We start from the raw sequence: 57,671 nt of genomic DNA on the forward strand, positions 1-57,671 counted from the left end.
CGGCCGGTGGGTCCTGGCCGTGACCGCGGACAGCCAGCCCTGGCTGTGGGACCTCGCGGGCGAGGATCCGGGCCACCCGGCGCCGGCCCGGCTGCGCGGGCACTCCAAGGTGATCACGTGCTGCGCCGCCGATCCCGCCGGCGACCGGTTCGCCGTCGGCTCCGAGGACGGGCGCGTCTCGATCTGGCGGATGGCCCGGCCCGGGCCGGAACCGGCGGCCTTCGTCGGCCCCGGATACGGCTCCCCCGTGGACTGCTGCTCGTTCCAGGCCGGCGACCCGGACGAGCGGTGGCTGGTGATCGGCTTCCGCAACGGCACCGTCGCGGTGCACAGCGGTGAGGCGCTCGTCGCCGCCCGCACCCTGCACGCCGGGCGCGTCCTCGCCTGCGCGGCCGCCGCCGGCGACGACGCCGCCCGCGGCGGGCTGGTGGTCTCGGCCGGCTACGACGACCAGATCCAGCTGTGGTGGCCGAAGGTCAACGACCTGATCAGCATGCCCGGCAACGGCGCCGGCGTGCGCTGCTGCGCGGTCGTCCCGGTCACCGGCACCCGGGCGGGCGGGCGGTCCCAGGTCGTCACGGGCAACGCCGACGGCACGGTACGGCTCTTCTCGACCAGCCCGGCGGCGGCGTCCTGGGAACCACCGGCCCTCTCGGCGCCGGCCTCGTACTGCTGCGTCTCCGGCGACGGCGGCCGCGTCATCAGCGGCGGCTTCGAGGCGCCACGCCAGTGGTCCACCGGCCCGGACGCCGGACCCGGGCCGAGCCTCCCCGCTTCTCCGGCCACCTGCGCGGCCATGAGCGAGGCCGGTCATCTCGTCACCGGCCACCCGGACGGCCGGATCCTGGTGACCTCGCCGCGCGACGGGCGCCGCCGGCTCGGCACCGAGGGCAAGCCGGTCACCTGCTGCACGGTGAGCCCGGACGGCACACGGGTGGCCGCGGGCTACGAGGACGGCAGCGTCCGCCGCTGGGACACCCGCCTGGGAACGGTCAGCAGCTCACGGTTCGCCGCGCACGGCGCGGTGCGCTGGTGCGGTTACCTCCCCGGCACCGAGTCGCTGACGCTCGCGCAGGCCGACGGCACCGTCACCCACTGGCCGCACACCGGCGACGCCGACCGCGTCGCGCCGGCGGCCTCCGGCGACCGCGGCGCCACGCTGTGCGCCGCCCAGACAGCGGACGGCAACCTGATCTTCCTCGGCACCGAGTCCGGCCGGCTGGGGATCATCCGGCTGTCACCCCGGTACGCCGACCTCACCCGCGCCGTCCGGGCCCACGACGGCGCGATCCGCGGCTGTGCCGTGGATCCCCGCGGCGCCCTGCTCGCCACCGCCGACTCGGACGGCCTCCTGCGGGTGTGGCGCCTCACCGGTGACCCCTTCGATCCCCGGCCCGTCGCCGCCGTCCGGCTGGCCACGCCGGCCAACGACTGCGCGTGGCTGCCCGACGGCGAGCACATCGCCGTCGCGGGTGACGGGGGCACGTTCCTGTTCCGCGTCCGGTCCGCTGCTGAAGGTGAGTTCTGACATGTCCGTCACGCGACTACCGAGCCCGCGGCGCGCCTGGGCGGCCGACCACCCCGTCCTCGACGTGCTCCGCCGGCGCCGGGCCGAGGACAGCCGGCCCGGATCGCGCTCGGACGGGTACCGGGTGGCGCTGGCCGTCGAGGGCGGCGGCCTGCGCGGCATCGTCTCCGCCGCGATGCTCACCGCCCTGGAGGACCTCGGGTACACGCAGACCTTCGACGTCGTCTACAGCTGCTCCTCGGGCGCCGTCAACTCCGCCTACTTCCTGGTCGGCGACACCTGGTACCCGCTGTCGATCTACTTCGACGATCTGGCCAGCAAGCGGTTCCTGGACTTCCGCCGCGGCCTGCGGGGCCGGCCGCTGATCGACCTCGACTTCGCCCTGGACGAGATCGTCCACTTCACCAAACCCATGGATTACGCGTCCGTACGATCGTCGCCGATCCCGCTGTGCATCATGGTCACGAACGTCGACGACCTGGACACCGTCCTGGCCCGGGACTTCACCTCCGACGACGACCTGCGGGCCGCGCTGCGGGCCAGCATGTGGCTGCCCATAGCGGTACCCGGAACCACGAGCTTCCGCGGCTTCCGGGCGGTCGACGGCGGCGTCCTGACCGCCCACCCGTTCCTGGTCGCGCAGCGGACCGAGGACGCTCCGCCCACCCACGTGCTGTCGCTGAGCACCCGCCCGATGGGCTCGATGCGCCCCGGGGTCTCCTGGCTCAACCGCTACGTCGGGACCCGGCTCAACCGCATCCGTCCCGGACTCGGCACGGGCCACCTGCGCTCGGTCCAGGAGTACAAACAGGCGCGCGTCGCCCTCGAACGGCAGCGCGCCGAACCGGTGCCCGGCCCGTACATCCTCGATCTGGCCCCGCTGCCGGCGCAGCGCGAGGTGGTACGGCACGAGATGAACCCCTGGCGGTTGTTCCAGGGCGCCCGCGACGGTTACGAGGTCGCCTACTTCGCGCTGGAGGGGCGGTACCGGCGGGCCATGCCCCGCCTGGTCATCCCCGACCACGGCCGGCACGACTTCCGTTTCCCGGTCGACCTCGACGACGGCGAGCAACGGTGATCAGCGAAAACGAATGGATCAAGTCGGTCGTCAAGGCGATGCAGGCGCCCGACCGTGACCTGGAGAACCTGCAGACGACCTGGGAGGTGCTCACCCGCCAGCCCGGGGAGCCGATCGAGGCGCTGCGCACCGCCCTGGTCAACCTGCCCTTCGAGGCGAACTCCTTCCACGTCCTGTACGAGGTGCCACGAGCGGCCTTCGAACGCGACCTGACCGCCTGGTGCGAACGGGTGCTCGACATCCCGCGCCTGGGCGAACGCGACGTCTCGGCGTGGACCGAGTTCGGGTACCTGGCCGTGCTGCTCCTGACCGTGTCGACGCTGGAACACGCCGACCGGGGCCGGTTCGACGACATCGCCGACCGGCCGGTCGATCAGGTCCCGCCGCCGGAGAGCACCGAACCGGAACCGCCCGGCCCGCCGGCCCCTGAAGCGGCCCGGCCCGACCTGTCCGAGGCCGACCGGCTTGCGGTCGCCCGGCGCCTGATCCTCAACACGGCCGTGACGACGGTGCTGAAGGAGCTGTACCGGCAGGACTTCACCGAACAGGACGCGAACGAGCTCGAATCCGTCAAGTCGTCCATCGCGGTCCAGCGCAAGGAGCTCCGGTTCGGCTATGTCGAGGACCCCGAAACCGCGCGGAAAGCGCTGGCCGAGGCGGAATCCGACCGGAACAAGGGCGAACGCGCGTCGGCGGCCGCCGACTTCTGGCCGACGCTCGACCTGGGCCAGTACGAATTCCACGAGTTCGGCACGACGTCGTTCATCCTCCGCGGCCCCGCCCCGGCCTCCCTGGCCGACGATCCCCGGTTACGCGACCATGCCGAGCAGCCACCGGGCCAGCTCGCCGTCAAGCTGGTCCTCATGCCGTACACCGAGGTCCCGGTGATCGCCTCCGCGACGCGCGAATACGCCCTCAAGTACCAGAACACCTGGCACAGCAAGGTGGCGGCCCGGGTGTGGTTCAGCGCCTCCCGGTGGATCGCGATGGACTTCGTCGACGGCGTCACCCTGGAGAAGTTCGTCCAGGGCCGGGACACCGTCACCGCGCCGGACGGGCCCGCCGGCCGGCGGCGCTCGAGGCAGGACCGCGGCCGTTACGCCCGGGGCGAGACGCTGGAGGCCGTCGGCCCGCTGCTGTTCGACGCGATAGCGGACATCGGCGAGCACGGTCTGGTGCACGGTGACCTCAACCCGTCGAACATCATCGTCACCGGGAGCGGCGACCGGAAACGGCTCACCCTGGTCGACTTCGGCCGCAACTACCTCTACGGGCAGTCCGGCCTGGGCCGCCAGGCCAGCGACGCGCGCTACATCGCGCCCGAGGTCCGGCGCGAGGACAAACCGTCGTGGCGGGCCGACCTGTACTCCGTCGGCCAGCTCATCATCGGCCTGAGCGGCGTCGGCCGCGAAGGGGACTCGGTCGTACCGGACGCGTTCTACCGGCGCACCCACTACCTCGGCCGGTTCCTCGAAGACCTGATCGACGAGGACCCGGGCAGCCGTCTGCTGCTCTTCGGCAAAGCCGACATGGGTCCCGAGGCCCGGCTCTCCCCCGAGGACTGGGCGGACCTGAAGGACACGTATCTGGCCGAGGCCGCGCTGTCGCACAAGGTCGACCGGCGCGACGGACTGTTCGGGCCGCCGAGCCGGGGCCGCCGGTTCGTGCTCAACTTCGCGCCCAACTCGGGCTCGCCCGGCCGCCTCACCCGGTTGTGGCGCGAGACGGTCTTCGCCGTCGACCGGTACGAGTTCCCGGGCCACCGCGCGGCCACCGGCCTGTCCGGCCAGGACGTCTACGACCGCCGGTCCCTGGCGACCTCCCTGATGTGGTGGTCGCGGGCGTGCGCCGCCGGGTGGTACCTGACCGTCCTGGTGACCGCGTACCTGCTGCTGCGCGACCTGAACGTGCTCCCGGGCGGGGTGCTCGAGGACCAGCTGGCCAAGCTCCGCGCCGACGGGTACCGGGAGCCGCCGGCCTCCCTGGAGGACACGCTGCCCTGCCGGATCGCGATGTTCTCGATGGCCTGGGCCTCGGTCAAGTACTACCAGAACATCTACGCGGGGCTGAGCGCCCGCACGGTCCGCGGATTCCCGGGGCTGAGCGGCACCGCGCGGTGGTCCATCGAGGTCCTCGACCGGGCGAACTCCGTCCTCATGCCGCTCGTGGCGGTAGCGGTCAACCTGATCGCCCCGATGTGGTGGGCCGCCGCGACGACCCTGCTGCTCGTGAACAGCCTGCTGGTCAACCTCGGCGGCCGGGTCCTCTCCGACCGCGCGGTCGAGCTCTCCCGCGAGACGGCCCGGGCCGACGGCGTACCGGCCAATGCGACGATCCCGCCGCGCATCGTCGGCCTCGAGAAATACCGGGTCTGGACGCCGTCGATGCTCGCCTACTGCCTGATCTGTCTCGGCTTCACCATCATGATCTACTTCGGCGTCCTGCAGGACGTCATCGCGTACGCCACGGTCGTCGCCGTGGTCAACGTCGGCCTGCTCACCTTCACCAAATGCGGAACCGACGCCGACACCGTCCGCATCGGACTGACCCGCGCCTACCTGGCCGCCGAACGCCTCGCCCGGAAGGTCGACGCGCGCCGCATCTCGTACGCCGTCGACGGCCCGTGAACGGAGAAAGGGCCCGCCCCGAAGGACGAGCCCTTTCCCGTACGGCTCAGTAGCGGAACCGGGAGACCACGGCCTGCAGCTGACCGGCGGTGACGGCCAGGTCGTCCGCCGCGTGGCGGGTGTCGCCGACGGTGGCCGTGGTCCGCTGGGTGGCGTCGGAGACCGTGCCGATGGTGGCCGCGATGTCGCCGGCGCCGGCGGCCGCCTCCGACAGCGTACGGTTCATCTCCTGGGTGGTGGCGGTCTGCTCCTCCACGGCCGAGGCGATCGTCATCTGAATGCCGTTGATCCGCTCGATGATGGCCGAGATCTCGCCGATCGCGGTGACCGCGCCGTCGGTGTCGGCCTGGATCGCCGACACCCGGCGGGAGATGTCCTCGGTGGCCTTCGCGGTCTCCTGAGCCAGGTCCTTGACCTCGCCCGCGACCACGGCGAAGCCCTTGCCCGACTCACCGGCCCGGGCCGCCTCGATGGTGGCGTTCAGCGCCAGCAGGTTCGTCTGCTCCGCGATCGAGGTGATCACCTTGACCACCGAGGCGATCTCGGAGGACGACTCGCCGAGCCGGGCCACGATCGCGTTGGTCGCCGAGGCCACCTCGACCGCCTGCACGGCCACCTCGGACGCCTCGGTCGTCGAGACGCTGATGTCGCGGATCGCCGAGCCCATCTCCTCCGAGCCGGCCGAGACCACCTGAAGGTTGTGGGAGACCACGTCGGCCGCGGCGGCGACCGTGCCGGCCTGCGAGGACGCCTCGTTGGCGGCCGACTCGACCTGACCCGAGACACTGGTCAGCTGACCGGCGGCGGCGTTGAGGGTGGTGGCGTTGCCGGCCAGCTGCACGACGTCCTCGCGCAGGCGGGCCACGGCCTGGTCCATCGCGACGGCCATCCGGCCGACCTCGTCCTGGGTGGTGACTCCCGACGTACGGGTCAGATCGCCCTCGGCCAGGCCCTCGGCGACCCGGGACACCTCGCGGACCGTGCCGCGCACCCGGCCGGCCACCCGGAACCCGAGCAGCGTGCTCACCACGACGCCGACGACCAGCAGGATCCCGACCGTCCAGGTGGCCTTGCCGGCCGCCGATTCCGCGTCCGCGATGGCCTGCTCGGACAGCTGCTCAGCCCGGGTGGACAGCACCGTCTGGTCCTCGCCGAGCGCCGAGTAGATCTTGTTGTAGTCGGCGAGAGCCTGCTGGAAATCGGCCGCGCTGGAGCCGGTGTAGTCCCTGTTGTTGAACTCTACGTAGTCCTTCCAGTCGCTCTGCGCCTTGTCGACCGCGGCCGTGCCGGTCGCGTCGCCGGCGAAGGCCGCGTCCAGGTCCTTCAGGGACTGGTCGACCGCGTCGGCGTTGGCCTCGCGGCCCTTCGTGAGCGCGTCCTTGAGGCTCGGGTACAGCTTCAGGGCGGACGTGTTGCCGCTGTACGCCTCGATGCTCTTGCTGAACGTGCCGACCGCGCTCTCCAGCGTCACAGTGCGCCGCTGGGAGTCGGCGGCGTCCGCGTTCTGCGTACGCAAAGTGGCCAGCGCGACGCCGCCGACGACGATGCCGCTGACCGTGCCCACCAGCACCGCCGCGCCGATCTTCGTCCGCAGCGACCGGTTGTCGAACGCTGATGTCAGTCCCATCCCCGATGCCTCTCCTGTCCGTATTCAGCCACCGCGCAAATCGGCATCCAGGGCGGTGTGGATAAGAAGTCACGGGCAGGTTCCGCCGAGAATGTTTCACGATCACGGTAATGCCCCTTCCGGGGGAACGAGCGCGATTTCGCCGCATGTGCCCCGCCGTACGGCGTCTACTGCGTCCTAGGAGGCTAGGTCTATTGGGGAGCCGGCGAACGAATGTGGCGGAATCGGGGCGGAGAGGCGTAAGTGGTCGCTACCTTCCCCTCATGGCCACGGCTACCGAGAAACCCGCCGCCCGGACCCGGCCGGCGCCCACCCGCCAGCCGGCCTTCGACCAGTTCCTCCAGCTCCTGGAGGAGGGCGACGCCGACGACATGGCCGACGCCCTCCTGCACCTCGACGAGCAGCGCCGGCGCGCCCTGGTCCCCCGCATCCGCGCCACCGACCCGGCCGCCGCCCCGGGTTCCGCCGGAGCGGCCCGTCGCCGCCGCCCCGTGCCGGGCGCCCTCGCCGAACCCGGGAGCCACCCGCTGCCGGGTGCGGGTCTCGACCCCAGCACGGGCCTCGGATCCGGCGGTGGCGTGGGATCCCGCACGAGCGCGGGCCTATCCGGCGGCGGCATGGGATCCCGCACGAGCGCGAGCCTCGGAACCGGCAGTGGCATGGGATCCCGCACGAGCGCGGGCCTCGGAACCGGCAGTGGCATGGGATCCCGCACGGGCACGAGCACGAGCACGGGCCTCGGAACCGGTGCCGGCGGAGAGTCCGGCACGGGGCCCGCCTCCGGCGCTCTTCCAGCGGATCACGGAGACGGTGCGCCGGCCGGACGGCTGCGCCGGGGTGCGAAGCCGGACCCGGACGATCGCGTGCGGCGTGAGGGCGCGCTCCTCGTGGCCGGGGCGGGATGCCTGCCGACCGGCGACGACGTCGTCGCGTGGCTGCGGTCGCCGCGCTTCAAGGGTGAGCTCCCCGCCCGTACCATCGCCGCCGTCATCCGCGTGTTGCAGGCGCCCGGCCGTCCCGGCCTCGCCACCGTCGCCACCGACCTCGCCGCCCAGCTCAAGCACCGCGACCACGACCGCGGCGAATGGGCCCTGACCGCCGCCGCGCTGCGCGCCGCCGGGCTTCCCCTGCCCGCCACCGAACCGATGCTGCGCGGCTGGGTACGCCAGTTCTCCGCCGCCGGCTCGGCCGGCGCCCTGGCCGCGCGCCTGGCCGAGGACCCGTGGCTCGAGACGCAGCTGCCCGCCCTGTTCGCCACCCCGAAGGTCGCGGCCGACCTCGACGACCTCTGGCCCGCCGCCCTGGCCCTGCTCGCCGCCGGCAAGCGCCTCGACCGCCGCCAGCTCATCGCCCTGCTGGTCGGCCGGCTCCGCTCCGGCGACCGCGGCGCCGCGCTGCGTCCCGTACTGGAAACCTTCCGTCACCTGGACCCCACCCTGGACGAGCGGGCCGCCCACCGCGCCGACTTCCTGGCCATGCTGGCCGAGCCCAACGGCCCGGTGGCCGAGCTGGCCCAGCGCGTCCTGCGCGCCCTGGACGACGCCGGCCACCTCGACGCCGACACGGTCGCCGCCGCCACCCGGGCCGCCTTCGCCCGCACCGAGAAGAAGCTGATCCGCGCCCAGTTCGCCTGGCTCGACCGCGCCATCGCCCGCCACCCGGACGCCGCGCCGTCCCTGCTGGAGGCCGCGACCTCGGTCCTGAACAGCGACGACCCGGAAGTGGCGGAACGTGCCCTGCGCGTCGTCGGCCACCACTCGGCCGGCCCGGAAGCCCTCCGCCCCGCCGCCGGCTCCCTCGCCGGCGATCTCCGCCGCCAGGCCGATGAGATCATCGGCCAGCCGTCGATTCCGCCAGGTCCGCGGTTCCCTCCCTCTCCTTCGGTGTACGTCCCCGAGCCCATGCCACCCGCCATCGGCTCCCTCCCGGAGCTGACCGCGACACTCGCCCAGACCCCGCTGTCACCCCTCGACCTGGAACGGGTCCTGGCCGCGGTGGCCAAGTTCGCCGTCACCGCCCGGCCCGATCTCGCGTGGGCCCTGGCCCCCCTGGCCGCGGACCGAACCTCTCCCCTGGCCGAACTGATCGAGACCCTGGTCCCACCCGAACTGGCCGAAGCCGCGGCCACCCGGCCGACCGCCGGCACCCCCACTCGCCGGTACGCCCCGCTGGGCGCCCGCCCGGCCGGGAGCCGCCGCTCCGCCGCACCGACCGGCCCTGGTCCCGCACCGTCCACCGGCGACCCGGCCGGGCGGGCCGCCACCCTGCCCGCCCGCTCCCCAGCAATCGCCACGTCCGGCCCCGCTTCCGCCCAGCCCGCCACGACGACCGGCCCAACACCGGGACCAGCCGCCACCGCGGTCGGCCGGAGCGCGGGACCGGCCGCCGACGCTTCCGGTCCGGCCGGCCCACGGTCCGCCTCCGCGGCACGCCGGCCGCTTCCCCCGCCGCAGGAGATGCTGCGCCTACGGATCCACGAGCTCGCCGGCCAGCTCGGCCGGGGCGAAGGCCCACCGGCCCTGCTGGCCACGCCGGCCACCAGGGACGGTCACGTCGACCCGGCACGCCTGCTGCTGCGCCTGGCCTCGGCCGAGCGCGCCGGCTGGCAGCCCGGCCCGTACGACCTGGCCCAGGCCCTGCTGCGCCTCCCCCGCGAGACGCCGCCGTCGGTGCTGACCGCCGCCGCCCGCCTCAACTCCACCGCGGGCCGCCGCTTCGCCGCCTGGCTGCGCGCCGGCGGCCTCCCCGACCCGGCGATCACCATGGTCGGCCCGCCCACCGGCCCCGCCGAGCGCACCGTCACGTTCGCCCCGCTGGACGCCTCGGGCCTGGCCCTTCCGCCCGGTCTGCTCGCCGTACCCGCCGGCCGGGCCCACGCCACCCCCGGCGATCAGTCCTTCTGGCCTCTGGTCCTGCCCAGCCACCGGGAGATCATCGCCGCCCACGTCCTGCACTCCCGCCGGAGCGGCTCGGCGGGCGCCCTCCACGAGGCCGGGGTCGCGCTCGCCCAGCACAGCGGTGGCGGTTCCTCGTCACCGGCCGCGGCCGAGAAGCCACAGGAGGCGGCCGAGAAGCCTGAGGGGGCGGCCGGAAGCGCGGATGTCCACTCCGGAGTCCTGTCCGCCCTGGCCCGCTCGTCCGGCCCCTTCGGGCCCGCGATGGCCCTGGCCCTGGCTCAGGCCCTGACCACCGGAAGCGAATCCGATCGCCGGGACGCCGTGACCGCCGTCGCCCACCTGGCCCGCTGCGGCGGCCTCGACGCGGGACTGCTGGGCCGCGAGCTCGCCCTGCTCCTGGCCGCCCACCACGACGACCTCCACGCCGCCGCCGACGCCCTGGCCGATCTGGCCCGGGGCGGCGCCCAGCACGCCGTGTGGGCGGTCCTGCACGCCGTCCTCCCGGCGCTGTTGCGCCTGGAACGGCCACCCGCCGGCCTACCCGACCTGCTGGCCCTGGCCTCGGCCGTCGCCGCCGCCATCGGCGCCCGCGCCCACCTGCCCGAGGTCTCCGCCGCGGCCGCCCTTCCCGAGCGCACCCGCCTCAAGAACGAGGCCGCCCGCCTGGCCCGCACACTCGCCTGACCGCAGCGAAACCGAACCCGCCAGCGAGAACGGACGAGGCCGGGCCATGGGCACGCGGAGAAGGAGCACATCGACCCGAAGGGCCGGTACGGCACCGACTGGGGCGGCGGCAGTGGGACGCGGGCCGGCCAGGAAGGCAAGGCACGATCAGGTCAGGGTGGTCGTGGCCTCGGCCAGGGTTGGGCGCCCGAGCAGCCGGGCCTGATCGAGGACCTGGAGAAGGTCCACTACTTCGACCGATAAAGTGCCGTCATGGCACGCAGCGCCCGGCCGGCGGATCTCGGCATGCTCGCGACCCGGCTGCTGTTCGGGCTGCAGGCCGAGCTGTTCCGGCGCAGCGCCGAGGCGGGCTTCGACGATCTGCGGCCCCGGCACGGGGCCGTGCTGGCCTACCTCGACGAGGACGGCCTGCGGCAGAACGACTTCGTCCGGCTGGCCGGGCGCAACAAGCAGACGATCGCCACGATCGTCGACGAGCTGGAAGCGCTCGGCTACCTCACCCGGGTGGCCGACCCGAGCGACCGCCGGGCCAAGCTGGTCGTGCCGACCGAGCGTGGGCGCGAGCTGATGGCGCTCTCCGACCGCGTCGTGGCCGACCTCGAGGCCGAGTACGCCGCGAAGGTCGGCCACGACGCGTACGGCCGATTCTTGGAAACGCTCAGGGCGATCACCGCTTAGGCCAGGGCGCCTTCCTCGGCGCTGATCAGGGAGTCGATCGCGGCGAAGAAGGCGGCGATGCCGGGGCGGTTGGCCCCTTTGGCCCGGGACGCCGCGAAGTCGGGAGCGCTGCGCCAGGTCACGATGTCGAGCCATTCGCCGCCGGGGAGCCGGACCAGGCGCGCGTCGATGAAACCCTCCCGGTCGGCCTGGAAGTCGGCCAGCATGGCCGGCCGGGCGCTCAGCAACTCGGAGACCCGGGAGGGATCGACGCGGAAGCGCGTCAGTTCGATCGTCGTCATGCCGCGAATATAGTCCAGATTCTTGACTAAGTGGCGCGCCACTCCCCCAGCGGGCCGCGCAGCGACGAGGCGTGCACGGTCAGGAGCGGCCGGTTGAGCATGCCGAGCGCCTCCATCCGCCGCGCCATCGGGTGCTCCCCCAGGCGTACGGAAAAAGAACCGCGACCCAGACGCACGCCGGACAACCGCATCGGCACTCGGCCGCGCAGCAGCCGGCCCGCCTGGGCCCCGTGATCCAGATAGGACCAGGCGGGCAGCGACGAGCGGACGCCGAACGGCAGGCGCACCCGGCCGTGGGTGAAGGACGCCGCCAGAACTGACGTCTCACCGTCGCTCACCGTCACGTCGGTGCCGGTGTCGCCGAAACGCAGCGTGGATGTCATGAGCCATTTCGGCAGGGCCCAGAAGTCCTGCCCGGCCTCCCGCGTGAAGGCGCCGGTCACCGGCAGATCCAGCAGAAACAGCCCGGGACGGCGGCCGGGACCCAGGGCCAGAAGACCCACACCCACTTCGTCGTACGTCTTCAGCGCCCACTCACCGTAATGAATGCACATGAGCAGCCCGAAAGCCTTACCGAAGGCCGTGAACGGCGTCAGCGGAAGCCCGGCCAGCAGCTCGCGCGCGGCCGCGGCCGGTGAGGTGAAGACCGACGCCGTGATCTGAGCGTCGGTGATGGTCACGGGAAGCGTCACGGTCTCACCCTGCAGGGACCACACGCCGGAGCCGATCCGTTCCGCCATGCGGCCGACCCTACCGCCGAAGGGTGGCCGAGCCGAGGGTCGAGGTGATACAGCATCGATATCGATGCGAGGGGATGCCGATGACGATCGTCGGAGTACTCAGCGAGACCCCGGGGCGCGAGCGCCGGGTGGCCCTGACCCCGGATGCCGCCGGCCGGCTGCGATCCCGGTCGATCCGGGTCCTGGTCGAGGCGGGCGCCGGCCGGCGGGCCTGGTTCGGCGACGCCGACTTCGAGGGGGCCGGGGCCGAGATCAAGACCCGGGCCCAGGTGTACAAGGAAAGCGACATCCTGCTGTGCGTCCACCCACCGGACGACGTGGCGGCCCTGCCCGCCGGGCGGGTGCTGATCGGGCTGCTCGACCCGCTGAGCCATCCGGGGCGGACGGAGCGGCTGGCCGCGGCCGGGATCACCGCGCTCAGCCTGGACCTGCTGCCGCGCACGCTGAGCCGGGCGCAGGCGATGGACGCGCTGACGTCGCAGGCCAACGTGGCCGGGTACAAGGCGGCGCTGCTGGCGGCCGAGGCGTACGGCGGCTTCTTCCCGATGCTGGTCACGGCGGCCGGGACGTCGCGGCCGGCCCAGGTGCTGGTCCTGGGCGCGGGCGTGGCCGGGCTGCAGGCGATAGCCACCGCGCGGCGGCTGGGCGCGCTGGTCACCGGCTATGACGTCCGCGCGGCGGCGCGGGCTGACATCGCCTCGCTCGGCGCGAGCGTCCTCTCCGATGATGCGGACAAGTCACGGAACGACGGGTACGCCGAGCGGCTGAGCGCTGACGAATCGGGCGCTCAGCAGCGCGCGCTGCAGGATGCCATCCCCCGCTTCGACGTGGTGATCACGACGGCGAAGGTGCCGGGGGCTCAGGCCCCACTGCTGGTCACCGAGACGGCCCTCGACAAGATGCGGGCCGGCTCGGTGGTGATCGACATGGCGGTCGGCAACGTCGCGGGCTCGGTCGCCGACACCCGGCTGGTCACCGGCGGGGGCGTCACCGTGATCGGCGCCCCCGATCTGGCCGCCACCGTGCCCGTGGCGGCTTCCACGGCGTACGCCCGGAACGCCGTCGCCCTGCTCACCCACCTCATGCCCGACGGGGTCCTCACGCTCGAACCGGCCGACGAGGTGCGGGCCGGCGTGCTGGTCTGCCGCGACGGGCAGGTCGTCCATCCCCGGCTGCCGAAGGAGATCCGCTCATGAGCGCGCTGCTGCTCGCCGACCTGACCGTGTTCACCCTGGCCCTGCTCGTCGGCTTCGAAGTGATCAGCAAGGTGCCGGCGACCCTGCACACCCCCCTGATGTCCGGCGCCAACGCCATCCACGGCGTGGTGATCGTCGGCGTGATGCTGCTGGCCGCCACCGTCGACACGGCGGCCGGATACGTGCTGCTCGCGGTGGCCGCGTTCTTCGCCGCGATGAACGTGGCCGGCGGCTACCTGGTCACCGACCGGATGCTGGCGATGTTCCGGAGCCGGTCGTGAGCGCCTTCGACACCGTCACGCACCTGGTCTACCTGGCCTGCGCGACGGCGTTCGTGGTGGGCCTGCACCTGATGAACACCCCGGCCACGGCCCGGCGCGGCAACCAGATCTCGGCCGCCGGCATGGCGGTCGCGATCCTCGCCACGGTGGTGGTGCTGGTGCGCGGCGGCGGGGTCGAGGCGTACGCGGCCTGGGCTCTGGGAATCGGCGCGGCCGGCGGCGCGGTGGCCGGTCTCGTCGCCGCGCGGGTGGTCCGGATGACGGCCATGCCGCAGCTGGTGAGCCTGTTCAACGCGGTCGGCGGGGGCGCGGCGGCGCTGATCGCGCTCGGCCATCACCCGGCGACCACGGCGGCCGAGGTGACCGGCGTGCTCGACGTGCTGATCGGGGCGGTCACCTTCAGCGGGTCGCTGATCGCGGCCGGCAAACTGGCCGGGCGCGTGCCGGGGCGGCCGCTCGTGGTGCCGTACGGCCGCCTCCTGTCGTTGATCCTGGCCGTGGTGACCGTGGTCCTCGGCGTCGTCTTCACCGGCTTCGAACCCTCGGCCTGGGTCCTGATCGGGATCGCGGTGGCCGCCCTGGTCGCCGGGGTGCTGCTCACGCTGCCGATCGGCGGCGCCGACATGCCGGTGGTGATCTCGCTGCTCAACGCGTGCACGGGCACGGCGGTGGCGATGGCCGGCTTCGTCCTGGAGAGCACGCCGCTGATCATCGCGGGGGCGCTGGTCGGCGCGGCCGGCGCCATCCTGACCAAGCTGATGGCCGACGCCATGAACCGGCCGATCGGCGCGATCATCGCGGGTGGGTACGGCACCGGCGACGCGGTCGCGGTCACCACGGGAACGGCCCAGGCGGTCCGCGAGGTCACCGTCGACGACGCGGCGATCCAACTGGCGTACGCGGGAAAGGTCGTCATCGTCCCCGGCTACGGGCTGGCCGCGGCGCAGGCCCAGCACGAGGCGGTGGCGCTGGCCCAGGCCCTGACCGAGCGGGGTGTGGAGGTCAGCTACGCCATCCACCCGGTGGCCGGGCGGATGCCGGGGCACATGAACGTGCTCCTGGCCGAGGCGAAGGCCCCGTACGAGCAATTGCGGGATCTCGAAGAGAGCAACCCCGGCTTCGCCCGTACGGATGTGGCACTCGTGATCGGGGCCAACGATGTCACCAACCCGGCCGCGCGGCGGCCCGGCAACCCGGTCTCCGGCATGCCGATCCTCGACGTGGACCGGGCACGCTCGGTGATCGTGATCAAGCGGTCGCTCGGGCACGGCTACGCGGGCATCGACAACGAGCTCTACACCGACCCACGGACGGCGATGCTGTTCGCCGACGCCAAAGCGGGCCTGGCCGCGCTGCTGGCCGGTCTGCACGCCTACGCTTGACACTTCACCCTCCAATTGCGACGCTCGGTGGCGGTTCGGTTACCATCAGCGGCGATCGATGGGGTGCGTGCCGTGCAGAGTCCGCAGATCGCCCGGCTGCTCGCCGACCCCACCCCGCACGCGGTCGACGCGTTCTGGCGGCGGGCCACCGAGCGCGGCACGCCGCTGATCGAGCCGTACGACGACCGGCACCGCCTCGTGACCTTCCTGTGGCGCGGGACGGCCCGCTCGACGCGGGCCTGGTGGGGCGTCGACATCGACCTCGAACGGATCCCCGGCACCGACCTGTGGTGGGCCACCCGGGTGCTGCCGGCCGGCCTGCGCACGATGTACTGCCTGGTGCACGACGGCACCGAGCAGCTGCCGAGCGAGCCCGGCGGGCGTGGACCGGCCCACCTCGACGCGTTCAACCGGCGGCGGCTGCTGTTCCCCGCCGACCCGGACGACGCCGGCGACCGCGACGCGTGGGCCTCGGTGCTGGAGATGCCCGGAGCTCCGGCCGAGCCCTGGATCGTCCCGCGCCCGGGCGTGGCCGCCGGAACCGTCACCCCGCACACCGTGCCGGGCGGCCCCCTCGGCGGGTCACGCCGCCTGTTCGTCTACCGGCCGGCCGGGGTCCCGACCAGCGGCTTGCCGGTGCTCGTGCTGTTCGACGGCTTCCTCGCCCGCACCGTCCAGCGCGTTCCGGCGACCCTCGACAATCTCATCGCGTACGGCCGGATCCCGCCCACCGTGGCCATCTTCGTCAGCAGCCCCGGCGCGCACCGCGACGCCGAGCTCAGCCCGACCTCGGCCATGCCCGGCTTCGTCACCGGCCAGGTGCTGCCGTGGGCCCGGGCCCAGCTGGGCGCCGGCACCGACCCGGGCGGGAACATCATCGGCGGGGTCTCCCGCGGTGGGCTGGCCGCCGCGCACATCGCGCTGACCGCCCCCGAGTGTTTCGGCGCGGTCGTCGCCCAGTCCGGCAGCTTCTGGTGGCCCAGCCCCGACCAGGGCGAACCGGGCTGGCTGATCCGCGAGGTGGCCCGGCGCCCCCGCGCCGGCGTGCGTTTCGCCCTCGACGTCGGCTCCGGCGAGACCCGGCCCGGCCCCGGCGGCGCCCCGGCCCAGCTCACCGTCAACCGGGCCATGCGCGACGCGCTGCGCGCCCGCGGCTACGACGTCGCCTACGCCGAGTTCACCGGCGGCCACGACTACCTGAGCTGGCGGCGCACCTTCGCCGACGCGCTGATCGCCGTCTCCCGCGTCCGAACGGCCTGAATTCCGCGAATCGCCCCGCCCGGCGGCCGACGGTGGAAACCTAACCGCGTGGTGCTGGTTGAGGTCGGCCGCGACGCGTGATCGTGCTCTGGGTCGTCGCGCTGCTGCTGGCCGCCGCCTCCGCCTACGTCGTGGGCGCCCGCGGGCAGAAACAGCGTGACCAGCAATCGGTCCGCAAGGCCCTGGGCGACCTGCTCGACTCGGCCTCCGCCCCGCTGGCCGTGCAGCCGTCCTCACCCCTGCTGCCCACCGGCGACTTCGCCGCGCAGCGGCCGTTCGGCGTCCGCACCTTCGACGACCAGCTCGGCGCGCTGGCCGCGCTCATCGGCGAGGGGCGGGCCGAACTCGAAGGCATGCGCACCGAACGCGAGACCCGGCTGAAGGAGACCGAGCAGGAACAGCGCCGCGTCAACCAGCGCCTGCGCCGGCGGGCCAAGGAGGCCATCGACGACACCGGCGAGGTCATCAACGAGCGCCTGCGCGACGTGGTCTCCCAGGTCGGCGCGGCCCGGGAGGCCGCGACGGCCACCCACCACCGGGTCGCCGAGACGGCCGCGGCGGCGGGGTCGATGGTGCGCCGGGCGCGCAGCGCCGACGAGGCCGCGGCCGCCCTGAACGCGAGCCTGCGGCAGGTGGCCGGCATCGCCGGGGTGATCTCCGAGATCGCGTCGCAGACCCGCATGCTGGCCCTGAACGCGACCATCGAGGCGGCCCGGGCCGGCGCGGCCGGCGAGGGCTTCGCGGTGGTCGCGGACGAGGTGAAGAGCCTGGCCGACACCACGGCCAGCTCGACGGAGCAGATCACGGCGACGATCGGCACCCTGGAGGCGGACATCGCCCAGATGAGCGGCACGCTGAGCGCGATCGTCCAGGAGGTCGCCGACATCGAGTCGGCCATGGGCACGCTGAGCGGCATCGCCGACGACCAGCACCAGATCGTCGAACGCCTGAACAGCACGGTCGACGCGACGATGGCCAGCATCCAGGACCTGTCGGAGGTGGCCGAACGCCTGGAACGCCGCCGCCACGACCGGATAGCCACCACCGGCCCGGTCACGGTCCGCGTGCCGGGCCGCCCCGACCAGCCCGGCACCCTGATCGACGTGTCGACGGACGGAATCGGCTGCCTGCTGCCGGCCACCACCCCGGTCGCGGTCGGCGACCGGGTCACGGCCACCCTCCAGCTCGCCGGCGGCTCGTGCACGGTGAACGCCCAGGTGGTACGCCGCTCACCGCGCCCCGACGGCGCGGAGCTGGGCATGCAGCTCATCGACGTGGAGCCGGACGCCCAGGCCCGCATCGCGGCCCAGGTCAACAGCGCGTTCGATTGACCAGCGTCCTCCCGCTGGCGGCCTTCTCCGATCAGCAGCCCAGGCAGACGAAGCTGGTGCCGGGGCCGGCGGCCAGCGCGCGGTGGAAACGGACCATGACGTCCCGCGCGACGTCGTCGGCCACGCGGGCGACGCTGGCCACGACGGTGGTGGTGCCGGCCGCGAGCAGGGCCGAGGCCAGGCCGAACGTCTCGTCGCCGGGCCGCACCTCGCTGAGCCCGAGCTCGCAGCTCGTCGACGCCGGTGTCGAGCAGGGCGATCACCGGCCGGCGCAGTCCGGGCGGCGGCGGTTGCCAGGGCGGCCTCTCCGGTTCGTCGTGCGGGGCCGGTCCGGGCCGTGCGGCTGATCAGCACCGGGTCGGGCCGCACGTCGGCCACGCCGGCCTCCGCCAGCACCCGCAGCGCCGACGCGGCGCCGGCGTCGGCGACCGTGAGAACGTGCCGGTCGCCGAACGGTCCTACTCGTCGGCGAAGACCGACGTCACCATGGTCAGCAACGTCAGCGACAGCAGCCGGTGGACCTGCGCGCGGGTGAGCAGGCCGCGCTCCAGCCATTCCCGCGCGGTCGAGGTCGCGAGCCCCACATAGGAGCGGGCCATGGCGTGCATCGCGGGGGTGACCGCGGTGAAGCCGACGGCGGTCAGCACGGCGTCGGCGGCGGCGTCGATGGCCGAGGAGATGGCCCGGTCGACCTCGGCGTCGCCGGCCATGCCGCCGGCCGTGATCGCCGCCAGCCACGACTGGCTGTGCCGCGACACCACGTCGAGGAACCAGCCGACGATGGCGTCGATCCGGGTGGGCAGGTCGCCGCCGGGCAGCGAGGCGAGCGCCACCGGGGGTACCGTCAGCATCACGTGGATGACCTCGAGGTAGAGGTCCTTCTTGGTACCGAAGTAGTGGTTGATCAGCCCGCGGGCGACGCCGGCCTCGCGCGCCACGTCGGTCGTCGAGACCTCGGCGTACCCGCGCTCGCCGAACAACCGCACGGCGACCGACAGGATCTGTTCCCGCCGGGCGTCCGGCGAGAACCGGCGGCGCTGTCCCACGTCGATGCTCACCCGTTGACCTTAAGCCACGAGCTTATTGACAGGCCGCCAACAAGCCGGAAGAGTTGGCCCATGCCGACCCCAGGACTGGACGGATACACCCCGGCGTGGCTCAAACCGGAGCACGAGGACCTCGCCGAGCTGGCCCGCGCCTTCTTCACCAAGGAGGTCGTGCCCCACGCTGCACGTCTCGAAGCGCAGGGCCATCCCGACCGTGAGCACTATCGCCAGGCGGGTGAGCTCGGCCTTCTCGGCCTGTCGGTCCCGGAGGAGTTCGGCGGTGGCGGCGGCGACTTCACCCACGAGGCCGTGCTGCTCACCGAGCAGACCTTCAGCGGCGAGGGCAGCCTGGGCCTGGCGGTGCACAGCGGCATCGTCACCGGCTACATCACCGCGTACGGCACCGAGGAGCAGAAACGGCGCTGGCTGCCCGGCCTGTGCGACGGCTCGCTGGTCGGCGCGATCGGCATGACCGAGCCCGACGGCGGCTCCGACCTGCAGGCCATCCGCACCAGGGCGGTCCAGGACGGCGACGAGTACGTCGTCACGGGCGCCAAGACGTTCATCACCAACGGCGGCGTGGCCGACCTGCTGATCCTCGCCGTCAAGACCGACACCACCCAGGGGGCCGGCGGCATCAGCCTGATCGTCTGCGAGCTCGAGGACGGCGCGCCCGGTTTCCGCCGGGGCCGCCTGCTCGACAAGATCGGCCTGCACGCGAACGACACCGCCGAGCTGTTCTTCGACGAGTACCGGGTGCCCACGGCCAACCTGCTCGGCAGCGAGGGCGGCGGCTTCTTCCAGATGATGGCCCAGCTCCCGCAGGAACGGCTGGTCATCGGGGTCGGCGCCGTGGCCGTCATGCAGCGGGCCGTGGAGCTGGCCACCGCGTACGCCAAGGAGCGCAAGGCCTTCGGCAAGCCGCTGATCGGGCATCAGAACACGCGCATGGTGCTGGCCGAGTGCGCCACGCGGACCCGGGTGGCCCGGATCTTCCTGGACGACTGCGTCGAGCGGCACGTCCGGGGCGAGCTCGACGTGGCGACCGCCGCCATGGCGAAATACTGGCTCACCGAGGGCCAGTGCGAGGTCGTCGACCGCTGCCTGCAGATCTTCGGCGGGTACGGCTACACGACCGAATACCCCATCGCGCGCATGTACGCCGACGCGCGCGTGCAGAAGATCTACGGTGGCACCAACGAGATCATGAAGGAGCTGATCGCCCGTGTCCTCTGAGGCTTATGTGTACGACGCGGTGCGCACGCCGCGCGGACGAGGCAAAAGCAACGGCGCGCTGCACGGGGTGAAGCCGATCTCGCTGGTCACCGGCCTGATCGACGCCCTGCGCGAGCGCAACCCCGGCCTCGACCCGGCCCGCATCGACGACATCGTGATGGGCATCGTGACCCCGGTCGGCGAGCAGGGTGGCGACCTGCCCCGCGCCGCGGCGCTGCTGGCCGGACTGCCCGACACGGCCGCCGGCGTGCAGCTCAACCGCTTCTGCGCCTCCGGCCTGGAGGCGGTCAACCAGGCCGCCGCCCGTGTGCGCAGCGGCTGGGACCAGCTGATCCTGGCCGGCGGCGTCGAGTCGATGTCGCGCAACCCGATGGGCTCCGACGGCGGCGCCTGGTTCCTCGACCCCGAGACGGCGCTGGCGACCGACTTCGTGCCGCAGGGAGTGAGCGCCGACCTGATCGCCACGATCGAGGGCTTCGGCCGCGACGACGTCGACGGTTACGCGCTGCGTTCGCAGGACCGCGCGGCCAAGGCGATGGCGGGCGGGCACTTCGCGCGGTCGATCGTGCCGGTCCGCGACGAGAACGGCCTCGACGTGCTCACCGCCGACGAGCATCCGCGCCCCGAGACGACCCGGGAGGCCCTGGGCCGGCTCAAGCCGTCGTTCGCCGCGATCGGCGCCGCGGCCGGGTTCGACGCGGTCGCTTTGCGCAAATACCACTGGGTCGAGCGGATCAACCACGTCCACCACGCGGGCAACTCCTCCGGCATCGTGGACGGGGCCGCGCTGGTGGTGATCGGATCCGAAGAAATCGGGCGTTCACTCGGCCTCACCCCGCGCGCCCGCATCTCCGCGGCCGCCGTGACGGGCTCGGACCCGACGATCATGCTCACCGGGCCCATCCCCGCGACCCGGAAGGCCCTGCGCACCGCCGGTCTGGGCACATCGGATGTGGATCTCTTCGAGATCAACGAGGCGTTCGCGTCGGTGGTGCTGAAATACCAGCGCGATCTGGAGCTCGACCCCGACACGGTCAACGTCAACGGCGGCGCCATCGCCCTCGGCCATCCGCTCGGCGCGACCGGCGCGATGCTGCTCGGCACCGCGCTCGACGAGCTCGAACGGCGCGACCAGCGCCGGGCCGTGGTCACGCTCTGCATCGGCGGCGGCATGGGCGTCGCGACCGTCATCGAGAGGCTGTGATGATCGAATATCAGCGGGACGACTCCGGCGTGGTCACCCTGACCCTCAACGACCCGGACCAGTCCGCGAACACCATGAACCAGCGGTACGTCGACGCGATGAGCGCCACCCTGGACCGGCTCGAGGCCGAGCGCGACCAGGTCACCGGCGTCATCGTCACCAGCGCGAAGAGCACGTTCTTCGCCGGCGGCGACCTGCCCTCGATGATCCAGGCCCGCCGGGAGGACGCACCCGCCCTCTTCGAGCTCCTCGGCACGATCAAGCGCGACCTGCGCCGGCTGGAGACGTACGGCCGGCCGGTCGTGGCCGCGGTCAACGGCGCCGCGCTCGGCGGCGGCCTGGAGATCGCGCTGGCCTGTCACCACCGCGTCGCGCTGGACGCCCAAGGCACCCGGCTCGGCTTCCCCGAGGTCACGCTCGGCCTGCTGCCGGGCGCGGGTGGCGTCACCCGGACGGTCCGCATGCTCGGCCTGGCCCCCGCGCTGATGAACTGGCTGCTCACCGGCCGTCGCTACAAGCCGGCCGACGCCCGCGACAACGGCCTGGTCGACGACATCGCGGCCACGCCGGAGGACATGCTCGAGAAGGCCCGCGCCTGGATCGCGGCCAACCCCGGCGCGCGGCAGCCGTGGGACCGCGAGGGCTACCGGATCCCCGGCGGCTCGCCGTCGACTCCCAAGCTCGCCGCGCAGCTCCCGGCCTTCTCGGCCACCCTGCGCAAGCAGCTCAAGGGCGCGTCGCTGCCGGCGCCGGAGAAGATCCTGGAGACTGCTGTCGAGGGCGCCCAGGTCGACTTCGAGACCGCGCAGGTCATCGAGACCCGGCATCTGATCACGCTGCTCACCGGGCAGATCGCCAAGAACATGATCGGCGCGCTCTTCTTCGACATGCGGGCGATCAACGGCGGCCTGGCCCGGCCCGGCGTCGAGGTTCCCCCGGCGGCCAAGGTGGCAGTGCTCGGCGCCGGCATGATGGGCGCGGGCATCGCGTACGCGTGCGCCCGGGCCGGTCTCGAGGTGGTCGTCAAGGACGTCAGCGAACAAGCCGCGGCCCGCGCCAAGCAGGACGGCGACCCCTCCGTGCTGGCCCGCATCACCACCACGGCCCGGGTCGACGACCTCGCCGGCTGCGACGTGGTGATCGAGGCGGTCTTCGAGGACCCCGAGCTCAAGCACGCGGTCTTCGCCGAGGTCGAACCGGTGCTGGCCCCGGGCGCGCTGCTCGCCTCGAACACGTCGACGCTGCCGATCACCGGGCTGGCCGAGGGCGTGTCCCGGCCGGCCGACTTCATCGGCATGCACTTCTTCTCCCCCGTCGGCAAGATGCCGCTGCTGGAGATCGTGGTCGGCGAGAAGACCGGCGACGAGGCGGTGGCCCGCGCCTTCGACCTGGGCCGGCGCATCGCCAAGACGCCGATCGTGGTCAACGACGGGCGGGGCTTCTTCACCAGCCGGGTCATCGGCAAGTTCATCGACGAGGCGATCGGCATGCTGGCCGAGGGCGTCCCGGCGGCCTCGATCGAGCACGCGGCGCTGCGGGCCGGCTACCCGACCGGGCCGCTCGCGCTGGCCGACGAGGTCAGCCTGTCGCTGGTCCAGCGGATCCGGCGCCAGTTCGAGGCGGCCGCCGACGACGCGTTCGAGCGGCTGCCGTCGCACGAGCTGGTCGACACGATGGTGGACGAGCACGGCCGGCCCGGGCGCGCGGCCGGGCAGGGCTTCTACGAGTACGAGAACGGCAAGCGCGCCGGCCTGTGGCCCGGGCTCGCGAGCCTGGCCACCGCCGAGGGCCGGGCCGTGCCGGTGGCGGACCTGCAAGACCGGTTCCTGTTCGCGGAGACGCTGGACGCGCAGAAGTGCCTGGCCGAGGGCGTGCTGCGCACCGAGGAGGACGGCAACGTCGGCTCGATCCTCGGCATCGGCTACCCGGCCTGGACCGGCGGCGTCCTGCGCTTCGCCCACCAGCACGAGGACTTCCGCGCCCGCGCCACCGAACTGGCCAAGCGCTACGGCGACAGGTTCACCCCGGGCGCGGCGTGAGCGGGCCGCTGGAGGGTGTGCGGGTGGTCGAGCTGGCGGGGCTGGCGCCGGGGCCGTTCGGGTGCATGATGCTGGCCGACCTCGGGGCGGATGTCGTGCGCGTCGACCGGCCCGGCGGGCAGTTTCCGCCGCCGGGGCCGCTCGGGCGTGGGCGGCGGACGGTTGAGCTCGACCTCAAGTCGCCGGACGGGGTGGCCGCGCTGACGCGCCTGGTCGAGCCGGCCGACGTGTTCGTCGAGGGGTTCCGGCCGGGCGTGGCCGAGCGGCTCGGCTTCGGGCCGGACGCCCTGGAGCGGGTCAACCCCCGGCTGGTGTACGCGCGGATGACCGGCTGGGGGCAGGACGGGCCGCTGGCCGCGCGGGCGGGGCACGACATCGACTACATCGCGGTCGCCGGTGCGCTCGAACCGCTCGGGCGGGCCGGTGAGCGGCCGCACGCGCCGGTCAACCTGCTCGGGGATTTCGCCGGCGGTGGCATGCTGCTGGCCGTCGGGGTGCTCTCCGCCCTGCTCGAGCGGTCGCGGTCGGGGCGGGGCCAGGTCGTCGACGCCGCCATGGTGGACGGGTCGGCGCTGCTCATGACGTTCGTGCACGGCCTGGCCGCGATCGGGCAGTGGGGAACGGCGCGCGGCGAGAACCTGCTCGACGGCGGCGCGCCCTTCTACGACACGTACGAGACGGCCGACGGCGGGTTCATGGCCGTCGGCGCCCTTGAACCGGCCTTCTACCAGGCGCTGCTCGACGGGCTCGGGCTGTCCTCGTCCGGTCTGCCCGATCAGTACGACAAGTCGGGCTGGCCGGTGCTCCGGGAGCGGTTCGCGTCGGTGTTCGCCTCGCGGACCCGGGACGAGTGGGCGGCCGCCTTCGCCGACTCGGACGCCTGCGTGGCGCCGGTGCTGTCGCCGTTCGAGGCGCCGGATCATCCGCACCATGTGGCGCGGGGCGCCTTCGTCGAGGTCGACGGGATCCGCCAGCCGGCGCCGGCGCCGCGCTTCTCGCGTACGGCCGCGAAGGATCCGGCGCCCGAGACGGCCGTGACCGTCGCCGATGTTCTTCGGGGCTGGACGGGAACGCTATGACCTTTCGGTGATCGCTCAGGGGTGCGGCGCGGCGGCCGATTCAGCGGCCAATGAACGCGACCACGGACCACTCCGCCTGGCAGCGGCGGCGCACCGTCGAGGCCAGTGCCTTCCTGGCCCGGGTGGCCGGCGTGGTGGCGACGGCGGCGTTCCTGTCCGGCCGGTCGGGGCTACCGCCGGAGGCGCACGCGCACCCGGCGATGCGACTCTCCTGTGTCACCGGCATCGTGCTGATGCTGCTCGCGAACGTGCTCGCCGCTGTCAACTCCCACCGGCCGGGCGATCGGTGGTACGGCGCGCTCGGCAGCGTGCAGACCGTGTGCGACGTGATCGCGATCGGCGGGATCGCCGTCGGCGTACAGGCGTACAGCATGCAGACCACCTGGCCCCTGCTGGCGTTGCCGGTGCTGGTGGCGGCGCTGCGCCGGCGCCTGCCCGGCGCGCTGGCCGCCTGGCTGGCCACCAGCCTGATCCTGATCTTCGCGGCCGCCCGGTACGGCGAGCAATCGTTCCACGAGGGCGACGTGACCATGGCGATCCTGCTCAACCTGCTCATCGCCGCGCTCGGCGGGACGCTGGCCACCGCGTACGGGCGGCAGGTCAGGCAACTGCAGGCGATCCGCCGGCAACTCGACCACCAGGCCACCCACGACTCGCTCACCGGGCTGCCCAACCGGCAGCGGCTGACCACGTACGCGGCCGGACTGGACGGGCGGGCGATGGCCGTGCTGCTGCTCGACCTCAACGGGTTCAAGGCGGTGAACGACACGCTCGGGCACGCGGCCGGCGACGACTGCTCCGCGTGGTGGGCGCGCGGCTGAGGTCCCACCTGCGCGCGGGCGATCTCGCCGGGCGGCTCGGCGGCGACGAGTTCATGGTCGTGCTGCCCGACGCCACCCTGGCCGAGGCGGACGGCCTGGCCGGGCGGCTCCGGGCCGCGATCCGGGAGCCGATCACCGTGCACGGTCAGGTCGTGAGCGTGGGCGTCAGCATCGGAGCGGCCACCCGTACGGCCGCGGATCTGTCCGACTTTTCCGAATTGTCTATTCGGGCGGACGCTGCGATGTATCGGGAGAAAGCATCCCGATAGATCTCATGTCCGTTTCGGGGCAGCCGATCTTCCGGGCAACATCGGGAGCTCGGAGGGCACATGCGCAAACTTCAGGACATCGGCGTCGCCAAGAGGCTGGGACTGATCGTCGGAACCGGCGCGGTGCTGATGAGCGCCCTGGCCGGGCTCACCCTGGCCGGCGAGAACAGCCTGTCCGGCCAGAGCGACCGCGTCACCGGCCTCGAGGCGGGGCTGGGCGCCCTGAACCACCTGGACACGCGCCAGAGCGAGCTCAAGGCGGACGCGTACCGGGCCGCCCTCGGCATCGACACCTCCGCCGACACGAAGGACGACATCCAGTCGTCGCTGGACGCCCAGGCGGCGGTACTCGCCTCCGGCCTGCCGGCCGACCTGCTGGCCACCTTCAAATCGTCACAGTCCGATTTCTCGGACTTCTCCGACTTCATCGAGTCCTTCGTCGCCGACGCGGTCGCGAACCCGGCCGCGGTGAAATCGCGCATCGGGGAGATCGCCGAGCGTAACGGCACCACCGACGACGCCCTCGGCGCGCTGGTGGACAAGGTCACGGCGGCGGCCGGCCAGGAGCGCTCCGACATGGCCGACACCAAAGAATCGACCCAGCTGCTCGCCCTCCTCGTCGCCGCGGGCGGCCTGATCCTGCTCATCGGCCTCGCGATCCCGCTGGTCCGCTCGATCCTCAAGCCGGTCCGCCAGCTCGGCGAGGTGGCCGACGCCCTCGCCCACGGCGACCTGACCAAGCGCAGCGGCATCACCAGCCGCGACGAGCTGGGCGTGATGGCGGCCAACCTCGACGGCGCCCTCGAGAAGTTCCGGGTCTCGCTGGAGACCGTGGCCACGGACGCCGACAAGCTGGCCGGCGCGTCGGCCGAGCTCTCCGCGATCTCCGGCACCATCGCCGACGCGGCCGGCGACACCAGCGCGCAGTCCTCGTCGGCCGCCGCCGAGGCCGAGGAGATCTCCCGCAACGTGCAGACCGTCTCGGCCGGCTCGGACGAGATGGGCCTGGCCATCCGCGAGATCTCCCGCAACACCAGCGAGTCGGCGCAGATCGCCGCCGTCGCCGTGAGCGAGGCCGCCCGCGCCACCGAGACCGTGCGCCAGCTCGGCGACTCGTCGGCCGAGATCGGCAACGTCATCAAGCTGATCACCTCGATCGCCGAGCAGACCAACCTGCTCGCGCTGAACGCCACCATCGAGGCCGCCCGCGCCGGCGAGGCCGGCAAGGGCTTCGCCGTGGTCGCCTCCGAGGTCAAGGACCTGGCCCAGGAGACCGCCAAGGCCACCGAGGACATCGGCGCCCGGGTCGCCGCCATCCAGCAGGACACCAGCGGCGCGGTCGAGGTCATCTCCCGGATCTCCGAGGTCATCGCGCAGATCAACGACTTCCAGACCACCATCGCCTCGGCCGTCGAGGAGCAGACCGCCACCACCGGCGAGATGAGCCGCAGCATCGCCGAGGTCGCCAACGGCTCCTCGCGGATCGCCGCCAACATCTCGGACGTCTCGGCCGCCAGCGCCGCGTCGGTGCAGGGTGTCGAGCAGACCCGGCACGCCTCGGGCGAGGTCGCGCGGACCGCCGACGAGCTCCGCCAGCTGGTGAGCACCTTCAAATTCTGATCGTCGGCCGGGCGCTTGATCGTTCCCGCCCGTTCATCAACCCCTCTCATGATCACCCGGCGCGCACCGGCACGGTGCGCCCAGAGAGGGAAAACGGTGCGTACATTCAAGCGCTCGGTCGCTGTCACGCTGGCGGCCACCACGATTGCCGCGATCGCGGCCTGCTCGCCGCCGGAGAAGGAGAGCGAGGCCAAGTCGAGCAGCGCGGCGTCCGCGGCCAGCGCCGCCGACCTCGGCGGAATGGACGCCCTGGTCGACGCGGCCAAGAAGGAGGGCGCGCTCAACGTCATCGCGCTGCCGCCGGACTGGGCCAACTACGGCGAGATCATCAAGGCGTTCGGCGACAAGTACGGCATCAAGGTCAACTCGGCCCAGCCCGACGCGGCCAGCCAGGACGAGATCAACGCGGCCAAGCAGCTCAAGGGCCAGGACAAGGCGCCCGACGTGTTCGACCTCGGCGGCTCGGTCGCCTCGGCCAACACCGCGCTGTTCGCCCCGTACAAGGTCAGCACCTGGGCCGACGTGCCGGACAGCCTCAAGGACGCGAACGGCGCCTGGACCAACGACTACGGCGGCTACATGTCGATCGGCTACGACAGCGCCAAGGTCCCCGCCCCGACCAGCGTGGCCGACCTGCTCAAGCCGGAGTACAAGGGCAAGGTCGCGCTCAACGGCGACCCGACCCAGGCCGGTTCCGCCTTCGGCGGCGTGCAGATGGCCGCCCTGGCCGACGGCGGCTCGGCCGACGACATCGCCCCCGGCGTCGACTTCTTCGGAAAGCTGAAGAAGGCCGGCAACTTCCTGCCGGTCGACCCGACCCCGGCCACCATCGAGGCGGGCCAGACCCCTGTCGTGTTCGACTGGGACTACCTGAACGCCGCCCAGGCCGCCAAGACCAAGACCTGGAAGACCTTCGTGCCGAACGGCGCCGTCCTCGGCTCCTACTACGTGCAGGCCATCAACAAGGACGCCCCGCACCCGGCCGCCGCGCGCCTGTGGCAGGAGTTCCTCTACAGCGACCAGGGCCAGAACCTGTGGCTCAAGGGCGGCGCCCGCCCGGTGCGCGCCGAGGCCATGCAGAAGGCCGGCACGATCGACAAGACCCTGTACGACGCGCTCCCCACGATCGAGGGCACCCCGGTGATCCCGACCGAGGCGCAGAACACCAAGGCCAAGGAAGCCCTCACCGCGAGCTGGGCCAAGGCCATTGGCTGAGGTCGTCGCGGCCGCTCCGCAGCGCGTGGCCACCCGGCCGCGCCTGCGGGGCACCGCCCTGCTGGGCACGCTCCCGTTCTTCGCCTACGTGGCCGTCTTCCTGATCATCCCCACCCTGGTCGTGGTGATCGGCGCGTTCGCGAGCAACGACGGCGGGGCCACTCTCGAGAACATCAAGGCGCTGGGCAACGAGTACATCCTGGACGCCTTCGGCCGCAGCATCGCGCTGTCGGCGATCAGCGCCGTCGTGGGCGCCGTGCTCGGCGCCGTCCTGGCGTACGCCCTGGTCACCGCCCGTCCCGACGGCATCCTGCGCCGCGTGGTGACCGCCGCCGCCGGCGTGCTCGCCCAGTTCGGCGGCGTCACCCTGGCCTTCGCCTTCCTGGCCACCATCGGCCTGTCCGGCTTCATCACCGTGTTCCTCCAGGACCACGGGATCGACATCTACTCCGGCGGCGTGTGGCTGTTCGAACTGCCGGGACTGACGCTGGTCTACACGTACTTCCAGATCCCGCTCATGGTGATCGTCTTCCTGCCCGCGCTCGACGGCATCCGCCCGCAGTGGCGTGAGGCGACCGAGAGCCTGGGCGGCACCACCTGGCAGTACTGGATCAAGGTGGCGGGCCCGCTGCTGGGCCCGGCGTTCCTCGGTTCCACGCTGCTGCTGTTCGCCAACGCGTTTTCCGCGTACGCCACCGCGGCCGCCCTGGTCAGCCAGGGCAACCCGATCGTCCCGCTCCAGATCCGCAGCGCCCTGACCAGCGAGGTCATCCTCGGGCAGGCCAACGTCGGCAAGGCCATGGCGCTCGGCATGGTGATCGTGGTGTCGGTCGTGATGGGCCTGTACGCCCTGCTGCAGAAGAGGACGGCGAAATGGCTGGGGTGATCGCGCGGCGCGCCCGCAAGCAGCGCGTGTTCCGCTGGGCCGTGCTGGCCGTACTGGGAGTCTTCTTCCTGCTCCCGCTGGTCGCGATGGTGGAGTTCTCCACCCGGGACGCGAACACGTGGTCGCTGCTGGTCGACTGGCCCCGGCTGAGCGAGACCTATCCGGACCTGTCCGACGGCATCGTCGCGTCGCTGCTGCAGGCGGCGCTGACCGCGGTGCTGATGCTGGTTCTGCTGGTACCGACCGCGGTGTGGGTACGGCTCCGGCTGCCCCGTCTGCGCCGGCTGGTCGAGTTCCTGTGCCTGCTGCCGCTGACGATTCCGGCCATCGTGCTGGTCGTCGGGCTGGCGCCGGTCTACGCCTGGGTGAACTACTTCCTGGGCGGCTCCTCGGTGACGCTCGTGTTCGCGTACACCATTCTCGTCCTGCCCTATGCCTATCGCGCGATCGACGCGGGCCTGTCCGCCATCGACGTGAAGACCCTGGCCGAGGCGGCCCGGAGCATGGGCTCGGGCTGGGCCACCGTGATGGGCAAGGTCGTGCTGCCGAACATCCGCTCGGCGGTGCTGTCGGCCGCGTTCCTGACGGTGGCGCTGGTGCTCGGCGAGTACACCATCGCGTCGCTGCTCAACCGGACCAACCTCCAGGTCGCCATCGCGTTCCTCGGCAAGAGCAGCGCGACCATGTCGGTCGCGGTGTCGCTGACCGCCCTGCTGCTGGCCTTCGTCCTGCTCCTGCTGCTGTCCCTCTTCGGCGAGCGCCGAAAGTCGCGTAAGGAATCCACGTCATGACCGGCGTCGCCGTACATCTGAAGGGTCTGCGCCGGACGTTCGGGTCCGTGCACGCCCTGGACAACCTGGACCTGTCGATCGCGCCGGGTGAGTTCATCGCGCTGCTCGGCCCGTCCGGCTGCGGCAAGACCACCGCCCTGCGGGTGCTGGCCGGCCTCGAGGACGCCGACAGCGGCGAAGTCCTCGTGGGCGGCAAGGACGTCACCGCGCTGCCGGCCAACAAGCGCGACATGGGCATGGTGTTCCAGGCGTACAGCCTCTTCCCGCACCTGTCGGCCCTGGACAACGTGAAGTTCGGCCTGAAATTGCGCGGCCGCAAGGCCCCCGCCAACCGGGCCGGCGACATGCTGGACCTGGTCGGGCTGACCGGTTTCGAGAACCGTTTCCCGCACCAGATGTCCGGCGGCCAGCAGCAACGGGTCGCACTGGCCCGCGCCCTGGCCATCGAACCGAGCGTGCTGCTGCTGGACGAGCCGCTGTCCGCCCTGGACGCGAAGGTCCGCGTACAGCTGCGCGACGAGATCCGCCGCATCCAGACCGAGATCGGCACGACCACCCTGTTCGTCACCCACGACCAGGAGGAGGCGCTGGCGGTGGCGGACCGGGTCGGCGTCATGCGCGCCGGCCGGCTCGAGCAGCTGGCCACACCGGCCGAGATCTACCAGGCGCCCGCCTCGGCCTTCGTGGCCGAGTTCGTCGGCCTGTCCAACCGCCTTCCCGGTACGGTCGCCGGCGAGCACATCGAGGTCCTGGGCCACCGGCTGCCGCTGATCGCCCCGTCGGCCTCCGCGGAGGCCACCGCCCTGGTGCGCCCCGAATCGGTCACCGTCGAACCCCACGACGAGGGCGAGGGCCGGGTGGTGACCACGAGCTTCCTGGGCCCGATCAGCAAGGTCACGGTCGCCGTGGGCGAGGTCCTGGTGGTGGCCCAGATCGCCAGCGACCGCCTGGCCACCCTGCCGGCGGGCGCGCCGGTCCGGGTCACGCTGGCCCCCAGCCCCGTCGCCTTGGCCTGACATTTTTTCGCGTTTCGCTGCGGCTCGCCGGGATCTCTTCGTACGGTCGGAAACCGTGCTGAAGAGATCCCTGGCCGCCCTCGTCGCCTTCACGTGCGCCGCCGTCCTCACCGTTTACGTGCGGCCGGCCGCCGCGTCCCCGCTCTGGCACGTGGTCCGCCCCGGCGACACCCTGGCGAGCATCGCCCGGATGTACGGCCACTCGAAGGCCACCCTGGCCCGGTGGAACCAGCTGCCGCCGGACACCACGGTCCAGGTGGACGGGGTGATGCGCCTCAACCCGCCGAAGGTCCTGCTCCCACCGTGGCGCAGCCACATCGAGCCGGTGTCGCCGGGCATGGTGAACTGGAACCCGCTGCGCCGCTGCCCGGTCCTGCCGACCAGCCTGCGCAAGGTCTGGGTCTCCTACATCGATTTCGCCGGCGCCCACCACGACGGCAGCATCGTGGTCCGCGTGGACGCGGCCCGCCGCGTCCAGAACATCTTCCACACCCTGTACAACTGGCGTTTCCGGATCACCGGCATGGCCCCGATGCGCGTCAACAACCCCACCCAGAAGAACATGGCGACGGTGACGGCCGCCTACAGCTGCCGCAACGTGGGCGGCACCAGGGTCCTCTCCGAACACGCGTCAGGCGTGGCGATCGACATCAACCCGTACCAGAACCCGATGATCAGGGGCACTAGCGTCTCCCCCGCCAACAGCGCCTTCTACCTGAACCGCGACCAGTACCAGGTCGGCATGCTCCACCCGGAGGGCGCGGCCCGAGCGTTCCTGTGGAACGGCTACCACTGGGGCGGATATTGGCGCAGCCTCAAGGACTACATGCACTTCAGCCTGACAAACCGTTGAGGCCCGTTCACGAACCCTCCGCCCGGGCGGGCCCACCGGGGCAGGGCGCTCGAGCCGCATCACCCGCTCGTACGCGTCGTGCGGCGTCCCGTAGCGATTCCTGTAGTGCTCCTCGTCCCGGGAAGCCAGCTTCTCGAGGTGAAAGGCGTAACCCGGCGGCCGGTCCGACCTGGTAGCGCTGCGCCACAAACCATCACACCAAGCGACCGGCAGGGGAACGGCGGGACTGCTAGGCGCGCAGCCAGGACATGCCGGCCAACCGGTACAGCTGGCGGATCTCGGTCAGATGCAGCAGTTTGGCCACGGCCAGGAACAGGACCGCGCCGACCGCGGCGGCCATCGTCCACGCGAACGGGTCCGCCGCGGTCAACAACGCGGTCGCGATGCCGGCGGCGCCGGTGGCGATGGCCACCTTGGCGTGGGTGCGCAGCAGGCGGTGGCCGTCGAGGCGGCCCAGGCGGCGGCGCAGGATGAGGGCCGAGGCGAGCAGGCCGCAGGTGTAGGCGAGGGCGTACGCCACCGGGATCGCGACCACGACCCGGGCCGGCGGCAGCGTCCCGCCGGCGACCAGGCAGCCGAGGACGCCGACCGCGGTGACGCCGGTGGTGATCAGGGCTGGGGTGCGTGTGTCCTGCAGGGCGTAGAAGCCGCGCTGGAGGATGGCGTACGCCGTGAACGGCACCAGGGCCACCCCGAACGCGGCGACCGTCAGGCCCAGCTGGTCGACCGCGGCCGGGGAGCTGTTGCCGTGGGCGAACAGCAGCGCGGCGATCCGCGGGCCCAGCAGCAGCATGGCGGCCGCGATCGGGGCCATCACGACCACGGCCAGGCGCACGGCGCGGGACAGGTCGTCGGTGACGCTGGGCAGGTCGTGGCGGGCGGCGTGGCGCGACAGGCGGGGCAGGATGGCGGTCATCACCGAGAGGGCGATCACCGCGTACGGCACCTGGAAGATCGCCGAGGCGTTCTGGTAGACGCTGACGCCGCCGTCGCCGCTCAGGGAGGCGGCGCGGGTGGCCACGGCGAGGAGCACCTGCGCGGCGGCCACCGACAGCAGCACCCAGCCGCCGAGGCGGGCTATCCGGCGCAGGCCGAGGCCGCGCGGGTCGAGCCGCGGGCGCAGCGGGAAGCCGTCGCGGTGCAGGGCCCACACCACCAGCGCCATCTGGGCGAAGACGCCGGCCGTGGTGCCGGCGGCCAGCAGGGTCAGGCTGGGTACCGCCAGGTACAGCAGTCCCACGGCGATCACGACGACGCTGTTGGCCAGCGGAGCCCACGCGGGGGCGGCGAAGTGGCCCCGCGACGTTGTACGCGTCGAGCAGCCGGCCGCCGAGCCCCAGGGCCGAGGCCACCACGAGGATCCGTGCGAACCCGGCGACGCGGGAGACCAGGGTCGCCGCCGCCAGGCCGCGGCCGGCCTGTCCGAGGGAAGTCATCGCGCCCATGGTAGGCGGGCGCCGCACGCGGGTAAGCAATGTCGTCATGGCGCTGCCGATCGAGGACTACGCGATCATCGCCGACACGCAGACCGCCGCGCTGGTGGGCCGCGACGGCACCATCGACTGGCTGTGCGTGCCGCGTTTCGACTCCGGGGCGATCTTCGCGGCGCTGCTGGGCGACGAGGAGAACGGGCACTGGAGCATCGCCCCCGAGGGCGAGTTCACGGTCCGGCGACGCTACGCCGGCGAGACGCTCGTGCTGGAGACCGAGTTCGAGACCGCCGGCGGCGTGGCGCGCCTGACCGATTTCATGCCGCCCCGCGACACCGAGGCGCCTTCGGTGGTACGGATCGTCACCGGCGTCCGCGGGCGCGTCGACATGACGATGGTGCTGCGCCTGCGATTCGATTACGGGCAGGTCGTCCCGTGGGTCTATCAGGAGCGGGGCGACCTGGTGGCGGTCGCCGGCCCGGACGCCGCCTGGCTGCGGACGCCGGTGCGGACGCGCGGCGAGAACATGGCCACGCGGGCCGAGTTCACCGTCGGGCCCGGTGAGACCGTCCCGTTCGTACTGACCTGGCGGCCCTCGCACCTGCCACCACCCGAGCCGGTCGACCCGGTCAGAGAACTCGGCGTCACCGAGGGGTACTGGCGGGGCTGGGTCTCCGCGTGCACCTACGAGGGCGAGTGGCGCGACGCCGTCGTCCGCTCGCTGCTGACTCTGAAGGCTTTGACGTACGCGCCGACCGGCGGCATCGTCGCCGCGGCGACCACCTCGCTGCCGGAGAAACTGGGCGGCGTCCGCAACTGGGACTACCGGTTCTGCTGGCTGCGGGACGCCACCATCACGCTGCAATCCCTGCTCTTCTCGGGTTTCCAGAGCGAGGCCACGGCCTGGCGCAAATGGCTGCTGCGGGCCATCGCCGGCAACCCGGCCGAGCTTCAGATCATGTACGGCGTGGCCGGTGAACGCCGCCTCGACGAGTACGTGGCGACGTGGCTCACCGGCTACGACGGCAATCCCGTCCGGATCGGCAACGCCGCCGCCGGGCAGTTCCAGCTCGACGTCTACGGCGAGGTGATGGACGCCCTGCACCAGGGCCGCCGCGCCGGGCTGAAGGCCGACGACCCGGCGTGGGGCCTGCAGTGCAAGCTGATGGAATTCGTCGAACAGCACTGGCGCGACCCGGACGAGGGCATCTGGGAGGTGCGCGGCGGCCCCAAGCAGTTCGTGCACTCCAAGCTGATGGCCTGGGTGGCGGCCGACCGGGCGGTCAAGGCGGTCCAGGAGTTCGGCCTGCCCGGCCCGCTGAAGCGCTGGGTGAAGCTCCGCGACGAGATTCATGCCGAGATTCTGGCCAAGGGGTACGACAAGAAACGGCGGACCTTCACCCAGTACTACGGCTCCGTCGAGCTCGACGCGGCGTTGCTCATGGTTCCGCTGGTCGGTTTCCTGCCGGCGGACGACGAGCGGGTGATCGGCACGGTCGCCGCGATCGAGGAGAACCTGCTGGTCGACGGCTTCGTGCAGCGCTACACCCAGCATTCCGGCACGGACGTGGACGGCCTGCCGCCGGGCGAGGGCGCGTTCCTGGCCTGCACGTTCTGGCTGGCCGACAACTACGCGCTGATGGGCCGCGCGGACCAGGCGCGGGAGACCTTCAGCCGCCTGCTGGCGTTGCGCAACGACGTGGGCCTGCTCTCCGAGGAGTACGACACGGAGGCCGGCCGCCTGGTCGGCAACTTCCCGCAGGCGTTCAGCCACGTCCCGCTGATCGACACGGCCCGTACGCTGACCGCGGCCCTCGCGCCGACCGAGGCCCGGATCAGGGAAGGGCGGAAGCCGGCTCCCGGCGCGACGTGACGTGACGTGACGCCGAGCTTGGCGAAGACCTCGCGCAGATGCCATGCCACGGTCCGGGGACTGAGGAAGAGCGCACTGCCGATCTCGGCGTTGGCACGCCGGTCAAATGATCATCGTCTCGTCCGGGAGCGTACCCGCCACGGCCGTGCTCTTCCCGACGTGTGAGGATGCGGGAATGCCGTACGGATACATCGCCTCGATGAAGACCCAGCCCGGTCGCCGCGACGAGGTCATCGACCTGCTCGTGGGCGGCGCCGACGGCCTGCGGGCGGCCGGCTGCCACCTGTACCTGGTCAGCGCCGCCACCACCGACGACGTCACGATCTGGGTGAGCGAGGTCTGGGAGTCGAAGCAGCACCACGACGACTCACTCAAGCTCCCCGAGACCCGCGCCGCCATCGCGACGGCCATGCCGATGCTGACCGGCGACTTCTTCGGTCAGGAGACCGAGGTCCGGGGCGGCCTGGGTCAGCCGTGACGACGACGGTGCTCGATCGTGTAGCGCAGCACCAGGAACGGGAAGCCGTAGAGGGAGAACGCGTGGTCGGCGCGCAGGACGCCGTCCTCGACGTGGACGTCGAGCTGTTCGGTGAAGCCGTGCACGGCCAAGGTGGTCAGGTCGCGGGTTTCGGGATCGATGTACGTCAGGTAGTGGCCGGGGTGCGGCAGTGAGCTGCGGCTGGTCAGGACCAGGCCGCCGCCGGGCCGGGGCTCGGGGAGGAGGGTCGCGGTGAAATTGCCCTGGGGTACGGGGAAACCGACGCTCACGTAACCGCGGCCGTCATGGCGGTACGTGGTGTAGATGCCGACGTAGATGGGCTCGTCGGTGTCGGCAAAGGAGCGGATCCACCCCCGTACGCCGATGAGCTCCGAATCCCGCGGGGTGATGGTGTCGATGCGGCTGCGGACGCCGCGCTGCGTCTCGCGCTGGTTCATCGGCACGTTGGCCTGGCCCAGCGGCCGGGCGACGAAGGTGCGGTAGAGCAGGTAGCCGGGGCGCACCCAGAGCCGCCACTCGGGCACGATGTCGAGCCGGAATCGGGTCGTGTGCTCGTAGAACTCCCGCACCAGCGGGTCGACGCCGGCGGGGTCGAACTGCGGGCCGGCGAGGTCGTCGAGCGACGCGACGATGCCCACGTCGTCGGCGCCGGCCTGGTACGTGCCGCCGAGCACGCCGGCCAGCTCCCGCACGTATCCGGTGCCGACGTAGCCGGCGCGCGCCTCCAGCGGCACCACGAACGGCAGTTCCCCGGCCGGCACCCGTTCGGCGAGCAGACCCACCTGCGGATCGCGGAACAGCACGGCCGCCAAGGCGCGGTAGCCGACGACGGCGCTCGCCGCGACCGCGGCCGGCGGCGCCGCACGCCGGGTCGCCAGGCGCCACGCGACCCCCACGGCGGCTCCGGCCACGGGACCCAGCGCCACCTTCTGCGGCCGCACGCCCAGCGCCCCGGCGACCGCCCCGGCCGCCGTGCCCACCGCCACCGGGCCGGCGCCGGTCACGCGGCCGCCGAGCCAGCCGGCCGGCGCGGCCAGCGCGCCGCTCATGACCACTCGCGACCACCAGGCCGGAATCTCCCCGGGCTTCTGACGGGCCCGCGACACCGCCTCGGCCGCGGCGAGCGCGGCCGCCCCCAGCATCGCCCCACGCCCGGGCCGCCGCCCCGCGACGGCGGCCCCGGCCAGCGCCCCGGTGATCGCCGCGAAAACCAGGCCACTGACTCGTTTGCCGCGCTCCCCCGCCGTCATGAGCGCACGGTAGCAAGCCCGGCCCGCGACACCCGCCCAGCATCCCCGCCGAGCCGCGCCCAGGGCCGGACGGCCCGCGCCCGGCCCCCGTCCGCCTCTGCCGGGCGTCCGCTCCGGGGCGTTTGCTGAGGGTGTCACCAGTGGACTCGGAGGTTGTGATGAAGCGCCATTGGATCGCCGCGGGATATGTCGTGTCGCTGCCTCTCGCGACCGCCGTCGTCCTTGCCGCCGCCGCTGCTGTCGAGGCCGCGACCCGGCGGATTCGGGGCCGCTGAGCGTCGAGGGACCCCGGCCGTCGGTTCACGCGCGGCGGGTCCGTTCGCCGTACCGTTAGGCAACGGCCGGGTCCCGCTGAAGCATCGGCGGGACCGGACGGGGGCGGGGGTGTGCTGTGATCATCAGACCGGCGACGGTGGCGGATGTCGAGCGGCTCGCTGACATCGTGGTCGAGGCCGGTGGGTACGACGCGGAGTGGCGCGCCCGCTTCGTCGAGTGGAGCCGGCGGACCATAGTGGACGCCGATCCCGCCAACGTGCTGTCCGTCATCGAGGTCGATGGGGCCGTGGCCGGGCGGCTGCGTGTGGTGCGGGACGCCGAAGGCCTTCGGCTGGCCGGGATTCAGCTCGATCCGGCCGTACGGAATCGGGGCCTCGGCACCGAGATCGTCCGCGGCCTGGAACGCGCGGCCGCGCGGGACGGCGTACCCGTGCTCATCGGGGTCGAGAAGGACAACCACGGCGCGCGGCGGCTCTACGAGCGGCTCGGCTACCGGCGGTTCGGCGAGACCGAGGACGAGTTCCTCTATCACAAGACGGTTCGGGACTTAGGTCCCGGACTGGGCGGGACCTGCTCCTCCTGACCTTCGGGGTACCGCGGACCACGCTGAGGGCGTGTCCAGAGAACCCGCGACCGATGTCGTGCCCGGAACCGCGCCGCTGCTGGCGGCCCGCCGCTTTCTGACCGGGGAGACCGTGGGCGACCACGGCCGTACGCTCCACGAGGTCAGCCGGAACGGATGGGAGTCCTTCTACCGGGACCGGTGGCAGTACGACCGGGTGGTCCGCTCGACGCACGGGGTGAACTGCACCGGCTCCTGCTCGTGGAACGTCTTCGTCAAGGACGGGCTGATCACCTGGGAGCACCAGGCCACCGACTATCCGACGACCGGGCCCGAGACGCCCGACTACGAGCCGCGCGGCTGCCCGCGGGGGGCTTCCTTCTCGTGGTACGAGTATTCGCCGTCGCGCGTGCGCCACCCGTACGTCCGCGGGGTCCTGGCCGAGATGTTCCGGGAGGCGCGGCAGCGCCTGAACGACCCGGTGCTGGCGTGGGCCGAGATCGTGGAGACGCCGCTGAAGGCGCGGGCCTACAAGGCGCAGCGCGGCCGCGGCGGCTTCGTCCGGGCCTCCTGGGACGAGGCGATCGAGATGATGGCGGCCGCGCACGTCTACACCACCAAGACGTACGGGCCGGACCGGGTCGTCGGTTTCTCGCCCATCCCGGCCATGTCGATGGCCTCGTTCGCGGCCGGCACCCGCTATCACGCGCTGCTGGGCGGGACGCTGCTGAGCTTCTACGACTGGTACGCGGACCTGCCGGTGGCCTCCCCGCAGATCTGGGGCGACCAGACGGACGTCCCCGAGGCCGGCGACTGGTGGAACGCCACGTACCTGATGATGTGGGGTTCGAACATCCCGGTGACCCGCACCCCGGACGCGCATTTCCTGGCCGAGGCCCGATACCGGGGCACGAAGGTCGTGGCGGTCAGCCCGGACTACGCCGACAACGTGAAGTTCGCCGACGACTGGCTCGCCCCTCATCCGGGCACTGACGGCGCCCTGGCCATGGCGATGGGCCACGTCATCCTCAAGGAGTTCTTCGTCGACCGCCAGGTCCCCTACTTCCTGGACTACGTCCGGAAGTACACGGACCTGCCGTTCCTGGTCACGCTCCGCCGCAGCGGCGACGTGTGGGCCGCCGACCGCTTCCTCACCGCAAGTGACCTGGGCCAGGACCGGGGCGACCACAAGACCGTACTGATCGACGAACGCACCGGCGAACCACACGTACCCAACGGATCCTTGGGTTTCCGGTACGGCGAAGAGGGCCGCTGGAACCTCGACCTGGGCGACGTGGTCCCGGCCCTGGGGGTCACGCCCGGCGAGAACGTCGAAGTCGACCTTCCCCGGTTCGACGTGGGCGAGACCGAGGGCGGCACCACGATCAGGCGCGGCGTCCCCATCCGCTGGATCGCCGGCCACGCCGTCACCACCGTCTTCGACCTGGTCATGGCCCAGTACGGCGTGCAGCGGGGCGATCTGCCGGGCTACGGCGACACCCTGAACACCCCCGCCTGGCAGGAACAGATCACCGGCGTTCCCGCCGCCGTGGCGACCCGGATCGCCCGCGAGTTCGCCCGCAACGCCGAACGCAGCCGGGGCCGCTCGATGATCGTGCTGGGCGCCGGCGCCAATCAGTGGTTCCACTCCGACATGACGTACCGGGCCTTCATCTCCCTGGTCACCCTCACCGGCTGCCAGGGTGTCAACGGCGGGGGCTGGGCCCACTACGTCGGCCAGGAGAAGGCCCGCCCGCTCACCGGCCAGCAGCACCTGTCGTTCGCCTTCGACTGGCAGCGCCCCATGCGGCACCAGGCCGCCACCCCGTTCTGGTACCTGCACACCGACCAGTGGCGCTACGAGCGGGTGGCCGCCGACGAGCTCTCGTCCCCGCTCGGCACGGGCCGGTTCGCCGGGATGGCCTTCGCCGACACGGTCGCGGCCGCCCAGCGCATGGGCTGGTCCCCCGGCCACCCGTTCTTCAACCGCAATCCCCTCGACCTCTGCGACGAGGCCGAAGCCGCGGGCCGGCCGGTGGACGAGTACGTTGTCGGCGCCCTGAGAAGCGGACAGCTCGCCAGCGTGGCGGAAGACCCCGACGACCCGGCCAACTACCCGCGCTGCCTCACCCTCTGGCGCTGCAATCTTCTCGGCTCGTCGGGGAAGGGCAACGAGTACTTCATGCGCCACCTGCTCGGCGTCGACGGCGCCGCCACGGCTGAGGAGTGCGACCCCGCCCATCGCCCCCGCGACGTCGCCTGGCGGGACGAGGCCCCGACCGGCAAGCTCGACCTGCTCACCACTGTGGACTTCCGGATGACGAACACCGGCCTGCACTCCGATCTCGTCCTGCCGGCCGCCACCTGGTACGAGAAGAACGACATCTCCACCACCGACATGCACCCGTTCGTCCACGCCTTCAGCCCGGCCGTCGAGCCGCCGGCCGGCGCGCGCACCGACTACGACGCGTTCCTGGCCCTGGCCGACAAGGTCTCCGACCTGGCCGAGACCCACTTGGGGGTACGCCGTGACGTGCTGGCCGTGCCGCTGCAGCACGACACCCCGGACGAGCTGGCCATGCCCGGCGGTCGGGTCCGCGACTGGAAGCGCGGCGAGTGTGAGCCGGTCCCCGGCCGGACGATGCCCAAGCTCGTCGAGATCGAACGGGACTACACCGCGATCGGGCGCAAGATGCGCACGGTCGGCCCGCTGCTCGACTCGGCCGGCACCACCACCAAGGCGATCACCGTCGACGTCACCCCCGAGATCGCCTATCTGAAGCACCAGAACGGCGTCATCGACGGCCGCCCGTCCCTGGCCACCGCCGACCGCATGTGCGAGGCCATCCTCGCCCTCTCCGGCACCACCAACGGCCGGGTCGCCGCCGCCGGCTTCGCCGCGCTCGAGAAGCGCACCGGGCAACAGTTCCTGGATCTGATCGAGGGGCACGAGCAGGACCACATCACGTACGAGGACACGCAGCGCGCGCCGCAGGCGGTCTTCACCAGCCCCGAGTGGTCCGGTTCGGAGAAGGACGGCCGCCGCTACTCGCCGTTCACCCTCAACGTCGAACGGCTCAAGCCCTGGCACACCGTCACCGGCCGGCAGCACTTCTTCGTCGAGCACGACTGGATCGCCGAGCTCGGTGAGCAGCTGCCCGGCTTCCGGCCCCCGCTGAACATGGCCCGGCACTTCGGCGGCCCGGGCGAGGCGGTCGACGGCGGGGTGACCGTACGCTTCCTGACCCCGCACGCGAAGTGGTCCATCCACTCGATGTACCACGACAACGAGCTCATGCTCGCCCTGTCCCGCGGTGGCCCGGTGATCTGGATGAGCGTCCAGGACGCCGCCAAGATCGGCGTGGCCGACAACGACTGGATCGAGGCCCACAACCGCAACGGCGTCGTCGTCGCCCGGGCCGTGGTCAGCCACCGCATGCCCGAGGGCACCGTCTTCCAGTACCACTCCCCCGAGCGCACGGTGAACGTCCCCAAGGCCGAGAAATCGGGCCGCCGCGGCGGATACCACAACTCGATGACCCGGCTGCTCATCAAGCCCACCCACCTGGCCGGCGGGCACGGCCAGCTCACGTACGCCTTCAACTACTACGGCCCGATCGGCAGCCAGCGCGACGAGATCACCGTGATCCGCCGCCGGACCCAGGAGGTGGAGTACTGATGCGCATCCGCGCCCAGGTCGCCATGGTGATGAACCTCGACAAGTGCATCGGCTGCCACACCTGCTCGGTGACGTGCAAGCAGACCTGGACCAACCGGGAAGGCACCGAGTACGTCTGGTTCAACAACGTCGAGACCAAGCCGGGCATCGGCTATCCGAAGCACTACGAGGACCAGGAACGCTGGAAGGGCGGCTGGGTCCTGGACGCCAAGGGCCGGCTCACGCTGCGCTCGGGCGGCCGGGTCAAGCGGCTCAGCCGGATCTTCGCCAACCCGGACCTGCCGTCGATCGACGACTACTACGAGCCGGCCACGTTCGACAAGGACATTCTGGTCAGCGCGCCCGGCGGCCTGAAGGACACGCCGGTCAAGCGGCCGCGCTCGGCCCTGACCGGCGAGCCGATGGCGGTGACGTGGGGCGCCAACTGGGAGGATTCGCTCGGCGGTCAGTCCGGCCGGGACGATCCGAACCTGGCCCGGATGGCCGGCAAGGTGAAGTTCGAGTTCGAGAAGACCTTCATGTTCCACCTGCCGCGCATCTGCGAGCACTGCCTCAACCCGGCCTGCGTCTCGGCCTGCCCGTCCGGCGCCATGTACAAGCGTGAGCAGGACGGCATCGTGCTGGTCGACCAGGACAAGTGCCGCGGCTGGCGGATGTGCGTGACCGGCTGCCCGTACAAGAAGGTCTACGTCAATCACGCGACCGGCAAGGCCGAGAAGTGCACCTTCTGCTTCCCGCGGATCGAGGCCGGTCAGCCCACCATCTGCTCGGAGACCTGCGTCGGCCGCCTGCGCTATCTGGGCTTGCTGTGGTACGACGAGGACGCCGTGCTCGCCGCGGCCTCGGCGCCCGAGTCCGAGTTGCTGGACGCGCAGCGCGGGGTCTTCCTCGACCCGTACGACGAGCAAGTGCGACAGGCGGCGAGAGAGGCCGGGTACGCCGAGACGTGGATCGAGGCGGCCCAGGCGTCCCCGGTCTGGAAGCTGATCAGCGAGTACCGGATCGCGCTGCCGCTGCATCCGGAGTACCGCACGCTGCCGATGGTCTGGTACGTGCCGCCGCTGTCGCCGGTGCTGGACGCGGCCGGGGCCGCCGGGCGCGACGACACCGACGCCGACGAGGTCTTCCACACGATCGACGAGCTGCGGATCCCGGTCGAATACCTGGCCGAGCTGTTCACCGCCGGAGACGCGGCCGCGGTCGGCGGGGTGCTGATGAAGCTGGCCGCGATGCGCTCCTACATGCGGGCCCGCACCCTCGACGGCACCGTCACCCAGGACCTGCTGGACACCATCGGGATGGACGCCGAGCAGGTCGAGGCCATGTACCGGCTGCTGGCCGTGGCCAAGTACGGCGACCGGTACGTGGTGCCGGCCGCCCTGTCGGCCGACGCGGCCGCGCTCGAGGAGGAGGTGGCCTGCCCGGTCGGCTCCGAGGCCGGCCCGTTCTTCCCGGCCGGCGGTCTGCGGGTGCGGTCATGAGGGCCCGGACGTTCCAGCTGGCCTCGCTGCTGCTCACCTACCCGGACGAGGAACTGCTGGCGGCCGCGCCGGAGCTGCGGGCGGCGGCGGCCGGCAACGAGCCGATCACGGCCTTCCTGGACTGGCTGCTCGGCACGCCCCTGATCGACTGCCAGCGGCACTACGTGCAGACCTTCGACCTGCGCCGGCGCTCCGGGCTCTACCTCACCTACTACCTGCACGGCGACACCCGCAAGCGCGGCATGGCCCTGCTCGTGCTGAAGCAGCGCTACCGCGCCCATGGCCTGACCCTGGCCGGTGGCGAGCTGCCCGACCTGCTGCCGGTGGTGCTGGAGTTCGCGGCGGTGGCCGGTCCCGGCGACGGGGAGGCCCCGCTGCGCCAGCACCGGCAGGGGCTCGAACTGCTCCGGTCGGCGCTGAGCGAGTCGGGTTCGCCGTACCGAGAACTGCTCGAAGCGGTCTGCGCGATCCTGCCGCCGCTCACCGGCGACGACCTGGCCGCGATCACCGCGCTGGCCGTCGACGGGCCGCCGGTGGAAAGCGTCGGCGTGTCTGTGGAGGGATACAAATGAGCACGCTGGTGTGGGTCGTGCTGCCGTACGCCTGCCTCGCGGTCTTCGTGGCCGGGCACATCTGGCGGTGGCGGCGCGACCAGTTCGGCTGGACGACGCACACGAGCCAGCTCCTGGAGAACCGCCTGCTGCGGCTCGGCTCGCCCCTGTTCCACCTGGGCGCGTTCGGCGTCATCGGCGGGCACGCGCTCGGCCTGGTCGTCCCGGCCTCGGCCACCGCGGCGATCGGCGTCTCCGAACACGCGTACCACCTGGTCTCGGTCTCGGCCGGCACGGTGACCGGCCTGATGCTGGTCGTGGGCCTGGCCCTGCTGATCGCCCGCAGGCTCGTCAGCGGCCGCGTCCGGCGGGTCACCACAACCATGGACAAGGTGCTGTATGCGTTCCTCGCGCTCATGGTCGCGCTGGGCATGTCGGCCACGATCGGCCGCAACCTGCTCGGCGGCGGCTACGACTACCGGGAGACGATCGCCGTCTGGTTCCGCGGCATCTTCTGGTTCCAGCCGCACACGTCGCTGATGACCGGCGCCCCGCTCGTCTACCAGCTGCACGCCGTGGGCGGCTTCCTGTTCCTGGCCCTGTGGCCGTTCACCCGCCTCGTGCACGTGTGGTCGGCCCCCATGGCGTACCTCTGGCGCCCCTACGTCGTCTACCGCGGAAGGCGGACCACCATGAGCACAACTCGGAATCGGCCGGGCGTCATGCTCGCCCTGGCCACCATCGGCTTCGCGGTGAACTTCTGGGCGTGGGCGCTGCTCAGCCCGCTGGCCGCGACGTTCACCACCGACCTGCGCCTGAGCTCCTTCCAGCAGTCGCTGCTGGTGGCCGTGCCGGTGGTGGTGGGCTCGCTCGGCCGGATCCCGGTCGGCGCGCTGACCGACCGCTTCGGCGGCCGCGTGATGTTCCCGCTGGTGTCGCTGGCGACGATCGTCCCGGTGCTCTACCTGGGCCTGCTCGGCCACGATTCGCTGGCCGCCCTGCTGATCGGCGGCTTCTTCCTCGGCATCGGCGGCACCGCCTTCGCCGTGGGCGTCCCGTTCGTCAACGCCTGGTTCCCGCCGTCACGCCGCGGCTTCGCCGTGGGTGTCTTCGGCATGGGCATGGGTGGCACCGCGATCAGCGCCCTCACCACGGTCAAGCTGGTCGACGCGAGCACCCTGCGCACCCCGTTCCTGCTGACGGCGGCCGTCCTGGCGGTGTACGCCGTCATCGCCTGGCTGGTGCTGCGCGACGCCCCCGGCCGCGCCGTCCCCACGACCCCGTTCACGTCACGCCTGGGCGCCACCGTCCGGCTGCGCATCACCTGGCAGGCCGCGGCCCTGTACGCGGTCGCCTTCGGCGGCTACGTCGCCTTCTCGGTCTACCTGCCCGCGTACCTGAAGAACGCCTACGGCCTGACCCACGCCGACGCCGCCAACCGCATGGCCGGCTTCGTCCTGCTGGCGGTCCTGATGCGCCCGGTCGGCGGCTGGCTCTCCGACCGCGTCGCCGCCAGCCGCGTCCTGGCCCTGAGCCTGGCCGCCGTCGTCGGCGGCGCCCTGGTGCAGGCCTTCACCCCCGGCCTGGCCCCCGTCGGCACGGCCGCCTTCCTGCTGATGGCGGCCGCCCTGGGCACCGGAAGCGGCGCCACCTTCGCCCTGGTGGCCCAGAAGGCGCCCGCCAACCAGGTCGGCTCGGTGACCGGCGTCGTCGGCGCGGCCGGCGGCGTCGGCGGCTTCGTCCCCCCGCTCATCATGGGCGCCGTCTACGGCAGCTACCACTCGTACGCCCTCGGCCTGGTCCTCCTGGCGATCGTGGCGCTGGCCGCCCTGGCCCTGGACCTCATCTCCGTGGGCCGCCGCCGCGCGGCCACCGCCTGAAGGACTCACCCATGTGCGAATACTGCGGCTGCCAGTCGGTCACCGCCATCGAGGAGCTGACCCGCGAACACGACACCGTCGTCGCCCTGATCAGCACCGTCCGTACCACCACCGATCCCGGCCGGATGGCGGCCCTGTCCCGCGAGATCGCCGCCGTCCTCGGCCCACACACCGAAGTGGAGGAGCACGGCCTGTTCCCCTTGCTGGCCGGCGACTTCCCCGACCAGATCCACGCCCTGGAGTCCGAGCACCGCCACGTGGAGGCCGTCCTGGCCGAGGCCGCCCACGGCACCCCCACCGACCCGGCGTGGCCGCACCGCCTGATCGTGACCCTGGACCTCCTGAGAGACCACATCCTCAAGGAGCAGGACGGCGTCTTCCCGGCCGCCCTGACCACCCTCACCGGCACCGACTGGGACACGGTCGACAAGGTCCGGGCCGCGGTCTCACAGGCAAGCTGACCCCCGTTCACTCCGACTCCACCACCGTGAACGGCGGCCGGACACCCTCGGTGAGCTCGGCCGCCGTTTCGAGGGCCATGACCGCACGGTGCCGGCTGCCGGCGGACGACCTGGCCGTGGAGTGCAGCGACCCCAGGGCGACCACGTGCCATCCGTCGCTGCCCGCCGAGTCCCCGCCCACCGTCACCGTACGCCCATCCGTGATCCCCACGATGCACGTCATGACGTCACTCTCCACGGCCCGCGGGTCGTTGCCCATCGCCCGCCGCGTCGACCCGCCTGCCCCGCCCGCCGCAGCCGGGCCTACGCCGAGGCGCTCCGCGCGCTGATGGGCGAGGCACCGAAGTGCCCGCGGCTCAGCACCGCAAGCGTTCCTCGTAGAAGGTGCGTATGGCGGTCAGCTCCGCGATCGCGTCCTCGAGCTCGGCGGGGGCGTCGTGCACGCTGGCGGCCGCGGCGGTGAGCTGGCGGTGGAGCTCGAGGAAGGTGTCGCCCTGGATGTGGATGCCGGGATGGGCTCGGCCGGGCAGGTGGGTCACCGCGAGGTTGCCCTCGCGGGCCAGGATGTGGGCGCTCTCGCCGGTCACGGCGTCAGCTGGGCGGGTAACGGGCGGCCGGGGCCGTACGTCGTGCCGGCCCGGTCGCGTTCCAGCCAGCCCGTGTCGACGAGCATCCGGCGTACGCCCGCGACGTCGTCCGTCACCTGGGCCAGGCGGGTGTTGATCTGATCCTCGTCGCAGAGGCCGTCCAGGGCCAGGTAGCGGGCGAACAGCTCGCCGATCAGCTCGTAGCGTTCGCCCAGCGTCGGTGGCAGGCTCGTGAGGCGGCCGTGGGCGAAGTTGCCGCGCAGCTGGGGATAGTCGCGCAGCAGCGGGGCCATCGGCTGGAGGGCGTCCACCGCGGAGGCCGCCTCGCGCAGGGCGCCGGCGTCGGCCCGGTAGACGCCGTTGCCCGTTCCGGTGGCCAGGCCCGCCGCGACCAGGCGGGCCAGGCTCTCGCCCGCCTTCTGGACCGGGACGTCGATGGTGAAGGCCAGCTCGGCGATCGTGGCGCCCTCGGCGCCCCGGCGCACCAGTTCGGCGTACGCCGCCAAGCGGTGCGGGACGGCGAGCTGGCTGAGCATTTCGGCCGCACGGGCGGCGTCGGCGGACATCCCGTCACCGTAGGGCGGCACGGCTCGGCGCGCGACCCCATTTCGGGCGGCCCCGCTGACCGGCGGCCGGCCACCGGTCAGCGCGAACGGCACACCGCCGTCAGCGGTGCAGGTGGTGCTTCCAGTCCGCGGGGACGGCGCCGGCCGGGCCGGGCGCCGGCTGGTCGATCGGGTGGCTGTCGGCCGGGGCCAGGCGCGGGCCGTTGCCCGCCTCCTCGGTGCTGAAGTCCCAGAACCAGTCCTCGCCGGGCTCGAAGGACTGGATGATCGGGTGGCCGGTCTCGCGCCAGTGCGCGCTGGCGTGCTGCGACGGGGAGGAGTCGCAGCAGCCGATGTGCCCGCACTGGGCGCAGCGGCGCAGGTGGAACCACCATCCGTCGGCCTCGAGGCACTCGACGCAGCCGGTGCCGGACGGCGGGACGTGGGGCTGGATCGGGTCGTTCGTCACTTCGCTGGTCACGAGGAGCAACCTACCCGAGCGACACATGCGTCAGGCTGCATCGTCCGTCACATCGGCGAACTGCCCGCCCAGGGCGGCGACCGCCTCGTCGGCCGCGACCTGAAGGCCCACCCCGCGCTCGCCGGCGCCCAGGTTGATCGTGCGGCCGCGGGTGCGCTCGTCGGCGATGACCGGCCAGTCGCCGGCGGCGCCGAACGGGGTGATCGTGCCGCGCTCGTATCCGGTGGCGGCCAGCGCGGTGGCGGCGTCGGGCATCGAGAGGCGGTTCACGCCGAGCAGGGCGCGCAGCTTGGGCCAGGAGATCTGCCGGTCGCCCGGGACCAGCACGAGCACGTAGTCGCCGTCGGCCCGCCGTACCACCAAGGTCTTGACCAGATCCTGGATCTCGACGCCCTGGGCCCGGGCGGCCTCGGCGACGCTGGCGACGGGTCCGTGGCGCAGCAGCTTGGCGGAGACGCCCAGCGCGAGGGCGGCGGTTTCGGCGGGATTCGACATGTGATCAACCGTAGACAGCGAACAGGCCACATCCGAAGCGGATGTGGCCTGTTCTACGCGCGTTCAGTCGCGACCCCGGCGGTGGTCCCGCCAGTCGTCGTGGTCGTCGTCCCGGTCGACCGTGAGCTTCCAGTCGCCGCGGTGCGGGCCACGCCAGACGTACTCGCAGTCCGAGTCCTCCCACCAGCCGCGACGCTCGCCACGCCAGCCGGCGCGCTCGCAGTCACGGCGGCTGTCGTAGTAGCCGGCCACGTCGTCATCGTCGTCGTCCCACGGGCGCACCTGGGTCTGCGTCGCGCCCTGCGGAGACGAGGCAGCCGTGGCCGCCTGTGCGGGACCCGCACCGATCGTCACGCCCGTGACCAGGCTCAGTCCGACGAGTGTCAGGATCCGCGTTGCGGTTTTCATGTCTCACCTTTCCTCGAGCCGATGTGTTCGCCTACAGGCCATCACGCTCGTAAGCCGCATACCTGGCAACAGCCACCTTTGGGGCGTTCGGTCGAGGAGGCCCTGGATGACCGGCCGGATTTTGGACGATCGGCTGCGCGCCGAGAAACAATGTGCAAAGCGAAGATCATGAGCGAAGGAGCTCCGCATGACCGGCAAGCCCGTCCTGGAACCCGGACCGGACCACCCGATCACGATCACGCCGAACCCGGCGCACATCGTGGTCACCGTCGGCGGCAAGGTCGTCGCCGACACCCGCAACGCTCTGACGCTGCAGGAGTCGACGTATCCGGCGGTGCCGTACATCCCGCTCAGCGACGTCGACCAGTCGCTGCTGGCCGACAGTCAGACCGAGAGCTACTGCCCCTACAAGGGCGACGCCAGCTACTACTCGATCCCGGCCGGCGGCGAGAAGTCGGTGGACGCCATCTGGGTCTACCGCGACCCGCGCCCGGCGGTGGCCGAGATCAAGGACCATGTGGCGTTCTACCCCGACCGGGTCGACTCGATCTCGATCGAGGACTGAGCGGGGGCCATCGTCACCGCCGCGCTCCGGCCCACCCCCAGCAGGGCGGACAGCAGCAGCAGGAGCGCGAGCAAACGGAGGAACGGCACGGATCAAGCAGATCCGGTACGGCCCGGCTTGGCGGTCAAGCCGGGCCGCTGTTACCTCGAAAGGGGTCGCCTGTTGCGCCGGCCGCCGGTCAGCCGAGCGGCCCCACAGGCAGGACATAGCGCGGGCACAGGAACGCGAGGCACCGTCGTCCGCGTGCGCAGAAGATCATTACTGCTCGGTACGGCCGTCGCGGCCGGAGCCGTGGCCATGAGGGCGACCGCCGCCGGCGCGGCCGGCCGGGGGACGGCGTCCGCGTCCCGGATCCTGTCCTCGGTCAAGACCTCGACGCTGACGCCGCGACCGGTCACCGTGTACGAGCCGCCGGGCGGCACCCCGCCGGCCGGGGTCAACTCGGTCGGGCGGGCCGATTACACCTTCACCCGCGACGGCCGGTCGCTGCCGACCCGGGTCTGGTATCCGGTCGGCCCCGGCCCCTACCCGGTGCTGGTGTTCAGCCACGGCATGCTGTCGCAGCCCGACGACTACGCCGCGCTGCTGATCAGCTGGGCCCTGACCGGGGTGGTGGTGGCCGCCCCGCTCTATCCGCACACCTCGCTCGGCACGGCCGCGTTCAACGCGTACGACGTCGCCAATCAGCCCCTGGACGCCTCGCACGTGCTCACCGAGATCGCCGCGCAGAACACGGTGGCCGGGCCGTTGCAGGGCCGGGTCGACGCCTCGCGGATGGCCGCCGGCGGGCACTCGGCCGGTGGGATCACCACCGCCGGGCTGTTCAGCGCCTACCGCGACGAGCGGCTCCGGGCCGGGATCGTGCTGGCCGGCACCGACTTCCTGGCCACCCCGTTCGGCGGGCCGCCGGCCGCGATGCTGTTCGTGCACGGCCGCCGGGACGACACCGTGAGCTGGCCGGCCGGGCACACCGTCTTCGAGGCGGTGCCCTGGTCACGGGCCATGCTGTCGTTCACCGACGGCGGCCACCACACCAGCACGGCCGAGTTTCCCCTCCTCAGCGCGGCCGGAGCCCGCTTCCTGCGCTGGTCGCTGTACGGCGGTGTGCCCGCACTGTCGGCGGGCACTCTCGGCGCCGTCGAGAATCAGCTCCAGGCCGCCCGGACCAGCGCCGGATCCACCTCGTAGGGCGTGTACAGCGAGATCCGGTCGACCAGCCCGCCGAAGCGCTCCCGCAGGTTCGTCCCCACGTCGCCGCCCACCGCGAAGGTGTCCAGCACGTCGTCGGTGATCAGCGCGGTCATCTCGGCCCACGCCTGCCGCCGGGACAGCCCGTTGAGCTGGTCGGCCAGCTCACTCCAGCCGTGCAGCTCGAACACCGGCCGGTAGGCGGGCGTCGACGCGTAGAAGGCGATCTGCCCCTTCACGGCCTGTTCCGCCCGCGACCGCGCGGCCGCGTCGGCCCCCAGCACGACCATGGCCGACAGGCCGAGCGAGAAGCCGTCCAGCTCGCCGCCACGGGCCTCCCGCAGCGCCGGCCGGGTGCGCTCGCGCAGGTAGGCGGCGCTGGTCAGCGGATGGGCGAGCAGCCCGTCACCGACGCGGCCGGCCACCCGGGTCATCCGCTCCCCCACGGCGGCAATCAAGATCGGAGGGTTCCCGTACGGGTTCTCGCCCGGATTGAAGAAGTCGGACATCAGCGTGTGCCGGTAGAACTCGCCCCGGAACGCCAGCCGGTCACCGCTCGCCCACGAATGCCAGATGGCCCGGATCGCCCGGACGAACTCCTCCATGCGCGCGGCCGGGCGCCCCCACGGCATCGCGAAGCGGCGCTCGATGTGCGCCTGGACCTGCGAGCCCAGGCCGAGCTGGAAGCGGCCGGCCGAGATGAGCTGCAGATCGTTGGCGAGCACGGCCACGCTCATCGGGTTGCGGGCGAACGCCACCGCGATCGCCGACTGCAGCGTGATCCGCTCGGTGGCCCGGGCGGCCAGCGCCAGGGCCGGGAACACGTCATGCCGCGTCTCGGCCGCCGCGAACCCGTCGTACCCGTCCCGCTCCGCCGCGGCCGCGGCCGCCTCCACCTGCGAGGGCGTGGCCGCGACGTCGGCGGCGAAGTCAACCAGCATGATCTCTTGATAGCACCCGGGCCCGGATCCAGCTCACACAGGCCTTGTCGACCGCCGCGAACGGCACCCCGAACGCCTCGCGCGCGGCCTGGTCGTACTCGTTGTCCCGGGTCAGCACGAGCCGGACGAAGGTGAACAGCTTCGGCTCGCCGTACCGCTGGGCCATGCAGTCGACGGCGAAGTGGCTCAGCCCGTAGAAGGCGTCCCCGGCCCGGCTCGGCGCGTCCGGTCCCGGCTTGACCGGAACCATCGACCGCGGCGCCCCGGCCCGCAGCTGCCACCGCACACTGTCCCGGCGCAGGCTGCGGGCGGCGGTCCGCGGCGACCAGCCGATGTACTCGGCGACGCCCTCGGACAGCCACGTGTCGGCGGCCGCGTCGGCCCGGTAGGCGCCGGCCAGCGTCACGACGTGCCCGAGCTCGTGCTGGAGGGCGACCCGCAGAAACTCCGGATGGTCGGCCAGCTTGCTCATCCGCAGGACCACGTCGGTGGCGTACATGTTCAGCGGCACGGCGAGCCCGACCGCCCAGTCGTTCTCCTCCCCGCCGTACCAGGTCCGCCACTGCCGATCCCCGGCCAGGTAGATCCGGTACCGCGACTGCGGCGTGCCCATCAGCGCGGCGAACCGGTCGTCGGCCCGCGCCGCCGCCTCGGCCACCGGCAGCAGCCGGGCCAGGTGCCGCCGCTCGGCCGGCGCGGCCAGCAGGGTGACCCGCGACCCGCGCAGCACGGCCAGATCACCGGCCTCCCACGGCGCCGGATGCCGCGGATGGGCCTCCGGTGCGGGCGTGATCGAGCTGATCACGTACCGGGCACCCAAGGGTTTGAGAATCAGTTTCTGCTCCACGCGCGGCGGCTGCTGCCACTGCGCCCCGGGCCGCCCCGGGCACATGTCGGTGCCGAGGCAGTACGAGATCTCCACCCGAAACTCCACGGCGGCGCGATCGTCGCGGACCGGACGGCCGACCCCCGGCGCATAGTCGAACCGGGTCACCTCGAGCGCCCGCAACGACCGGAACATGGCCCGGTAGCGCCGGTGCAGCGGCGGCGCGACAACGGCCAGCCAGGCCCGCTCGTCACCGCGCAACAGGGCAGCCGACTGCTCCCGCAGCGACTCCACGGCCCGGTCGTACGGCCCCGGCCGGGGTGGCACGGCCACGGCCCTCTCCGGTTCGGGCCGCGACGTGACCACACCGACGGTCAGCAGGAGGGCGCCGGCCAGAACGCACGCGGTGAAGGCGGCTCGGCTGCGCGTCTCCGTCATGCCTCGGATCTAAGCAAATAGCGGGCACAGACATCTACACCCGCCACTCAAGGTCACCGCCATGCCGCATCTGCTCACCCCCCGTCAGCGACCTCCTGAACGCCGCCCGGACCTGCGCATTCGTCACCCTCCAACCACTCGGCGAGGCCGACATCAGGATCACCCACCCCGACGGGGCATTCCCGCTGACCACGTCGATGAGCTACCCCCGGAGGGCTACAAGCCGTACGCCATCAGCACAAACCACCCCGAGCAGGTGCCGGTCACCGGAACCGCCGCCTGCCCCGGCGAGATCCACACCGGTCCCGGCCGGTGACCTGGCCGACTTCTGGCGGCACATCTTCACCCTCCAGCCGGCGCTCCCGGTGGCGGCCTGCCCGGCGCAGTGTGCTGGTCCGCCGCCACGACGACAGACTCGACAAACTGCACAGCGCCAGCGTGGTCGGTTCGCTGACACCGTCTCGTGAGGACACGTGGCTGCTGGCGCCGTCCCGGCTGGTCGAGACCGGCGCGCACCACAAGGCCAGGGTCGCCGGCCAGATTCAGCTGATCCGCGGTCTGCGCGCCACAACACAGCGCTACCTCACGAAGCGTGGCCTGGCCCGCCCGCGAGTGCTGTGGTCGAACTATCGCGAAATGCGCTCCACGCTGCCGAAATAGCCTTCCCCAACAGCACCGGCCTCCTCCCGGACACACGCTCTGCGGTCGCCGCCGAACTCGACGGCGAACCCCGGACGACCCTCGACCGGAACCCGCCCGCCGAACGCTTCGCTGAACTTGTCGAGAAGTCTCGCAGCCAGCCACGAACTTCCGCAGATCGCCTGTGGATAGCCGGCGAGTGTGGACAACCCCGGTTTACCCGCGATCTTGTGGTACGCGCCGAAGCCGGGGAGGGGCACGCTCGTGCGCTGAGCGCAGGCGCCGGAGACGGGCGGAGGCTGACTCTCACACAGAACGCAGCGGGCGGCGACAACACCGGCAGAGGCTGGCTCTCACGCAGAGCGCAGCGGGCGCCACAGACGGACGGGGGCCGGCTCTCGCGGGCGCCGCAGACAGGCGAGGGCCGGCTCTCGCGGGCACCGGAGACCGGCAGAAATCGGCTGGGGTGCTGGGCCGCGATACCCGGAGCCGGGCCGGCTTCCGGTTAGGCGCCGGCGCCGAAGATGGGCAGGGGCAGGCTGATGACGTCGACCGTCCAGCGCTGGGACCGGGGGCAGGGGCGCTGGACGGCGGCGTCGCCGGCCAAGGTCAGGCATTTGGCGCTGTGGACGTTCTGGAAGCGGGCCGTCTCGCCGGTCGAGTCGCGCAGGCGCCAGAGGCGGGAGGCGTGGCTGTCGCAGGTGTAGAGGTCGGCGCGCGCGTGGTCCCGTGTGCCGGCCCCGACGATGGACAGGCACTTGCCGGTGGCGACGTTGAGCACCTGAAGCGCGCCCCCGGTGTCGGTAGTCGGCCGCAGCCGCCAGCGGAAGGCCTCACCGCGCCCGCACGGCCGCTGCACCAGCGCCGTGGTCAGGCATTGCCGGCTGGCCGCGTTGATCATCTGGAACTCGAGCCCGATCAGGTCGACGGGCCCCGGTCGCCCGGCCCCCGCGGAGCCACCGGACACCGCCCCGCCCCGGGAGGCCGCCGGACCGTCCTGCAACGCCGAACCGCCGGAGGCCACGGGACCGGCCTGCAACGCCGAACCGCCAGAGGCCGCAGGACCGGCCAGCGACACCGAACCGCCAGAGGCCACGGGACCGGCCAGCGACGCCGAACCGCCGGAGGCCGCAGGGCCGGCCTGCGATGCCGAACCGCCTGACGTGGCCGCACCGTCGGGGGCCGCCGGGCCGGCCGGGGCCGCCGGGCCGGCCGGGGACGCCGGGCTGTTGGATACGGCCGTGCCGTCGGGGGCCATGGGAGCGGCCTGCGCCGCGAGCGGCGGGGCCGAAAGGCACACTGACAGGGCAGCACTCAGGGCGAGGGCGGCAGCAGAGAGGCGCATGACGTCCACTTTATCCGGGTTTGTGCTGTTTTCGTGTGAGGTGGGAGTGCGGGTCGAGATCGGCGTTCTGGGTCCGGTCACCGCCTGGTCGGTGGCGGCTCCGGCGGCCGGCTGGGCCGGATCCGCTCCGGGCGGCGGCTTGGAGGGTTCTGCGGCGGGGGCGGCAATCGGGCTCAAAGGACCTGCTCACCGCGCTGTGCTGGCACGTCTTGTCGTCGCACGGGGGCGTGTCGTGCCGGTCGGGCACCTCGTCGACGATCTGTGGCCGGTGGCGGCGCCCGATGGGGCGGTCGCCGCCGTACGTACCTTTGTCGCCGCCCTCCGCCGCGCCCTGGAACCGGACCGGCCCCGCCGCGCCCCCGCGTCGCTTCTCGTCACCGAAGGCCCCGGCTATGCCCTGCGGGCCGGCCCCGACAGCGTCGACGCGTGGCGCTTCGAGCGGGTCGTCACCGCCGACCGGCCGCTCGGCGAGGACGAACTGACCACCGCCCTCGCCCTGTGGCGTGGACCCGCCTACGCCGACTTCCCGGAAGCTCCCTGGGCCCGCGCCGACCGAGCCCGCCTCGCCGAGCTTCGCCTGCGGGCCGTGGAACGGCTCGCCGAAGCCCGCCTCGCCGCCGGGCGGCCCGCCGCGGCCGTGGCCGACCTCGACGCCCACGTCACCGAACACCCCTGGCGTGAGGAGGCCTGGCGCCTTCTCGCCCTGGCCCTCTACCGGTCGGATCGCCAGGGTGACGCCCTCGCCGTTCTCCGCCGGGCCCGCGCGCAGCTGGCCGACCGGCTCGGCATCGATCCCGGCCCGGCGCTGCGCCGCCTCGAGACCGACATCCTCCGGCACGACGCCGAACGGCACGACGCCGGACGGCACGACGGCGAACGGCACGACGCCGGACGGCACGACGGCGAACGGCACGACGGCGGACGGCAGCGGACCGCGCCCGCCGGGGAGGTCTGGGCCGGCGTGGCCGCCGACTACGATCGGCTGGTCGCCGCCGGAGCCCGGGCGCGCCTCGACTCCACCGTCGGGCTGCTGCGCGGCCTCGCCGTCACCGGCGGCGGTGGCCTGGCCGCGGCCCGCCGGCATCGGGTCGCCGCGATCGCGGCCGCCGAGGAACTCGGGGATCCCGCGCTGACCGCGAGGGTCATCGGGTCGTACGACGTACCGGCCGTCTGGACCCGCTCCGACGACCCGGTTCAGGCCGCCGGCATCGTCGCCGCCGCCGAGCGGACCCTGGCCGCCCTCCCGCTTGACGCCGCCGCCGCTCGGGCCCGGCTGCTGGCCACCATCGCCGTCGAGTCGCGCGGTGTCCGCGACGATCATCCCCGCGCGTGCGCGCTCGAGGCCGAACGGCTCGCGCGCGAGCTGGACGATCCGGGGCTGCTCGCCTTCGCGCTCAACGGCGTCTTCATGCAGAGCTGCCACCGCACCGGCCTGTCCCCCGAGCGGGACGCCGTCGGGGCCGAGCTGATCGGGCTGGCCGCCGCCCACGGCCTCGTCACCGCCGAGGTGCTCGGCCATCTGATCCGCCTGCAGGCCCTCTCGGCGCGCGGGGACTTCGCCGGCGCCGGCCGCCACGCCGACGCCGCCGACCGGCTCGCCGCCCGGCACGAGCTGCCCCTGGTCGCCGTCTTCACGACCTGGTTCCGCGCCCTGCGCCAAGCCGCGACCGGCGGCACACCCCTCCCCGTGGCCGAGGCGGCCTTCCGCCGGGCGGCGGACCGGCTCGACGGGGCCGGCATGCCCGGCCTCGAGCGGGGCCTGCTCCCCCTGGCCGTGCTCTGCCTGCGGGTCTGGCACGGCGAACCGGCACCCGACGACGACTACGGGCCGTACGAGCCGTGGTGCCGTCCGCTCGTGCTGATCGCCGACGGGCGTACCACCCAAGCTCGTGAAGCCCTGCGAAACGCCCCCGACCCGCCGGCCGACCTGCTCGCCGAAGCCCTCTGGTGCCTGCTCGCGCGCGCCCCCACCCTCCTGGGCGACCAGCCCGTACGAGACCGGGCCCGTGCCGCGCTCGCCCCGGCCGCCGGGGAGATCGCCGGCGCGGCCAGCGGTCTCCTCACGGCGGGACCGGTCGCCGGCTACGCCTCGGTGCCGGTGTAGAACGCGTACGTCCGGTCGGCCCTCGCCTTCGCCGCCTCCGGGTCCTCGCCCTGGGCGACCGACGCCGCCGCCCACGCGTCGGTGCTCGACCGCATGAACGTCTGGCCCGCCACAGTGGTGTGCCAGTCCTGCATGGTCGACGGGTGGGGCGCGTTCTCCCGTTCGCTGATGTAGCTGGCCAGCCCGTACAGCCCGAGATCCCAGCCGACGCCGGTGGCTCCCGGCCCGTACACGTCCCAGAACTGCTCCTCGACATGCGCCACGTGCTCCAGCGTGAAGCGGGTGCCGCCGTCCTCGGCGTTCAGGCGCACCTCGATCCAGCTGATCTGCCCGCCGAACTCCCACGTCGCGTCGTAACCGTGCGGCTTGTCGCAGCGGGAGATCGTGCCGCTCGCGTTGCCGGTGAGCTCGTAGCGGCCGCCCTCCTTGAGCTCGCCGGAGATCGGCAGGAACCAGCGCGGGATCCGCTCGGCGCTCGTCACAACCTCCCACAGGTCGTCGATGTCCGTGTCGTACACCTGGCTGATCGTCATGACGCGGGCCTCACCCGCCTCCAGGACGCGGCTTCCGAGCGTGCGGCGTACCTGGCTGATCTGTTCCTTGACGTCCACTTTCGGTCCTTTCCTGATTCAGCTCGCCGGCGAGCCGGCGCTGTCGCTTGCCCCGCGCCACCTCGGTGGCCATGGCGGCCAGATGAGGAGCCCAGAACCGTCGAAACCGCGCCAGCCACGCGTCGGCCTCGCGCAGCGCGGTGTCGTCCACCGCGTACAGCCGGCGGGCCCCCTCGGGCCGCACCGTTGCGAAGCCGTTGTCCCGCAACACCTTCAGGTGCTGGGAGACCGCGGGCTGGGAGATGCCGAACTCGGCCTGAACCACCCGGGTGATCGCCCCGGACGACTGCTCCCCCTCGGCGAGCAGCTCCAGGATCCGCCGGCGAACCGGGTCACCGAGAACATCGAACGCGTGCACGGCCGTACGTTATCAATCATCTCTTATATAAGCCAGGGCTTAGGTACCGGCGATTCTCGCGGTGGCCGGAAACGATCTCCTGGGGCATGCTGGCCGGGACGGAAAGGAGGGCCACCCGTGCCCGACGTGCGTGCCAACGGCATCGATCTGCGCTACGAGACGGTCGGCGACCCGGCCCGCCCCGCCCTGCTGCTCATCATGGGCCTGGGCGCGCAGCTCATCGACTGGCCCTTCGAGTTCTGCGAAGGCCTGGCCGCCCGCGGCTTCCACGTGATCCTGTTCGACAACCGCGACGCCGGACTGTCCACCTCGTTCGACGACTTGGGCGTGCCCACGAAGGCGCCCTACCTGCTCTCCGACATGGCCGCCGACACCGCCGCCCTGCTCAAGGCCCTCGACATCGACAAGGCCCACGTGGTCGGCGCCTCCATGGGCGGCATGATCGCCCAGCAGCTGACCATCGACCACCCGGAACTGGTGGCCAGCCTCTGCTCCATCATGTCCACCACCGGCGACCGCAAGGTGGGCCGCCC

Annotated in this window: 50 protein-coding genes and 4 pseudogenes (2 of these 54 cut by a window edge); 36 read left to right on the top strand and 18 right to left on the bottom strand. The window is 72.4% G+C overall.

Annotation, left to right across the window (positions count from 1 at the left end; translation table 11 throughout):
- The 3 genes in view from AB0C26_RS21030 to AB0C26_RS21040 are tightly spaced (at most 1 nt apart) and all read left to right on the top strand, a layout consistent with a single transcriptional unit that may run on beyond the window.
- A protein-coding gene (locus tag AB0C26_RS21030) for a caspase family protein (protein ID WP_360249660.1) crosses the window boundary here: on the top strand, positions 1–1,528 show its end. It extends 1,769 nt beyond the left edge of the window; only the last 1,528 of its 3,297 coding nucleotides appear in the window; its start codon lies off the left edge, out of view; the stop codon is at positions 1,526–1,528.
- A 1-nt stretch (position 1,529) separates the two neighbouring features.
- Positions 1,530–2,606: a patatin-like phospholipase family protein gene (locus AB0C26_RS21035; protein ID WP_360249663.1), complete on the top strand. Its 1,077-nt coding sequence runs from the start codon at positions 1,530–1,532 to the stop codon at positions 2,604–2,606.
- Positions 2,603–5,233: a hypothetical protein gene (locus AB0C26_RS21040; RefSeq protein WP_360249666.1), complete on the top strand. Its 2,631-nt coding sequence runs from the start codon at positions 2,603–2,605 to the stop codon at positions 5,231–5,233. Before AB0C26_RS21035 ends, AB0C26_RS21040 begins: the two co-directional genes overlap by 4 nt.
- 46 nt (positions 5,234–5,279) lie before the next feature.
- On the opposite strand, the gene AB0C26_RS21045 is transcribed toward AB0C26_RS21040, so the two are convergent.
- Positions 5,280–6,860: a methyl-accepting chemotaxis protein gene (locus AB0C26_RS21045; protein ID WP_360249669.1), complete on the bottom strand. Its 1,581-nt coding sequence runs from the start codon at positions 6,858–6,860 to the stop codon at positions 5,280–5,282.
- 263 nt (positions 6,861–7,123) lie between these two features.
- Between AB0C26_RS21045 and AB0C26_RS21050 the strand changes: the two genes are divergently transcribed.
- Positions 7,124–10,441 carry a DUF6493 family protein gene (locus AB0C26_RS21050; protein WP_360249672.1) on the top strand — a complete coding sequence of 1,106 codons (3,318 nt, stop codon included), beginning with the start codon at positions 7,124–7,126 and terminating at the stop codon, positions 10,439–10,441.
- A gap of 252 nt (positions 10,442–10,693) precedes the next feature.
- Positions 10,694–11,119, top strand: a complete 426-nt coding sequence (locus AB0C26_RS21055; RefSeq protein WP_360249675.1) for a MarR family transcriptional regulator — start codon at positions 10,694–10,696, stop codon at positions 11,117–11,119.
- On the opposite strand, the gene AB0C26_RS21060 is transcribed toward AB0C26_RS21055, so the two are convergent.
- Together AB0C26_RS21060 and AB0C26_RS21065 are read right to left on the bottom strand one after the other, a co-directional pair.
- Positions 11,116–11,400: an antibiotic biosynthesis monooxygenase gene (locus AB0C26_RS21060; protein ID WP_360249678.1), complete on the bottom strand. Its 285-nt coding sequence runs from the start codon at positions 11,398–11,400 to the stop codon at positions 11,116–11,118. The genes AB0C26_RS21055 and AB0C26_RS21060 overlap by 4 nt on opposite strands.
- A 26-nt stretch (positions 11,401–11,426) precedes the next feature.
- On the bottom strand, positions 11,427–12,140 hold the full coding sequence (locus AB0C26_RS21065; protein ID WP_360249681.1) for an acetoacetate decarboxylase family protein: 714 nt from the start codon (positions 12,138–12,140) through the stop codon (positions 11,427–11,429).
- Positions 12,141–12,220: 80 nt separating this feature from the next.
- Here AB0C26_RS21065 and AB0C26_RS21070 point away from each other — a divergent pair, with 80 nt between their 5' ends.
- From AB0C26_RS21070 to AB0C26_RS21090, 5 genes are all read left to right on the top strand, one after another.
- Entirely contained in the window at positions 12,221–13,336 is a 1,116-nt protein-coding gene (locus AB0C26_RS21070; protein ID WP_360249684.1) for an NAD(P) transhydrogenase subunit alpha, read from the top strand.
- Positions 13,333–13,617, top strand: a complete 285-nt coding sequence (locus AB0C26_RS21075; protein ID WP_360249687.1) for an NAD(P) transhydrogenase subunit alpha — start codon at positions 13,333–13,335, stop codon at positions 13,615–13,617. The genes AB0C26_RS21070 and AB0C26_RS21075 overlap by 4 nt, the downstream gene beginning before the upstream one ends.
- Positions 13,614–14,999 carry an NAD(P)(+) transhydrogenase (Re/Si-specific) subunit beta gene (locus AB0C26_RS21080; protein ID WP_360249690.1) on the top strand — a complete coding sequence of 462 codons (1,386 nt, stop codon included), beginning with the start codon at positions 13,614–13,616 and terminating at the stop codon, positions 14,997–14,999. The genes AB0C26_RS21075 and AB0C26_RS21080 overlap by 4 nt, the downstream gene beginning before the upstream one ends.
- Positions 15,000–15,071: 72 nt before the next feature.
- Positions 15,072–16,259, top strand: coding sequence for an alpha/beta hydrolase-fold protein (locus AB0C26_RS21085; RefSeq protein WP_360249693.1), 1,188 nt, complete (start codon positions 15,072–15,074; stop codon positions 16,257–16,259).
- 77 nt (positions 16,260–16,336) lie between these two features.
- Positions 16,337–17,590: a methyl-accepting chemotaxis protein gene (locus AB0C26_RS21090; protein WP_360249696.1), complete on the top strand. Its 1,254-nt coding sequence runs from the start codon at positions 16,337–16,339 to the stop codon at positions 17,588–17,590.
- Between the two features lie 31 nt (positions 17,591–17,621).
- Here the strand turns inward: AB0C26_RS21090 and AB0C26_RS21095 are convergent.
- Positions 17,622–17,810 (bottom strand): annotated as a pseudogene (locus AB0C26_RS21095) (CHAT domain-containing protein); the annotation flags it as partial.
- A 238-nt stretch (positions 17,811–18,048) separates the two neighbouring features.
- Positions 18,049–18,648 carry a helix-turn-helix domain-containing protein gene (locus tag AB0C26_RS21100; protein WP_360249699.1) on the bottom strand — a complete coding sequence of 200 codons (600 nt, stop codon included), beginning with the start codon at positions 18,646–18,648 and terminating at the stop codon, positions 18,049–18,051.
- Positions 18,649–18,708: 60 nt separating this feature from the next.
- Here AB0C26_RS21100 and AB0C26_RS21105 point away from each other — a divergent pair, with 60 nt between their 5' ends.
- The 11 genes and pseudogenes from AB0C26_RS21105 (at position 18,709) to AB0C26_RS21155 (ending at position 31,665) form a co-directional block, all read left to right on the top strand.
- Complete coding sequence (locus AB0C26_RS21105; RefSeq protein ID WP_360249702.1) at positions 18,709–19,872, top strand: acyl-CoA dehydrogenase family protein; 1,164 nt, start codon at positions 18,709–18,711, stop codon at positions 19,870–19,872.
- The gene (locus AB0C26_RS21110; RefSeq protein WP_360249705.1) at positions 19,862–21,076 is read left to right on the top strand and encodes an acetyl-CoA C-acetyltransferase; all 1,215 of its coding nucleotides are present in this window, start codon (positions 19,862–19,864) and stop codon (positions 21,074–21,076) included. The genes AB0C26_RS21105 and AB0C26_RS21110 overlap by 11 nt, the downstream gene beginning before the upstream one ends.
- Positions 21,076–23,115 carry a 3-hydroxyacyl-CoA dehydrogenase NAD-binding domain-containing protein gene (locus AB0C26_RS21115; RefSeq protein WP_360250015.1) on the top strand — a complete coding sequence of 680 codons (2,040 nt, stop codon included), beginning with the start codon at positions 21,076–21,078 and terminating at the stop codon, positions 23,113–23,115. Before AB0C26_RS21110 ends, AB0C26_RS21115 begins: the two co-directional genes overlap by 1 nt.
- Entirely contained in the window at positions 23,112–24,194 is a 1,083-nt protein-coding gene (locus AB0C26_RS21120; RefSeq protein WP_360249708.1) for a CaiB/BaiF CoA-transferase family protein, read from the top strand. The genes AB0C26_RS21115 and AB0C26_RS21120 overlap by 4 nt, the downstream gene beginning before the upstream one ends.
- A 530-nt stretch (positions 24,195–24,724) precedes the next feature.
- Positions 24,725–25,284 (top strand): annotated as a pseudogene (locus AB0C26_RS21125) (GGDEF domain-containing protein).
- Between the two features lie 60 nt (positions 25,285–25,344).
- Entirely contained in the window at positions 25,345–26,904 is a 1,560-nt protein-coding gene (locus AB0C26_RS21130; protein WP_360249711.1) for a methyl-accepting chemotaxis protein, read from the top strand.
- Positions 26,905–27,000: 96 nt separating this feature from the next.
- On the top strand, positions 27,001–28,119 hold the full coding sequence (locus tag AB0C26_RS21135) for an ABC transporter substrate-binding protein (RefSeq protein WP_360249714.1): 1,119 nt from the start codon (positions 27,001–27,003) through the stop codon (positions 28,117–28,119).
- Positions 28,112–29,005: an ABC transporter permease gene (locus AB0C26_RS21140; RefSeq protein ID WP_360249717.1), complete on the top strand. Its 894-nt coding sequence runs from the start codon at positions 28,112–28,114 to the stop codon at positions 29,003–29,005. Before AB0C26_RS21135 ends, AB0C26_RS21140 begins: the two co-directional genes overlap by 8 nt.
- Positions 28,993–29,796: an ABC transporter permease subunit gene (locus AB0C26_RS21145; RefSeq protein WP_360249720.1), complete on the top strand. Its 804-nt coding sequence runs from the start codon at positions 28,993–28,995 to the stop codon at positions 29,794–29,796. The genes AB0C26_RS21140 and AB0C26_RS21145 overlap by 13 nt, the downstream gene beginning before the upstream one ends.
- The gene (locus AB0C26_RS21150) at positions 29,793–30,812 is read left to right on the top strand and encodes an ABC transporter ATP-binding protein (protein WP_360249724.1); all 1,020 of its coding nucleotides are present in this window, start codon (positions 29,793–29,795) and stop codon (positions 30,810–30,812) included. Before AB0C26_RS21145 ends, AB0C26_RS21150 begins: the two co-directional genes overlap by 4 nt.
- Positions 30,813–30,867: 55 nt before the next feature.
- Entirely contained in the window at positions 30,868–31,665 is a 798-nt protein-coding gene (locus AB0C26_RS21155; protein ID WP_360249727.1) for a M15 family metallopeptidase, read from the top strand.
- Positions 31,666–31,894: 229 nt separating this feature from the next.
- On the opposite strand, the pseudogene AB0C26_RS21160 reads toward AB0C26_RS21155, so the two are convergent.
- Positions 31,895–33,071: pseudogene (locus tag AB0C26_RS21160) on the bottom strand (lipid II flippase MurJ).
- A 76-nt stretch (positions 33,072–33,147) separates the two neighbouring features.
- Here AB0C26_RS21160 and AB0C26_RS21165 point away from each other — a divergent pair.
- On the top strand, positions 33,148–34,968 hold the full coding sequence (locus tag AB0C26_RS21165; protein ID WP_360249730.1) for a glycoside hydrolase family 15 protein: 1,821 nt from the start codon (positions 33,148–33,150) through the stop codon (positions 34,966–34,968).
- 175 nt (positions 34,969–35,143) lie between these two features.
- Entirely contained in the window at positions 35,144–35,446 is a 303-nt protein-coding gene (locus AB0C26_RS21170; RefSeq protein ID WP_360249733.1) for a putative quinol monooxygenase, read from the top strand.
- Here the strand turns inward: AB0C26_RS21170 and AB0C26_RS21175 are convergent.
- A complete protein-coding gene (locus AB0C26_RS21175; RefSeq protein ID WP_360249736.1) occupies positions 35,437–36,717 on the bottom strand; it encodes a hypothetical protein in 1,281 nt (426 codons plus the stop codon). The two genes, AB0C26_RS21170 and AB0C26_RS21175, sit on opposite strands and share 10 nt — an antisense overlap.
- 140 nt (positions 36,718–36,857) lie before the next feature.
- Here AB0C26_RS21175 and AB0C26_RS21180 point away from each other — a divergent pair, with 140 nt between their 5' ends.
- The 8 genes and pseudogenes from AB0C26_RS21180 to AB0C26_RS21215 all read left to right on the top strand — a co-directional run bounded on the left by AB0C26_RS21180 (position 36,858) and on the right by AB0C26_RS21215 (position 45,607).
- Positions 36,858–36,992: a hypothetical protein gene (locus AB0C26_RS21180; RefSeq protein WP_360249739.1), complete on the top strand. Its 135-nt coding sequence runs from the start codon at positions 36,858–36,860 to the stop codon at positions 36,990–36,992.
- Positions 36,993–37,108: 116 nt separating this feature from the next.
- Positions 37,109–37,576: a GNAT family N-acetyltransferase gene (locus AB0C26_RS21185; protein ID WP_360249741.1), complete on the top strand. Its 468-nt coding sequence runs from the start codon at positions 37,109–37,111 to the stop codon at positions 37,574–37,576.
- 76 nt (positions 37,577–37,652) lie between these two features.
- Complete coding sequence (locus AB0C26_RS21190; protein WP_360250018.1) at positions 37,653–41,234, top strand: nitrate reductase subunit alpha; 3,582 nt, start codon at positions 37,653–37,655, stop codon at positions 41,232–41,234.
- Entirely contained in the window at positions 41,234–42,715 is a 1,482-nt protein-coding gene (gene narH, locus AB0C26_RS21195; protein WP_360249743.1) for a nitrate reductase subunit beta, read from the top strand. The genes AB0C26_RS21190 and narH overlap by 1 nt, the downstream gene beginning before the upstream one ends.
- A complete protein-coding gene (narJ, locus tag AB0C26_RS21200; RefSeq protein ID WP_360249746.1) occupies positions 42,712–43,287 on the top strand; it encodes a nitrate reductase molybdenum cofactor assembly chaperone in 576 nt (191 codons plus the stop codon). Before narH ends, narJ begins: the two co-directional genes overlap by 4 nt.
- Positions 43,284–43,952: pseudogene (gene narI / locus AB0C26_RS21205) on the top strand (respiratory nitrate reductase subunit gamma); the annotation flags it as partial. The gene narJ and the pseudogene narI, both read left to right, overlap by 4 nt.
- A gap of 6 nt (positions 43,953–43,958) precedes the next feature.
- Positions 43,959–45,146 (top strand): MFS transporter, encoded by a 1,188-nt coding sequence (locus AB0C26_RS21210; RefSeq protein WP_360250021.1) that lies wholly within the window; start codon positions 43,959–43,961, stop codon positions 45,144–45,146.
- Positions 45,147–45,157: 11 nt separating this feature from the next.
- A complete protein-coding gene (locus AB0C26_RS21215) occupies positions 45,158–45,607 on the top strand; it encodes a hemerythrin domain-containing protein (RefSeq protein WP_360249749.1) in 450 nt (149 codons plus the stop codon).
- Positions 45,608–45,614: 7 nt separating this feature from the next.
- Here AB0C26_RS21215 and AB0C26_RS21220 read toward each other — a convergent pair whose 3' ends face one another.
- The 6 genes from AB0C26_RS21220 to AB0C26_RS21245 form a co-directional block, all read right to left on the bottom strand.
- Positions 45,615–45,830 carry a hypothetical protein gene (locus AB0C26_RS21220; protein WP_360249752.1) on the bottom strand — a complete coding sequence of 72 codons (216 nt, stop codon included), beginning with the start codon at positions 45,828–45,830 and terminating at the stop codon, positions 45,615–45,617.
- A gap of 133 nt (positions 45,831–45,963) precedes the next feature.
- A complete protein-coding gene (locus tag AB0C26_RS21225) occupies positions 45,964–46,194 on the bottom strand; it encodes a DUF6959 family protein (RefSeq protein ID WP_360249755.1) in 231 nt (76 codons plus the stop codon).
- On the bottom strand, positions 46,191–46,760 hold the full coding sequence (locus AB0C26_RS21230; RefSeq protein ID WP_360249758.1) for a DUF2087 domain-containing protein: 570 nt from the start codon (positions 46,758–46,760) through the stop codon (positions 46,191–46,193). The genes AB0C26_RS21225 and AB0C26_RS21230 overlap by 4 nt, the downstream gene beginning before the upstream one ends.
- 100 nt (positions 46,761–46,860) lie before the next feature.
- Positions 46,861–47,220, bottom strand: coding sequence for a UBP-type zinc finger domain-containing protein (locus AB0C26_RS21235; protein WP_360249761.1), 360 nt, complete (start codon positions 47,218–47,220; stop codon positions 46,861–46,863).
- 30 nt (positions 47,221–47,250) lie between these two features.
- A complete protein-coding gene (locus tag AB0C26_RS21240; RefSeq protein WP_360249763.1) occupies positions 47,251–47,715 on the bottom strand; it encodes a YbaK/EbsC family protein in 465 nt (154 codons plus the stop codon).
- Between the two features lie 63 nt (positions 47,716–47,778).
- The gene (locus AB0C26_RS21245; RefSeq protein ID WP_360249766.1) at positions 47,779–48,123 is read right to left on the bottom strand and encodes a hypothetical protein; all 345 of its coding nucleotides are present in this window, start codon (positions 48,121–48,123) and stop codon (positions 47,779–47,781) included.
- A gap of 187 nt (positions 48,124–48,310) precedes the next feature.
- Here AB0C26_RS21245 and AB0C26_RS21250 point away from each other — a divergent pair, with 187 nt between their 5' ends.
- Both AB0C26_RS21250 and AB0C26_RS21255 read left to right on the top strand, forming a co-directional pair.
- Entirely contained in the window at positions 48,311–48,688 is a 378-nt protein-coding gene (locus AB0C26_RS21250; RefSeq protein WP_360249768.1) for a DUF427 domain-containing protein, read from the top strand.
- A gap of 243 nt (positions 48,689–48,931) precedes the next feature.
- Positions 48,932–49,876, top strand: coding sequence for a chlorophyllase (locus AB0C26_RS21255; protein WP_360249771.1), 945 nt, complete (start codon positions 48,932–48,934; stop codon positions 49,874–49,876).
- Here the strand turns inward: AB0C26_RS21255 and AB0C26_RS21260 are convergent.
- A complete protein-coding gene (locus AB0C26_RS21260) occupies positions 49,834–50,817 on the bottom strand; it encodes a TIGR03617 family F420-dependent LLM class oxidoreductase (protein ID WP_360249774.1) in 984 nt (327 codons plus the stop codon). The two genes, AB0C26_RS21255 and AB0C26_RS21260, sit on opposite strands and share 43 nt — an antisense overlap.
- Positions 50,807–52,081, bottom strand: a complete 1,275-nt coding sequence (locus AB0C26_RS21265) for a hypothetical protein (RefSeq protein WP_360249777.1) — start codon at positions 52,079–52,081, stop codon at positions 50,807–50,809. Before AB0C26_RS21265 ends, AB0C26_RS21260 begins: the two co-directional genes overlap by 11 nt.
- Before the next feature lie 387 nt (positions 52,082–52,468).
- Here AB0C26_RS21265 and AB0C26_RS21270 point away from each other — a divergent pair, with 387 nt between their 5' ends.
- On the top strand, positions 52,469–52,741 hold the full coding sequence (locus tag AB0C26_RS21270) for a hypothetical protein (RefSeq protein WP_360249780.1): 273 nt from the start codon (positions 52,469–52,471) through the stop codon (positions 52,739–52,741).
- Between the two features lie 484 nt (positions 52,742–53,225).
- Here AB0C26_RS21270 and AB0C26_RS21275 read toward each other — a convergent pair whose 3' ends face one another.
- Positions 53,226–54,065, bottom strand: a complete 840-nt coding sequence (locus AB0C26_RS21275) for an RICIN domain-containing protein (protein WP_360249783.1) — start codon at positions 54,063–54,065, stop codon at positions 53,226–53,228.
- Between AB0C26_RS21275 and AB0C26_RS21280 the strand changes: the two genes are divergently transcribed.
- Entirely contained in the window at positions 54,064–56,169 is a 2,106-nt protein-coding gene (locus AB0C26_RS21280; RefSeq protein WP_360249786.1) for a BTAD domain-containing putative transcriptional regulator, read from the top strand. The genes AB0C26_RS21275 and AB0C26_RS21280 overlap by 2 nt on opposite strands.
- Here AB0C26_RS21280 and AB0C26_RS21285 read toward each other — a convergent pair.
- Together AB0C26_RS21285 and AB0C26_RS21290 are read right to left on the bottom strand one after the other, a co-directional pair.
- A complete protein-coding gene (locus AB0C26_RS21285) occupies positions 56,148–56,780 on the bottom strand; it encodes an SRPBCC family protein (RefSeq protein ID WP_360249789.1) in 633 nt (210 codons plus the stop codon). The genes AB0C26_RS21280 and AB0C26_RS21285 overlap by 22 nt on opposite strands.
- Positions 56,713–57,138: a metalloregulator ArsR/SmtB family transcription factor gene (locus AB0C26_RS21290; protein WP_360249792.1), complete on the bottom strand. Its 426-nt coding sequence runs from the start codon at positions 57,136–57,138 to the stop codon at positions 56,713–56,715. The genes AB0C26_RS21285 and AB0C26_RS21290 overlap by 68 nt, the downstream gene beginning before the upstream one ends.
- Before the next feature lie 117 nt (positions 57,139–57,255).
- Between AB0C26_RS21290 and AB0C26_RS21295 the strand changes: the two genes are divergently transcribed.
- On the top strand, positions 57,256–57,671 hold the 5' portion of the coding sequence (locus AB0C26_RS21295; RefSeq protein WP_360249795.1) for an alpha/beta hydrolase. Its footprint extends 430 nt past the window's final position; only the first 416 of its 846 coding nucleotides appear in the window; its start codon is at positions 57,256–57,258; its stop codon lies beyond the right edge, outside the window.

This window comes from Actinoplanes sp. NPDC048796, from assembly GCF_040650035.1.
Lineage (GTDB): Bacteria > Actinomycetota > Actinomycetes > Mycobacteriales > Micromonosporaceae > Actinoplanes.

Coding starts and splice junctions, on each gene's coding strand:
- AB0C26_RS21260 (WP_360249774.1), bottom strand. CDS start 50,817: ATGCTGGTTGACTTCGCCGCCGACGTCGCGGCCACGCCCTCGCAGGTG.
- AB0C26_RS21105 (WP_360249702.1), top strand. CDS start 18,709: ATGCCGACCCCAGGACTGGACGGATACACCCCGGCGTGGCTCAAACCG.
- AB0C26_RS21250 (WP_360249768.1), top strand. CDS start 48,311: ATGACCGGCAAGCCCGTCCTGGAACCCGGACCGGACCACCCGATCACG.
- AB0C26_RS21055 (WP_360249675.1), top strand. CDS start 10,694: ATGGCACGCAGCGCCCGGCCGGCGGATCTCGGCATGCTCGCGACCCGG.
- AB0C26_RS21275 (WP_360249783.1), bottom strand. CDS start 54,065: ATGCGCCTCTCTGCTGCCGCCCTCGCCCTGAGTGCTGCCCTGTCAGTG.
- AB0C26_RS21280 (WP_360249786.1), top strand. CDS start 54,064: ATGACGTCCACTTTATCCGGGTTTGTGCTGTTTTCGTGTGAGGTGGGA.
- AB0C26_RS21075 (WP_360249687.1), top strand. CDS start 13,333: ATGAGCGCGCTGCTGCTCGCCGACCTGACCGTGTTCACCCTGGCCCTG.
- AB0C26_RS21230 (WP_360249758.1), bottom strand. CDS start 46,760: ATGTCCGCCGACGCCGCCCGTGCGGCCGAAATGCTCAGCCAGCTCGCC.
- narH (WP_360249743.1), top strand. CDS start 41,234: ATGCGCATCCGCGCCCAGGTCGCCATGGTGATGAACCTCGACAAGTGC.
- AB0C26_RS21035 (WP_360249663.1), top strand. CDS start 1,530: ATGTCCGTCACGCGACTACCGAGCCCGCGGCGCGCCTGGGCGGCCGAC.
- AB0C26_RS21265 (WP_360249777.1), bottom strand. CDS start 52,081: ATGACGGAGACGCGCAGCCGAGCCGCCTTCACCGCGTGCGTTCTGGCC.
- AB0C26_RS21130 (WP_360249711.1), top strand. CDS start 25,345: ATGCGCAAACTTCAGGACATCGGCGTCGCCAAGAGGCTGGGACTGATC.
- AB0C26_RS21050 (WP_360249672.1), top strand. CDS start 7,124: ATGGCCACGGCTACCGAGAAACCCGCCGCCCGGACCCGGCCGGCGCCC.
- AB0C26_RS21210 (WP_360250021.1), top strand. CDS start 43,959: ATGAGCACAACTCGGAATCGGCCGGGCGTCATGCTCGCCCTGGCCACC.
- AB0C26_RS21245 (WP_360249766.1), bottom strand. CDS start 48,123: ATGAAAACCGCAACGCGGATCCTGACACTCGTCGGACTGAGCCTGGTC.
- AB0C26_RS21045 (WP_360249669.1), bottom strand. CDS start 6,860: ATGGGACTGACATCAGCGTTCGACAACCGGTCGCTGCGGACGAAGATC.
- AB0C26_RS21175 (WP_360249736.1), bottom strand. CDS start 36,717: ATGACGGCGGGGGAGCGCGGCAAACGAGTCAGTGGCCTGGTTTTCGCG.
- AB0C26_RS21170 (WP_360249733.1), top strand. CDS start 35,144: ATGCCGTACGGATACATCGCCTCGATGAAGACCCAGCCCGGTCGCCGC.
- AB0C26_RS21115 (WP_360250015.1), top strand. CDS start 21,076: ATGATCGAATATCAGCGGGACGACTCCGGCGTGGTCACCCTGACCCTC.
- AB0C26_RS21165 (WP_360249730.1), top strand. CDS start 33,148: ATGGCGCTGCCGATCGAGGACTACGCGATCATCGCCGACACGCAGACC.
- AB0C26_RS21240 (WP_360249763.1), bottom strand. CDS start 47,715: ATGTCGAATCCCGCCGAAACCGCCGCCCTCGCGCTGGGCGTCTCCGCC.
- AB0C26_RS21145 (WP_360249720.1), top strand. CDS start 28,993: ATGGCTGGGGTGATCGCGCGGCGCGCCCGCAAGCAGCGCGTGTTCCGC.
- narJ (WP_360249746.1), top strand. CDS start 42,712: ATGAGGGCCCGGACGTTCCAGCTGGCCTCGCTGCTGCTCACCTACCCG.
- AB0C26_RS21065 (WP_360249681.1), bottom strand. CDS start 12,140: ATGGCGGAACGGATCGGCTCCGGCGTGTGGTCCCTGCAGGGTGAGACC.
- AB0C26_RS21150 (WP_360249724.1), top strand. CDS start 29,793: ATGACCGGCGTCGCCGTACATCTGAAGGGTCTGCGCCGGACGTTCGGG.
- AB0C26_RS21220 (WP_360249752.1), bottom strand. CDS start 45,830: ATGACGTGCATCGTGGGGATCACGGATGGGCGTACGGTGACGGTGGGC.
- AB0C26_RS21215 (WP_360249749.1), top strand. CDS start 45,158: ATGTGCGAATACTGCGGCTGCCAGTCGGTCACCGCCATCGAGGAGCTG.
- AB0C26_RS21070 (WP_360249684.1), top strand. CDS start 12,221: ATGACGATCGTCGGAGTACTCAGCGAGACCCCGGGGCGCGAGCGCCGG.
- AB0C26_RS21060 (WP_360249678.1), bottom strand. CDS start 11,400: ATGACGACGATCGAACTGACGCGCTTCCGCGTCGATCCCTCCCGGGTC.